The 57,671-nt window shown below is 52.3% G+C and carries 47 protein-coding genes, 13 pseudogenes and 1 other annotated feature (1 of these 61 running past the window's edge); of the genes and pseudogenes, 35 read left to right on the top strand and 25 right to left on the bottom strand.

Annotated features, from left to right (window positions below; translation table 11 throughout):
* The 4 genes and pseudogenes from CS369_RS10980 to add all read left to right on the top strand — a co-directional run.
* Positions 1–498: the final stretch of a YdgA family protein gene (locus CS369_RS10980; protein ID WP_196907111.1), read on the top strand. Its footprint begins 1,065 nt before the window's first position; 498 of the gene's 1,563 nt are visible here — the last part of the coding sequence; its start codon lies beyond the left edge, outside the window; its stop codon occupies positions 496–498.
* Between the two features lie 127 nt (positions 499–625).
* Positions 626–1,168 carry a hypothetical protein gene (locus tag CS369_RS10975; protein WP_244664942.1) on the top strand — a complete coding sequence of 181 codons (543 nt, stop codon included), beginning with the start codon at positions 626–628 and terminating at the stop codon, positions 1,166–1,168.
* Complete coding sequence (locus CS369_RS23525) at positions 1,135–1,326, top strand: hypothetical protein (RefSeq protein WP_244664941.1); 192 nt, start codon at positions 1,135–1,137, stop codon at positions 1,324–1,326. Before CS369_RS10975 ends, CS369_RS23525 begins: the two co-directional genes overlap by 34 nt.
* A 98-nt stretch (positions 1,327–1,424) precedes the next feature.
* Positions 1,425–2,406 (top strand): annotated as a pseudogene (gene add / locus CS369_RS10970) (adenosine deaminase).
* Between the two features lie 30 nt (positions 2,407–2,436).
* On the opposite strand, the gene CS369_RS10965 reads toward add, so the two are convergent.
* The 9 genes and pseudogenes from CS369_RS10965 to CS369_RS10925 all read right to left on the bottom strand — a co-directional run bounded on the left by CS369_RS10965 (position 2,437) and on the right by CS369_RS10925 (position 9,019).
* Positions 2,437–2,973, bottom strand: a complete 537-nt coding sequence (locus tag CS369_RS10965) for a hypothetical protein (RefSeq protein ID WP_196907110.1) — start codon at positions 2,971–2,973, stop codon at positions 2,437–2,439.
* Between the two features lie 27 nt (positions 2,974–3,000).
* The gene (locus tag CS369_RS10960; protein WP_196907109.1) at positions 3,001–3,273 is read right to left on the bottom strand and encodes a hypothetical protein; all 273 of its coding nucleotides are present in this window, start codon (positions 3,271–3,273) and stop codon (positions 3,001–3,003) included.
* A gap of 32 nt (positions 3,274–3,305) precedes the next feature.
* Entirely contained in the window at positions 3,306–3,476 is a 171-nt protein-coding gene (locus CS369_RS25170) for an acyltransferase family protein (protein WP_374191053.1), read from the bottom strand.
* 163 nt (positions 3,477–3,639) lie between these two features.
* A pseudogene (locus tag CS369_RS10950) lies at positions 3,640–4,634 on the bottom strand (bile acid:sodium symporter family protein).
* Between the two features lie 151 nt (positions 4,635–4,785).
* Positions 4,786–5,126: pseudogene (locus tag CS369_RS10945) on the bottom strand (Gfo/Idh/MocA family oxidoreductase); the annotation flags it as partial.
* Positions 5,123–5,281: pseudogene (locus CS369_RS10940) on the bottom strand (DNA-binding transcriptional regulator AraC); the annotation flags it as partial. The pseudogenes CS369_RS10945 and CS369_RS10940, both read right to left, overlap by 4 nt.
* 120 nt (positions 5,282–5,401) lie before the next feature.
* Positions 5,402–6,370 carry an L-arabinose ABC transporter permease AraH gene (gene araH, locus CS369_RS10935; RefSeq protein WP_196907106.1) on the bottom strand — a complete coding sequence of 323 codons (969 nt, stop codon included), beginning with the start codon at positions 6,368–6,370 and terminating at the stop codon, positions 5,402–5,404.
* Positions 6,371–6,390: 20 nt separating this feature from the next.
* Positions 6,391–7,914: pseudogene (araG, locus tag CS369_RS10930) on the bottom strand (L-arabinose ABC transporter ATP-binding protein AraG).
* Between the two features lie 121 nt (positions 7,915–8,035).
* Positions 8,036–9,019: an arabinose ABC transporter substrate-binding protein gene (locus CS369_RS10925; protein WP_196907105.1), complete on the bottom strand. Its 984-nt coding sequence runs from the start codon at positions 9,017–9,019 to the stop codon at positions 8,036–8,038.
* Between the two features lie 441 nt (positions 9,020–9,460).
* On the opposite strand from CS369_RS10925, the gene CS369_RS10920 reads away from it, so the two are divergent.
* The 10 genes from CS369_RS10920 (at position 9,461) to nth (ending at position 19,336) form a co-directional block, all read left to right on the top strand.
* Entirely contained in the window at positions 9,461–11,131 is a 1,671-nt protein-coding gene (locus tag CS369_RS10920; RefSeq protein ID WP_196907104.1) for a ribulokinase, read from the top strand.
* 48 nt (positions 11,132–11,179) lie between these two features.
* Positions 11,180–12,685 (top strand): L-arabinose isomerase, encoded by a 1,506-nt coding sequence (araA, locus tag CS369_RS10915; RefSeq protein WP_196907103.1) that lies wholly within the window; start codon positions 11,180–11,182, stop codon positions 12,683–12,685.
* Between the two features lie 164 nt (positions 12,686–12,849).
* On the top strand, positions 12,850–13,029 hold the full coding sequence (gene ydgT, locus CS369_RS10910) for a transcription modulator YdgT (protein WP_244664940.1): 180 nt from the start codon (positions 12,850–12,852) through the stop codon (positions 13,027–13,029).
* Positions 13,030–13,228: 199 nt separating this feature from the next.
* A complete protein-coding gene (rsxA, locus tag CS369_RS10905) occupies positions 13,229–13,810 on the top strand; it encodes an electron transport complex subunit RsxA (RefSeq protein ID WP_196907102.1) in 582 nt (193 codons plus the stop codon).
* Positions 13,810–14,388: an electron transport complex subunit RsxB gene (gene rsxB, locus CS369_RS10900; RefSeq protein WP_196907101.1), complete on the top strand. Its 579-nt coding sequence runs from the start codon at positions 13,810–13,812 to the stop codon at positions 14,386–14,388. The genes rsxA and rsxB overlap by 1 nt, the downstream gene beginning before the upstream one ends.
* Positions 14,381–16,285: an electron transport complex subunit RsxC gene (gene rsxC / locus CS369_RS10895; RefSeq protein ID WP_196907100.1), complete on the top strand. Its 1,905-nt coding sequence runs from the start codon at positions 14,381–14,383 to the stop codon at positions 16,283–16,285. The genes rsxB and rsxC overlap by 8 nt, the downstream gene beginning before the upstream one ends.
* The gene (gene rsxD, locus CS369_RS10890) at positions 16,286–17,341 is read left to right on the top strand and encodes an electron transport complex subunit RsxD (RefSeq protein WP_196907099.1); all 1,056 of its coding nucleotides are present in this window, start codon (positions 16,286–16,288) and stop codon (positions 17,339–17,341) included.
* A gap of 9 nt (positions 17,342–17,350) precedes the next feature.
* On the top strand, positions 17,351–17,977 hold the full coding sequence (rsxG, locus tag CS369_RS10885) for an electron transport complex subunit RsxG (protein WP_196907098.1): 627 nt from the start codon (positions 17,351–17,353) through the stop codon (positions 17,975–17,977).
* A gap of 1 nt (position 17,978) precedes the next feature.
* Complete coding sequence (locus CS369_RS10880; RefSeq protein WP_196907097.1) at positions 17,979–18,704, top strand: electron transport complex subunit E; 726 nt, start codon at positions 17,979–17,981, stop codon at positions 18,702–18,704.
* A complete protein-coding gene (gene nth, locus CS369_RS10875) occupies positions 18,701–19,336 on the top strand; it encodes an endonuclease III (RefSeq protein WP_196907096.1) in 636 nt (211 codons plus the stop codon). The genes CS369_RS10880 and nth overlap by 4 nt, the downstream gene beginning before the upstream one ends.
* 233 nt (positions 19,337–19,569) lie before the next feature.
* Here nth and CS369_RS23520 read toward each other — a convergent pair whose 3' ends face one another.
* From CS369_RS23520 to topA, 3 genes are all read right to left on the bottom strand, one after another.
* A complete protein-coding gene (locus tag CS369_RS23520) occupies positions 19,570–20,208 on the bottom strand; it encodes a S9 family peptidase (RefSeq protein ID WP_244664939.1) in 639 nt (212 codons plus the stop codon).
* 180 nt (positions 20,209–20,388) lie between these two features.
* A complete protein-coding gene (cysB, locus tag CS369_RS10865; protein ID WP_196907095.1) occupies positions 20,389–21,363 on the bottom strand; it encodes an HTH-type transcriptional regulator CysB in 975 nt (324 codons plus the stop codon).
* Between the two features lie 444 nt (positions 21,364–21,807).
* Positions 21,808–24,399 carry a type I DNA topoisomerase gene (topA, locus tag CS369_RS10860; RefSeq protein WP_196907094.1) on the bottom strand — a complete coding sequence of 864 codons (2,592 nt, stop codon included), beginning with the start codon at positions 24,397–24,399 and terminating at the stop codon, positions 21,808–21,810.
* A 512-nt stretch (positions 24,400–24,911) separates the two neighbouring features.
* On the opposite strand from topA, the gene CS369_RS10855 reads away from it, so the two are divergent.
* Complete coding sequence (locus tag CS369_RS10855; protein WP_196907093.1) at positions 24,912–25,196, top strand: YciN family protein; 285 nt, start codon at positions 24,912–24,914, stop codon at positions 25,194–25,196.
* Between the two features lie 41 nt (positions 25,197–25,237).
* On the opposite strand, the gene sohB is transcribed toward CS369_RS10855, so the two are convergent.
* Positions 25,238–25,744, bottom strand: a complete 507-nt coding sequence (gene sohB, locus CS369_RS23515) for a protease SohB (RefSeq protein ID WP_244664938.1) — start codon at positions 25,742–25,744, stop codon at positions 25,238–25,240.
* Positions 25,741–26,190, bottom strand: a pseudogene (locus CS369_RS23510) (hypothetical protein). Before CS369_RS23510 ends, sohB begins: the two are co-directional and overlap by 4 nt.
* A 365-nt stretch (positions 26,191–26,555) precedes the next feature.
* Between CS369_RS23510 and CS369_RS10845 the strand changes: the two are divergent.
* Positions 26,556–27,317 (top strand): YciK family oxidoreductase, encoded by a 762-nt coding sequence (locus CS369_RS10845; RefSeq protein WP_196907092.1) that lies wholly within the window; start codon positions 26,556–26,558, stop codon positions 27,315–27,317.
* A 12-nt stretch (positions 27,318–27,329) separates the two neighbouring features.
* Positions 27,330–27,909: pseudogene (gene cobO, locus CS369_RS10840) on the top strand (cob(I)yrinic acid a,c-diamide adenosyltransferase).
* Between the two features lie 89 nt (positions 27,910–27,998).
* Here cobO and rluB read toward each other — a convergent pair.
* On the bottom strand, positions 27,999–28,871 hold the full coding sequence (rluB, locus tag CS369_RS10835; RefSeq protein ID WP_196907091.1) for a 23S rRNA pseudouridine(2605) synthase RluB: 873 nt from the start codon (positions 28,869–28,871) through the stop codon (positions 27,999–28,001).
* 281 nt (positions 28,872–29,152) lie between these two features.
* Between rluB and CS369_RS10830 the strand changes: the two genes are divergently transcribed.
* The 3 genes from CS369_RS10830 to CS369_RS10820 are packed head-to-tail and all read left to right on the top strand — an operon-like array spanning position 29,153 to position 30,015.
* Positions 29,153–29,482 carry a hypothetical protein gene (locus CS369_RS10830; RefSeq protein WP_196907090.1) on the top strand — a complete coding sequence of 110 codons (330 nt, stop codon included), beginning with the start codon at positions 29,153–29,155 and terminating at the stop codon, positions 29,480–29,482.
* Positions 29,379–29,759: an N-acetyltransferase gene (locus CS369_RS10825; protein ID WP_196907089.1), complete on the top strand. Its 381-nt coding sequence runs from the start codon at positions 29,379–29,381 to the stop codon at positions 29,757–29,759. The genes CS369_RS10830 and CS369_RS10825 overlap by 104 nt, the downstream gene beginning before the upstream one ends.
* 4 nt (positions 29,760–29,763) lie before the next feature.
* Positions 29,764–30,015 (top strand): hypothetical protein, encoded by a 252-nt coding sequence (locus tag CS369_RS10820; protein WP_196907088.1) that lies wholly within the window; start codon positions 29,764–29,766, stop codon positions 30,013–30,015.
* A 25-nt stretch (positions 30,016–30,040) separates the two neighbouring features.
* Here CS369_RS10820 and CS369_RS10815 read toward each other — a convergent pair whose 3' ends face one another.
* Both CS369_RS10815 and CS369_RS10810 read right to left on the bottom strand, forming a co-directional pair.
* Entirely contained in the window at positions 30,041–30,661 is a 621-nt protein-coding gene (locus CS369_RS10815) for an L-threonylcarbamoyladenylate synthase (protein ID WP_196907087.1), read from the bottom strand.
* Between the two features lie 22 nt (positions 30,662–30,683).
* Positions 30,684–31,607 carry a PHP domain-containing protein gene (locus tag CS369_RS10810; RefSeq protein ID WP_280514766.1) on the bottom strand — a complete coding sequence of 308 codons (924 nt, stop codon included), beginning with the start codon at positions 31,605–31,607 and terminating at the stop codon, positions 30,684–30,686.
* A gap of 249 nt (positions 31,608–31,856) precedes the next feature.
* Positions 31,857–31,960: a sequence feature (Trp leader region), on the top strand.
* Positions 31,961–32,026: 66 nt separating this feature from the next.
* On the opposite strand from CS369_RS10810, the pseudogene CS369_RS10805 reads away from it, so the two are divergent.
* From CS369_RS10805 to CS369_RS10770, 6 genes and pseudogenes are all read left to right on the top strand, one after another.
* Positions 32,027–33,598: pseudogene (locus CS369_RS10805) on the top strand (anthranilate synthase component 1).
* Positions 33,598–35,270 (top strand): annotated as a pseudogene (trpD, locus tag CS369_RS23505) (bifunctional anthranilate synthase glutamate amidotransferase component TrpG/anthranilate phosphoribosyltransferase TrpD). The pseudogenes CS369_RS10805 and trpD overlap by 1 nt, the downstream one beginning before the upstream one ends.
* 7 nt (positions 35,271–35,277) lie before the next feature.
* Positions 35,278–36,651 (top strand): bifunctional indole-3-glycerol-phosphate synthase TrpC/phosphoribosylanthranilate isomerase TrpF, encoded by a 1,374-nt coding sequence (trpCF, locus tag CS369_RS10790; RefSeq protein ID WP_244664937.1) that lies wholly within the window; start codon positions 35,278–35,280, stop codon positions 36,649–36,651.
* Between the two features lie 167 nt (positions 36,652–36,818).
* Positions 36,819–38,011 (top strand): annotated as a pseudogene (trpB, locus tag CS369_RS10780) (tryptophan synthase subunit beta).
* Positions 38,011–38,830, top strand: a pseudogene (gene trpA / locus CS369_RS10775) (tryptophan synthase subunit alpha). Before trpB ends, trpA begins: the two co-directional pseudogenes overlap by 1 nt.
* A 413-nt stretch (positions 38,831–39,243) precedes the next feature.
* Positions 39,244–39,966, top strand: coding sequence for an oligogalacturonate-specific porin KdgM family protein (locus CS369_RS10770; protein ID WP_196907086.1), 723 nt, complete (start codon positions 39,244–39,246; stop codon positions 39,964–39,966).
* Positions 39,967–40,152: 186 nt separating this feature from the next.
* Here CS369_RS10770 and ompW read toward each other — a convergent pair whose 3' ends face one another.
* Complete coding sequence (gene ompW, locus CS369_RS10765) at positions 40,153–40,779, bottom strand: outer membrane protein OmpW (RefSeq protein WP_196907085.1); 627 nt, start codon at positions 40,777–40,779, stop codon at positions 40,153–40,155.
* A gap of 283 nt (positions 40,780–41,062) precedes the next feature.
* On the opposite strand from ompW, the gene CS369_RS10760 reads away from it, so the two are divergent.
* The 4 genes from CS369_RS10760 to yciA all read left to right on the top strand — a co-directional run bounded on the left by CS369_RS10760 (position 41,063) and on the right by yciA (position 43,518).
* Complete coding sequence (locus CS369_RS10760) at positions 41,063–41,425, top strand: YkgJ family cysteine cluster protein (RefSeq protein WP_196907084.1); 363 nt, start codon at positions 41,063–41,065, stop codon at positions 41,423–41,425.
* Between the two features lie 136 nt (positions 41,426–41,561).
* Positions 41,562–42,314 carry a YciC family protein gene (locus CS369_RS10755; protein WP_196907083.1) on the top strand — a complete coding sequence of 251 codons (753 nt, stop codon included), beginning with the start codon at positions 41,562–41,564 and terminating at the stop codon, positions 42,312–42,314.
* Positions 42,315–42,495: 181 nt separating this feature from the next.
* Positions 42,496–43,050, top strand: a complete 555-nt coding sequence (locus tag CS369_RS10750) for a septation protein A (RefSeq protein ID WP_196907082.1) — start codon at positions 42,496–42,498, stop codon at positions 43,048–43,050.
* Positions 43,051–43,077: 27 nt separating this feature from the next.
* A complete protein-coding gene (yciA, locus tag CS369_RS10745) occupies positions 43,078–43,518 on the top strand; it encodes an acyl-CoA thioester hydrolase YciA (protein WP_196907081.1) in 441 nt (146 codons plus the stop codon).
* 80 nt (positions 43,519–43,598) lie between these two features.
* On the opposite strand, the gene tonB is transcribed toward yciA, so the two are convergent.
* Positions 43,599–44,357 carry a TonB system transport protein TonB gene (gene tonB / locus CS369_RS10740; RefSeq protein ID WP_196907080.1) on the bottom strand — a complete coding sequence of 253 codons (759 nt, stop codon included), beginning with the start codon at positions 44,355–44,357 and terminating at the stop codon, positions 43,599–43,601.
* Positions 44,358–44,495: 138 nt separating this feature from the next.
* Here tonB and CS369_RS10735 point away from each other — a divergent pair, with 138 nt between their 5' ends.
* The gene (locus tag CS369_RS10735; protein WP_196907079.1) at positions 44,496–44,792 is read left to right on the top strand and encodes a YciI family protein; all 297 of its coding nucleotides are present in this window, start codon (positions 44,496–44,498) and stop codon (positions 44,790–44,792) included.
* Between the two features lie 217 nt (positions 44,793–45,009).
* Positions 45,010–46,626: a methyl-accepting chemotaxis protein gene (locus CS369_RS10730; protein WP_196907078.1), complete on the top strand. Its 1,617-nt coding sequence runs from the start codon at positions 45,010–45,012 to the stop codon at positions 46,624–46,626.
* Positions 46,627–46,794: 168 nt separating this feature from the next.
* Here the strand turns inward: CS369_RS10730 and CS369_RS10725 are convergent, their stop codons facing one another.
* Positions 46,795–46,971, bottom strand: coding sequence for a YciY family protein (locus CS369_RS10725; protein ID WP_196907077.1), 177 nt, complete (start codon positions 46,969–46,971; stop codon positions 46,795–46,797).
* Positions 46,972–47,174: 203 nt separating this feature from the next.
* Between CS369_RS10725 and cls the strand changes: the two genes are divergently transcribed.
* Both cls and CS369_RS10715 read left to right on the top strand, forming a co-directional pair.
* Positions 47,175–48,635: a cardiolipin synthase gene (gene cls, locus CS369_RS10720; RefSeq protein ID WP_196907076.1), complete on the top strand. Its 1,461-nt coding sequence runs from the start codon at positions 47,175–47,177 to the stop codon at positions 48,633–48,635.
* Positions 48,636–48,729: 94 nt separating this feature from the next.
* Positions 48,730–49,053: an HI1450 family dsDNA-mimic protein gene (locus tag CS369_RS10715; protein WP_196907075.1), complete on the top strand. Its 324-nt coding sequence runs from the start codon at positions 48,730–48,732 to the stop codon at positions 49,051–49,053.
* A 44-nt stretch (positions 49,054–49,097) separates the two neighbouring features.
* Here CS369_RS10715 and oppF read toward each other — a convergent pair whose 3' ends face one another.
* The 5 genes and pseudogenes from oppF to oppA form a co-directional block, all read right to left on the bottom strand.
* On the bottom strand, positions 49,098–50,105 hold the full coding sequence (oppF, locus tag CS369_RS10710; protein WP_196907074.1) for a murein tripeptide/oligopeptide ABC transporter ATP binding protein OppF: 1,008 nt from the start codon (positions 50,103–50,105) through the stop codon (positions 49,098–49,100).
* Complete coding sequence (gene oppD, locus CS369_RS10705) at positions 50,102–51,115, bottom strand: oligopeptide ABC transporter ATP-binding protein OppD (RefSeq protein ID WP_196907073.1); 1,014 nt, start codon at positions 51,113–51,115, stop codon at positions 50,102–50,104. Before oppD ends, oppF begins: the two co-directional genes overlap by 4 nt.
* A gap of 9 nt (positions 51,116–51,124) precedes the next feature.
* Entirely contained in the window at positions 51,125–52,030 is a 906-nt protein-coding gene (gene oppC / locus CS369_RS10700) for an oligopeptide ABC transporter permease OppC (RefSeq protein ID WP_196907072.1), read from the bottom strand.
* A gap of 11 nt (positions 52,031–52,041) precedes the next feature.
* Complete coding sequence (gene oppB, locus CS369_RS10695) at positions 52,042–52,962, bottom strand: oligopeptide ABC transporter permease OppB (RefSeq protein ID WP_196907071.1); 921 nt, start codon at positions 52,960–52,962, stop codon at positions 52,042–52,044.
* Between the two features lie 100 nt (positions 52,963–53,062).
* Positions 53,063–54,643 (bottom strand): annotated as a pseudogene (gene oppA / locus CS369_RS10690) (oligopeptide ABC transporter substrate-binding protein OppA).
* A 149-nt stretch (positions 54,644–54,792) separates the two neighbouring features.
* Between oppA and adhE the strand changes: the two are divergent.
* Positions 54,793–57,500 (top strand): annotated as a pseudogene (gene adhE / locus CS369_RS10685) (bifunctional acetaldehyde-CoA/alcohol dehydrogenase).
* Positions 57,501–57,671 lie beyond the last annotated feature (171 nt).

The following is a 57,671-nucleotide window of genomic DNA, read 5'->3' as shown; positions in this document are numbered from 1 at the left end:
ATCTCCCCCTTGAGCTGGAAAAATGCCAAAGGTGAGAGCACGCTCAACGCCTCGCTCAATTTGAGTAATCCGGCACAATCTACAGCGCTAACGCCACCGGCACAAAGCGATGAAGAAGGCGTGATCCGTCGTGCAGTTAAGCAACTGGATGTGACGTTGAACGCACCAATGGCGATGCTGGCTGAAGGTATCGTTCAGGCCGAAGGACAGGCACAATCGGATCAGGAACATCAGCAACTGATCGCCAGTGCGCAAGAGCAAGTGAAAATGCTGGCTGGCGTAGGCGAAATGAACCAAATCACTGTCACCAAAGATGATGCCATCACCAGTTCGCTGCACTATGCGGACAATCAGGTTGAGTTCAACAGGCGTAAAATCTCACTGGAGGAGTTTATTGCCCCCTTTATCGATATCCCTACCGATGAAGGCGACGAAGGCGATGATGCCGAGCCAGAAGCTCAAAACTCACCGGCAGTTGTCCCCCCGCAAGCGCAGTAATGTCTTTACCGCCTGCGCGCTCTGGCAGGCGGTAGTCCCCAAAATCCACTGAGTGAATGGTCATAGCGTTGGATAAACACACACTCGAGTCACGCCAGAGCGTACTTTATTTCGCTGCAACAGAGGGTTGGGTAAGCCTGATCAACCCGGCGTAGCCATCATGCTGTTCGTGACCTTTATGCAGGTGCCTCTGGTGACCTTGCTTGATGGATTGCGCAATCTTCGTTTTATTGGCCCTCTGCTGGCAGCCAATTTCATCGGGGTCCCGCTATTACTGTTGCTTACCCGCCCGTTGCTGCCGGATGTTCCCCTGGTGCAATTTGGCATTCTGCTGGTGCTGTTAGCGCCCTGTATCGATTACATTGTGACCTTCTGCCATCTAGAACGCGGTGACGCCGCCCGTTTGCTTGCCTGCACCCCGCTGCTGTTGCTACCGCTTTATCTGGCGCTGTTCCTGGATGACGCTGCTGCGGCATTAATCTCGCCAGCCCCGTTTGCGCAAGCGTTTATCTGGCTGATCCTGATGCCGCTTATCGGCGCTGGTTTATTACAACACATCCAACCGCGCTTTTTGATCGTGCAACGCACCGCTAACGCTGCCGGTTGGTTACCGGTGCCCGCGACAGCCGGCGTGCCGTGGCATTCAGTTGCGCTACGCGTAATTCGTTAGTGATCCTGCCGCTAGCCTTATCGATCCCCGACGCTATGCCGGTACTGCCGGCGATCCTGGTTGCACAAACATTGATCGAACTGATCGCGAAATCCTGCTATGTGCGAGTGATCCCTCGTCTGGTGCGTAGCACAGGCAGAAATCGCCCATTAGTGTAATCAGCAATGGTATTCCATGCCTTATTGTTTATACTAAACAGTACGTTAATAATTTAACGGCTCAACGTGCCTTGGTGCGCGGAGCGAAAGAAGCCATTATGATCGATCCTTCAATCCCGTTGACAGACATTCACCGCCACCTTGATAGCAATATTCGCGTACAAACGATCCTCGATTTAGCACGCCAGTTTAACGTCACCCTCCCCGCGCAGACGCTTGAAACGCTGATCCCACACGTACAGGTCATCGACAAAGCGGCTAATCTGCTTGGCTTCCTGAAAAAACTGGATTGGGGCGTGGCCGTGCTCGGTTCTCTCGATGCCTGCCGCCGTGTTGCTTATGAAAACGTGGAAGATGCGGTGCGCGCCGGTCTTGGTTATACCGAGCTGCGATTCTCACCCTATTATATGGCACAGCGGGTTATCGATGGTATACAGGCAGGGTGTCGCGATTACGACACCGATATCCAACTGATTGGTATCATGAGCCGTACTTTTGGATCTGAGGCGTGCCAGAAAGAACTGAACACCCTGCAAGCCTGCCGCGACAAGATCGTGGCACTCGATCTCGCTGGGGATGAACTGGGCTTTCCGGGCGGCCTGTTTACTTCGCATTTTTGTCAGGCACGTGATAACGGTTGGCATATTACGGTTCATGCCGGTGAAGCAGCGGATGCCGAAAGTATCTGGCAGGCTATTCGGCAATTGGGTGCAGAGCGCATTGGTCACGGCGTAGCCGCCATTGTGGATAAAACGCTGATGACACATATGGCGCAGCAACAGATCGCCATTGAATCCTGTCTGACGTCAAATATTCAAACCAGTACCGTCATGTCGTTAGCAGAACACCCTCTGCCCCATTTTCTGCGTCACGGTATCCCCCGCAACCATTAATACTGACGATCCAGCGGTGCAAGGTATCGAAATAACGCACGAATATCTCACTGCTGCCCCACAGGCTGGCCTAACCACCGATGAAATTCGCCAGGCTCAGCGCAATGGATTAGCCGTCGCGTTTCTTACCGAGCAGGACAAACAGCGAATTCGTGAAAAGGTGCAACATAAGCGCGATCGCGTATAAGCTCAAGCTCCCTGGGGTGCCCCTTCGCCCCTACAGGCTAATTACCCGGTTTATCCAGCACAACCGGCTCAACAGACAGCAAATCAGGTATGACATCGCAAAGGTCAACGCGCCATAGAGAACAATAAAACCATAGACGGATAAAAAGCTGAACATCGGGTACAGTCGATCATAAAGCACGGTGTTGTTAATCTCTATGACGAAGATATTGTGCACCAGATAAATTCCCAACGTTTTACTACCGACCTGACCGATCATCCCTTCCAGCCAGGTAAAACGAGTATGTAACATCAAATAAAACACGCAAATGGCTGAGAGTTGTAGTGGCAGGTTATAGAACTTCCCGTAAAAAAAGACAATTCCCCAGTGCTGAGTTAGCAGTGTCAACACACAAAAACTGAGTAATGCCAGCTCGATTCCCGGTAAATAGTGACGTGCCGATAATGAGGTAGGTTGATACACCAATCCAAAATAGCCGCCAATCAGAAAACTGACCAGACCAAATACCTGGCTCGACATTAATAATGCCGGATGAATAAACGAGGGGATACCAAACAGACTATTCATGATCTTCTCTATCAGCGTCAAATTAGCCTATAGGAAGAGCGCAATAATGACATACATCAGCGTCTGGCGGTTGGCATTAACAAACACCGGACGCAGCAATGGCACGATAAAATAGAGACCAATAATCGAGAATAAAAACCACAGGTGACAGGCCTCACTCGCGTTGCGATCGGTATTGAGGTACGCCCAGAAATCGTAATGTGGTACATCAAGCACGCGGGTCAGTACAACAGTGTCATACAGATAATAAAAAAGTAGCCAGAAAATCAGTGCGATCGCGATGGCTTTGGATTTTGTCATAACATAGCGAAATTGATCCTCATGACGATTATTCAGCAAAAATAGCCACTCGCCATATAAAACATCGCCACCCCAAACTGTCCGGTCTGACGAATAAATAATATCCCGAAGTCCTGAGGATCCCGATTCATAAAATAGAGCGAAACATGTGAGAGAATAACCAAAAAAATCGCAACCATCTTCATCAAATCGAGACTATAAATTCGAATACCTCGCCCTTATAACCAAGAGAACGTCCGAGATAACTCACGTTTGAGAAGTATTGGTGATTTTTACGATGATATAATGCAGAAAACGATTCTGACTAAATAAGAGCGTTAGGGCCGGACGATTATCCGGCCTGAGAATAATACTAAACACCCTAAACTATTGGGCCGGTTTCACCGGTTGTGCACTGACCTTTTTATTGGCATAACGCTGTGCCAACGCGGCGCACACCATTAATTGAATCTGATGAAAAATCATCAACGGCAGCACCATTGCGCCAACAGCGGCCGCAGGAAACAGCACATTAGCCATAGGAATACCGTTCGCCAGACTCTTTTTGGAACCGCAGAACACGATGGTGATCTCATCTGCAGTATTGAAGCCCAATTTACGCGCCGTCAAGGTATTAACCACCAGCACAATCGCCAATAGCACAATCGAACAAATGACCACTGCAAGCAGCGACCAGCCGTTAATTTGTGTCCAAATCCACTACACTACGGCTTCACTGAAGGCCACATAGACCACCAGGAGAATCGATGACCGGTCAGTATATTAATCAATTTGCGATGGCGTTCGACCCAGCCCGCAATCAGTGGACGAGAAAGATGCCCTAACACAAACGGCACCATCAGTTGCAGGATAATCGAGCCAATCGCGTGCAGCGTATCCGTCTGCCCGCCCTGGGTGTGCATCAACAGGCCGACAAGAATCGGAGATAAAAACACGCCAAGGATGCTAGACGCTGACGCGCTGCAAATGGCAGCCGCTACATTGCCCCCTGCCATTGAGGTGTAGGCAATCGCCGATTGTACCGTGGCAGGCAGTGCACACAGGTAGAGAAACCCAAGATAGAGCGTCGGTGTCAACACTGTAGGCACCAGTGCGTTCATCCCCATGCCCAGTAGCGGAAAGAGCAAAAAGGTACTGGCGAGCACCACCAGATGCAAACGCCAATGCCCCATGCCTGCGGTAATGGCTTCACGAGAGAGTTTTGCGCCGTGCATAAAAAACAGCAGCGCGATAGCTGCCGTGGTCAGATATTCAAAGAACGTTTTCACGTTACCTTCGCACGGAAAAACCGATGCCGTCAGCACCACCACAATCAATACCAGTAAGAATTTATCAATACGAAGCCGTTGTAACCATGACAAGGGAGAGAATGAAGCCATTACAGGAACCTGCTGTTTTTGAAAAAAACACAGGCAATCTTACGATCGCCTTTATCAACGAAATACCAACGAAATCGAAACTAACCTTGCATCATAAGGAGATGAAATGATAAGGCACAATTCGATTTCGGTCTTATTGGTTTTTAACCATCACCGCACGACGTTCCTGATGCGAGAGCAGGCCAAGTTCAATCAACTCCATCACCTGTATCGCCTGCGCGGCGGGCACCGGATTTTCTCCCTTGCCTTGCAACGCATCACGCACCGCAGCGTAATAGGCGGGATAGTTACCGGGCAACGTGGTTACCGCCTGTTCGACCATCACACCATTCTGATGTATGTAAGCACGCCATGACGGGAATCCAGCCCCCAATCCGTTTGCGGCGGACATACACCGCCCTTCAAACAATCTTCTTGCGGATCAAGACCATATTTGATGAAACTGCCTTTGGTACCATGCAGCGTAGAGCGTGCATAATATAGCCTTTCATCCCATCCGGGCGGTCGATAAAGAAATCAAGCGACCCGTCAGCCAGAATGGGCTTTAAACCCGCCACCAGATAAGCGTTAAAAGAATAGCCTGGAAGCAATGGGTTTGATTGAGACTCATGCGTCATACGCTGGTACATCGGCCCTCCGGGAATCATCGGGTGTAAACAGCACCAGGTAGCAGTGCAATAAGTGACATTGTCACTGCTACCCGGCATTCTATCAGGCGAGTAGCCCATAAACACCTAACTACTGATACACTATACGGTTTTCTTCGCCATTTGTTTGTAACGGTCGAAAATGACCGCGGCGAGCAAAATCAAACCACGCACCACATACTGAGCAAAGGGCGAGATGTTGAGCAGGTTCATCGCATTTTCCACTGTACCGAGGATCAGGACACCCGCCACCACGTAAGAAATCTTGCCAATACCCCCTTTCAAGGAGACGCCGCCCAGCACACAGGCAGAGATTACGATCAGTTCATAACCGATAGAGGTCATGCGCGATGCCAGAATGATCCCCGCGGCTGCCGACACCAGTCCAGACAAGGCAAAAATAATGATTTTGGTGCGCACCACCGGTACACCAGCCAGACGCGCTGCCTCCTCGTTACCACCAATCGCCAGAGTATTACGGCCAAAGGTGGTTTTATTGAGCAGCAGGCCAAACAAAATCATGCATACTACCGTTATCCAAATCGGCGCAGGCAGCCCCAGCCAGTTGGCGTAACCCAGGGTAAAGAAACGCTCATCGACAATCCCTACCGCTTTACCATCTGAGATAATATACGCCAAACCGCTCGCAATCTGCATGGTAGCGAGCGTCGTGATCAAGGCGTTAATTTTGAGCTGTTCGATAACAAAGCCGTTAAGTAACCCGAATGCAACGCCCAGCAGCAAACCGGCACCGACGCCGATCCACAGGCTTTCGGTGAGGTTAATTACTACCGCCGTTGCCACCCCGGCACAGGCAATCACCGACGCCACGGATAGGCCAAAGTCACTCGATGCCAGACAGAACAACATCCCACAGGCCACCATGCCGGACATGGAAATAGCCAACCCCAACCCTTTCATATTGATAAAGGAAGCAAAATTGGGCACAAACAGCGCGCAGGCAAGAAACAGCACGGCAAACACCACCAGCATGCCGTAGTTATCCAATATACGCGGCATTCCTCCGGCGCGCTTGTTTTTTTCAGGTGAAGCAGACGTAAACGTTGACATAATTGTGTGCTCCTTAGCGTTTACGCGACCACAGCGTTAATTTCGGGAGTTCGTAACATCGCCAGGCTCAGCGCTTTCTGCTCGCTCGCCTCGTCGTGTGAAAGTTCGCCTGAAATGGCACCCTCTCGCATCACGATGATACGGTCAGCCGGTCCCAGCACTTCGGGCAAATCGCTTGAGGCAAACAGCACCGCGATCCCCTGCTTGGTCAGCGCATAAATCACGTTATAAATTTCATGCTTAGCCCATACATCAATGCCACGCGTTGATTCATCCAGCAGGATCACCTTCATCTCTTCGGAGAGCCAACGACCTAGAATTGCTTTTTGCTGATTGCCACCAGAAAGGTTCATGATCAACTGTTCAGCAGAGGGGGTTTTGATGTTTAACGCCTGAATTCGACGCTCCGCATTCTCTTCTTCCCACTGGTTATTAATGACAAACCCAGCTTTGAGACTTTTGCGACGCGCGCTGATATTGATGTTATCGCGTACCGAATGCACCGGAATAATGCCGTCCGCTTTACGATCCTTCGGGCACAGCATGATGCCCTGACGAATCGCATCCATTGGGGTTTTAATCGTCTGTGGCTCGCCATCCAGCAGCACATCACCGCCGGTAATACGCGTACCGCCGAACAGCGTTTTCATCAATTCACTGTGTCCGGCGCCCACCAGGCCCACCAGGCCAACAATTTCGCCCTGCCTGACGCTGAGTGATATCGGACTTTTCACTCCTGGCGCTTTTACCTCGCGCAGCGTAAAACGCTCCGGCCCTAATTCGCACGGGGCATAACCGTAGATATCGCCCAAATCGCACCCGACCATCGCCTAGACCAGCATTTCGTGATTCACCGCCGCCGTATCGTCAAACGTGCGCACATATTTGCCATCTTTAAACACAGCGATGGCATCGCTCAGCGCAAAAATCTCTTCCATATGGTGCGATACGTACAGGATCACCCGTCCTTCACTGCGCAGCTCACGAATCACGCGAAACAACTGCTCGATCTCACGCGCGGACAGCGAATTGGTGGGCTCATCAAAGGCGATGATCTTGGCGTTACGGGCCAACGCTTTGGCAATTTCCACCATCTGCCATTGCCCGATAGAAAGGTATTTGAGTGGCGTATCCGGATCGATATCCAGTCCGAGATGTTCCAATTGCAACTTGGATTCGTAACGTAACAGGGATTTGTTGACGATGCCCTTCTTGTGCGGCAATTGACCCAGGTAGATATTTTCTGCCACGGTCATTTCTGGCACCAGATGCAATTCCTGATAGATGATCGCCACCCCAGCATTGAGCGCATCCATGGTATTGGCGAAATGGACTGGCTGACCTTTAATGTGCACTTCCCCAGAGGAAGGCAGATAGTTACCGCTGAGTATTTTCAGCAGCGTCGATTTACCGGCCCCATTTTCTCCCATCAAGGCGTGTATTTGCCCGGCGTGGCATGAAAAAGTAATATCATCGAGGGCTTTCACACCGGGAAAAATCTTCCCTATGCCGTGAAACGACAAATAAGGCGACGATGTTGCCATGTTGTTATGCTCCATCGTAGTGCTCCACACGAGGACACCCTTGCAAGCAAGGGGTCGTCACAGTCAAGATTGGTTGACACGATTAACGATACCGCCTCATAGCGAGGCGGTATCACCATGGTTACATCAAGCCTTTTTTCTTCAACTCTTCTTTGAAGTTTTCGCTCGTAATCAACACCACATCAGTCACTTCCGTGAATTTCTGCGGTTCAACGCCTTTAGTCACCCACTCATTCAGCATCTGGATACTCTTGTAGCCGTGAACGTCCGGGCTTGGCAGCAGCGAGCCGAAGAAACCGGTGACTTGCCCTTTGGACAACTCATTCACCGCATCCACACCGTTGATACCAATACCAATCACATTGGGCGCTTTGAAGCCCTGAACTTCTGTCGCACGCACGCCACCCAGTACGGTGTTATCGTTCATGCCGACAATCAGCCAGTTTTTCACTTTAGGATGCTGCACCAGCAGCGAGTTGGCGGCGTCGAAGGCACCGGGGATATCGTTGGATTTGGTTGAAACCTGATAAATCTGTTTTTCCGGGAAGCCCGCGGCTTTCAGCGCTTCCATTGGGCCGGAAGTACGACGGCGTGCGGTATCCAGTTCGTTGGCGGTGATCGCCATCACTCCGGTTTCATCGACTTTCCAGCCGCGTTCGTTCATCTCTTTCCAGAGTTCCTCACCCTGACGCTCACCGATTTTAGTCGCCGCCATGATCACTAATGGCACCGTATCCATCGGCTCACCTTTGGCGTTGACGAACTGATCGTCCACCGCTATGACTTTCAGATCATAGCTGCGCGCCTTGGCGATAATGGCTGGCCCCAATTTAGGGTCTGGCGTACAGATAACAAACCCCTTCGCGCCGCTGGCCGCCAAGCTATCAATCGCGTTCAGCGTTTTCTCGCCATCGGGCACCGCAATTTTAATCACGTCAAAGCCAAGATCTTTCCCGGACTGATCGGCAAATTTCCATTCAGTTTGGAACCAGGATTCTTCCGGTTGTTTCACCAGAAACCCCAGTTTTAGATTTTCAGCCATAGCTGATTGTGACATAACTGTCGCCAGTCCGATGGCAGCCAGCACCTTAGTGAATTTATGCATGATGTTCTCCGGTAGGGGCTCTCTTTTTTACAGGCTGCTCTCCACAGTCTGCGTTATCATTCTCGGTAAGACACATTCAATCTGGTTAGAGAAAAAACACGGATTTAGTATTTATCCTCCACAGTGCAACATTCAGACGCTGTATTTGTAGCGGGTATTTTGCGCAAGAATCTAGAGCATTATCACATCCCGAAACAATGACAGGTTTGTGCATAGATTTAGCGAATTTAACCAGCCGTTAACCTTTGATTGATGTCACAAAACCATGACAGGTGGCAGAAAAATGCATACTTCCAGCTAACCCCTCCTCACTGCGCGCTTTTTTGCTGACTATGGTATGTGCATCCGGAATGTACGTTCCCGCTTATCCCGTCCCATGACAACACGCACTTTTAAGCGCGATCCACACCTCTACTGTGACGCAACAACAGGAGCTGAACGATGAACGCGGGTGCAATAGTAATCGGCCTGGATTTTGGCAGCGATTCAGTGCGCGCACTGGCCGTTGACTGTCAATCTGGACAGGAGTTAGAAACCGAGGTGGTGTACTATCCACTGTGGCGAGAAGGACGCTACTGTCTGCCTGCGGAGAATCAATTTCGGCATCATCCACTCGACTATATAGAAGCACTGCAACAGGCCGTGCAGGTGGTGGTGCAGCGACTTTCCGCCGAGCAGCGTATGCAGATCCGCGCCATTGGCGTGGATACCACCGGCTCAACACCGGCCCCGATAGACGAACAAGGCCAGGTGTTGGCGCTACGCCCGAAATTTGCCGACAACCCCAACGCCATGTTTGTGCTGTGGAAAGATCACACTGCCATCGAAGAAACGGAAGCCATCAATACGTTGTGTCGTAGCGGTCAGTTCCCCGACTACACCAAATACATCGGCGGTGCGTACTCATTTGAATGGTTCTGGGCCAAGATTTTGCACGTCTCGCGCGCCGACAGCGACGTACATCAGGCGGCGGTATCCTGGATTGAACTGTGTGACTGGGTTCCGGCCCTACTCTCGGGGACTCAAGCGCCGAACAACATAAAACGTGGACGTTGCAGCTTCGGGCACAAATCGCTGTGGCACCCCGACTGGGGCGGTGTGCCGCCAAAAGATTTTCTTCACGCACTCGATCCATTGCTGACCAGCCATTTACAGTACCCTCTGTTCACCGACACCTGGACCGCCGATTTACCGGTTGGCACCATCACTCCCGAATGGGCCGCCCGATTAGGGGTTCCCACCAACACCGTACTGGCGGGTGGTGCGTTTGACTGCCACATGGGTGCCGTGGGCGCGGGCGCACAGCCCTATACGTTGGTCAAAGTTATCGGCACCTCCACCTGCGATATTCTGATCGCTGATGAGGATCGCGTGGGGACCACGCCGGTTGCCGGGATCTGCGGCCAAGTCGACGGCAGCGTAGTGCCCGGTTTTGTTGGACTAGAAGCAGGACAGTCCGCGTTTGGCGATATGTATGCCTGGTTTGGCCGGTTATTAGGTTGGTCGTTGCAACTCGCAGTCCAACAACATCCCGAACTTCAGCCACAGTTGGCGCACACACAAGCCCACCTGTTGGAATCTCTGACCCAACGCTGGGCGGACAATCCTTCACTCGATCATCTGCCCGTGATGCTGGACTGGTTTAACGGCCGACGCACTCCGTTTGCCAATCAGCGACTGAAAGGCGTGATCACCGATCTCAACCTGGGTACGGATGCCTCGGTGCTGTTTGGCGGATTTATCGCCGCCACCGCCTTTATGGAATGTTTCGAATCTCAAGGGGTGCCGGTGGAAAACCTACTGGCGCTGGGCGGCATCGCCCGCAAATCTCCGACCATCATGCAAGTGTGCACCGATGTGATGAATCGGCCATTGCAAGTGGTGGCGTCCGATCAGTGCTGCGCACTGGGAGCGGCTATCTTTGGCGCCGTGGCCGCTGGGGTACACCTTAATATTCCTACCGCACAGCGCCACATGGCCAGCAGCATCGAGCGTACCTTGACGCCCGATCCCACTCGGGTGGACCGCTATCAGGCGCTGTATGAACGTTATCAACAGTGGTGTCATCTCGCCGAACCTGCGTATGCTGCGCAGCGTAAAGCGACAAACTGATCACCGGTTATTTTCCGTTTTTGAAGCTACGTACAAGCAGGAGTTATCATGGGGAATTTACAGCAGCGTGAAGTCTGGTTTGTCATTGGCAGCCAACATCTCTACGGCCCGGAAACCTTACGTCAGGTAAAAGAGAATGCTGAAAAAGTGGTACAAAGGCTGAATCAGGATGCCGGACTGCCGGTAAAACTGGAGCTCAAACCGGTTGCCAAATCGCCGGACGAAATTCTGGCGCTGTGTCGCGACGCCAACTATCAGGATAACTGTATCGGTTTGCTCGTGTGGCTGCACACTTTCTCTCCGGCTAAAATGTGGATTGCCGAGCTGAGCGTACTTACCAAACCGCTGATGCAGTTCCACACCCAGTTCAATGCAGAAATCCCGTGGGACACCATGGACATGGATTTCATGAACCTGAACCAGACCGCACATGGCGGACGTGAGTTCGGGTTTATCGGCGCACGTATGCGCCAATCGCATCAGGTCGCCGTCGGCCACTGGAAGGATAAAAACGCCCACCAACGTATTGCCAAATGGATGCGCGTCGCTGCCGCCATCGCAGAAAGCAAACAGCTAAAAGTGGCGCGTTTTGGCGATAACATGCGGGAAGTAACGGTAACCGAAGGGGATAAGGTGGGAACACAGATCCAGTTCGGTTATTCCGTCAGCGCCTGGGGATTGGGTGATCTTGCCAGCGAAGTGGATGCGGTCAGCAAAGGGAATATCGACGCGCTGATCGATGAGTATGAAGCCAGGTACCAGTTAACCGACGCCGTCAAACTCCACGGCCCTAACCGACAGAATCTGCTGGACGCCGCGCAAATTGAACTGGGACTCACCCGTTTTCTGGAAAAAGGCGGTTATCGCGCGTTCACCACCGATTTTGAAAACCTTTACAGGCTTAAGCAGTTGCCCGGTCTGTCCGTGCAGCGCCCGATGCAAAAAGGCTACGGCTTTAGGGGCGAAGGCGATTGGAAAACTGCAGCGCTGTTGCGCATCATGAAGGTGATGGCTGAAGGCTTGCCGGGCGGCACCTCATTTATGGAAGATTACACCTATCATTTCGTCCCCGGTAACAATCTGGTGGTAGGTTCCCATATGCTGGAAGTTTGCCCAAGCATCGCCAAAGAGGCGAAACCGACACTGGATGCACAGCACCTGGGTATTGGTGGCAAAGCGGATCCTGCGCGGCTCATCTTCTCCACCCCGGCCGGCCCAGCGCTCAATGCCAGCGTCATCGACATGGGAGATCGTTTCCGCATGTTGGTCAACGTGGTGGATACCATTGAGCAGCCACACCCCTTGCCCAAACTGCCGGTTGCACGGGCTATCTGGCAGGCGCAACCGTCGCTGGAAGAGGCTGCCGAAGCCTGGATTCTGGCGGGCGGCGCGCACCATACGGTATTCAGTCAGGCGTTAGACCTGGATTACCTTCGCTTCTATGCAGAAATGAATCACATCGAACTGCTGGTGATTGATAACGAAACCCACATTCCGGCATTCAAAGACGCGCTGCGCTGGAATGATATGTACTACAAACTCACTTCTCGCTAAGCGGTAGCAAGGAACCCGATTGCCAAGATCGGGTTCCATCTCTCATTCATAATTCCTATTGCGCTAGACACCTATTTTCTCTGGCATATACTGAAATACCCTATCCACATAATTATTAAACAAAAATCATGACCACTTCTGAATACTTACTCTAGTTTCGCAAAGTGAACACTCTGGACAGCCTGGAAAAACTCTACGACCATTTAAATTATTCTCTGACGGATAATAAGGAGATTATCAATATGTCGCGCGCTGCCGACCACCGCCGTGCCGAGTTTTCTACGGGTGGAAAACTGTACGACCTCGGTTGCATTCCCAAATCCGTCTGGCGTTTCGTGCTTTAACACCTGACAACGGGTCGTTTTCTATACGGCCTGTTCGTTCTTGCCTTGCGTTACTTGCTCAAAAGGCTTTCACTGTAACGGTTTGCCCTGCCAACTGCGGGGTAAATATCCGCTTTTGGTGAATATCCCTATTTTGGGTGTGTTGTCGAAAGCCTTACAATGCCGGATAATAGTCCAGTTTTGTTTTTTAGGCATGGTAATGACCGACTATCTACTTCTTTTCGTCAGCACGCTGCTGGTGAACAATTTTGTTCTGGTGAAATTTCTCGGGCTCTGCCCCTTTATGGGCGTGTCCAAGAAATTGGAAACCGCCATTGGCATGGGGTTGGCAACAACCTTCGTCATGACGCTCGGCTCGATGTTTTCCTGGCTGGTCAACGAGTACGTGCTGCTGCCGTTGGGCATCGTCTACCTGCGTACCATGGCCTTTATTTTGATTCTGGCGGTCGTGGTGCAGTTCACCGAAATGGCTGTGCGCAAAACCAGCCCGGAACTCTATCGCCTGCTGGGGATTTTCCTGCCGTTGATCACGACCAACTGCGCCGTACTGGGTGTTGCGCTGATCAGCGTCAACCTGTCACACAATTTCCTGCAATCAACGGTGTATGGCTTCAGCGCTGCCGCTGGCTTTTCACTGGTTATGGTGTTGCTCGCCGCCATTCGTGAACGCATTGCCGTGTCGGATGTACCCGCGCCGTTTCGCGGCTCATCGATTGCATTGGTCACCGCTGGGTTGATATCGCTCGCGTTTATGGGCTTTACCGGGTTGGTGAAATTCTAATGAATGCCATTTGGATTGCGATTGCCGCGTTGAGTGTGCTGGCGCTGGTTTCCGGCTTGATTCTTGGTTTTGCCTCGCGCCGTTTTCACGTTGATGCCGACCCCATTGTAGAACAGGTCGAAGCAATGTTGCCGCAAAGCCAATGTGGCCAATGCGGCTATCCGGGCTGCCGCCCTTACGCTGAAGCCGTAGCGTTGCACAGTGAGCACATCAACAAATGCGGTCCCGGCGGTGAGGCGATGATGTTGAAGCTGGCCGAGAAACTCAATATTGACCCGCAGCCGCTCGATGGTGACACAGCGGATCTGCAACCGGCTCTCAAAGTGGCTTGGATCGACGAAAGCAACTGCATCGGCTGCACCAAATGTATTCAAGCCTGCCCGGTTGATGCCATTATTGGCACTACCCGCGCAGTGCACACCGTGGTGAGCGATCTCTGTACCGGCTGTGACCAGTGTGTTGCCCCTTGCCCGACAGATTGCATCGAACTGCGCCCGGTAGCCACCACGACGTCCAACTGGAAATGGAATCTCGAGACCATTCCTGTTCGCCTTATCCAAGTAGAACATCATGTTTAAGCTGGTAAATCTGTTTCGTAAAGAGAGAATTTGGGATTTCGACGGTGGCATTCATCCACCGGAGATGAAAACCCAATCCAGCCGTGTGCCGATGCGTCACATCCCGCTGCCGGAACAGTTTATTATTCCGCTGAAACAGCATCTCGGACCGGAAGGCGAACTCTGCGTGAACGTAGGAGATCGCTTACTGCGCGGTCAACCCCTGACACGCGGCACAGGACGTATGCTGCCGGTACACGCCCCTACCTCCGGCACGGTCAACGCTATCCGTCCACACATGACGGCACATCCTTCGGCCTTGCCCGAGTTAAGCATCATTATTATTCCGGATGGGGAAGATCGCTGGTGCGATCGCCAGTGTTTGCCTGATTATCAGCAGCATTCGATAGATACCCTACTCGCGCATTTACATCAGGCTGGCATCGCTGGCCTGGGCGGCGCAGGCTTCCCGACCTCGGCCAAACTCAAGGGTGGGCTACGCGGCATCGCAACGTTGATCATCAACTCCGCCGAATGTGAACCTTATATCACCGCCGACGACCGGTTGATGCAAGAGTACGCCCGTGAAATTGTGCAAGGGATTGAGATCCTGATGCATTTACTTTCACCAGAACGCACCTTGATTGGCATTGAAGACAACAAGCCGGAAGCCATTCAGGCGCTGCGCCACGCACTGGCCGATCGCGCAGACATTCGGTTACGGGTCATTCCCACCAAATACCCCTCCGGCGGTGCCAAGCAGCTCACCAAGATTTTGACTGGCAAAGAAGTGCCCTTTGGCAAACACTCCGCTTCCATCGGTGTATTGATACAAAACGTCGGTACCGCTTATGCTATTAAACGCGCGGTGATCGACGGCGAAGCCTTGACGGAGCGGGTGGTGACCCTGACCGGGGAAGCGCTGCGCCAACCGGGCAATGTCTGGGCACGCCTCGGCACACCAGTGCGCCACTTGCTCAAGCAGGCCGGGTTTCATGCCGAAAACAAAACCCCGATGGTGATCATGGGCGGACCGCTGATGGGCTTCACCCTGCCCGCGCTTGACGTTCCTATTGTCAAAATCAGCAACTGTATTCTTGCTCCGTCAGTGAACGAAATGCAGGCCCCAGAGGAAGAGCAATCCTGCATTCGGTGTAGTAAGTGCGCCGACGCCTGCCCGGCAGGGCTGTTGCCACAGCAGCTTTACTGGTTCAGCCGCGGTCAGGAGCATGAAAAGGCGCGCGCGCACCATTTGTTTGACTGTATTGAATGCGGTGCCTGTGCCTATGTCTGCCCAAGCAATATTCCGTTGGTGCAATACTACCGCCAGGAAAAGGCTGAAATCCGCGCTATCGATCTTGAGGCATCGCGGGCGCAGCAGGCTAAAGCGCGTTTTGATGCGAAACAGTTGCGTCTGGAGCGAGAAAAAGCGGCGCGTGAACGGCGTCATCAGCAAGCGGCTGCCACGGTGTCCACCACGGATAAACAGGCCGTTCAGGCTAAGCTGGAGCGCGTGCGCAGCAAAAATGCGCTTACGGAACCGCTTGCTGCCATTGCGATAAATCCTGACCAAACGCCGGATAACAGCTCGGTCATCGCTGCACGCGAAGCGCGAAAAGCCCAGGCGCGCGAGAAGCAACGGATGCAGGCCGGTGATGAACAATCCCAACCGGTTGCTGCCGTGCCTGAGGATCCAAGACAGGCTGCGGTAGCAGCGGCTATTGCTCGGGTTAAAGCTAAAAAAGCTGTGCAGCAGGCACCGGAAGCTATCACCCCAGCAGGTGTCACCACGCCAGCACCCGAAGCGGAACCTGTACCTGATCTGAGTGACCCACGCAAAGCCGCCGTTGCCGCAACCATTGCCCGCGTTAAAGCACGTAAAGCCGAACAGGCGTTAATCCACACTCACGAGGAATAGATGGCTTTCAAGATCGCAAGTTCGCCTTTTACCCATAACCATCAGCGCACACAGCGCATCATGCTGTGGGTAATACTCGCCTGTGTGCCCGGTATCGCTACCCAGACCCTGTTTTTTGGCGTCGGCACCTTGATACAAATCGCCCTCGCCTCGGTCACAGCGCTTACAGCGGAAGCAGTGACATTGTCACTGAGGAAATTTTCAGTACGCACCACGCTGGCGGATCAATCAGCACTGTTAACCGCCATTCTGCTCGGTGTCAGCTTGCCCCCGTTGGCGCCGTGGTGGATGGTGGTGCTTGCCGCCTTTTTCGCTATCGTGATCGCCAAGCAACTTTATGGCGGATTGGGAAACAATCCGTTTAATCCGGCCATGGTTGGCTACGTAGTGCTGTTAATTTCCTTCCCGGTCCAGATGACCAGTTGGCTACCGCCCAGCACGCTACAGGTGGCACCGGTCACCTTCGTTGATGCTCTGCATGTGATTTTCACCGGAAAAACCGATGCGGGTTTACACATTCAGGGACTCATGCAGAACATTGATGGCATTACCCAGGCCACGCCGTTAGATGGCTTCAAAACCGGCTTGCGTGCCGGGGAAACACCGGCTCAAGTGTTGCAACACCCGATCTTTGCCGATAGCCTGGCTGGCGTGGGCTGGCAATGGGTCAATCTGGCGTACCTTGCAGGTGGCATCCTGTTATTATTGACCCGCTCCATTCGCTGGCATATTCCCGTCAGCATGCTGCTCTCTTTGCTGCTGTGTGCCGCGCTTGGTTGGATATTGATGCCGGAAAAAGCCGCGCCACCGCTGCTGCACCTGTTCTCCGGTGCCACCATGCTCGGTGCTTTCTTCATCGCCACCGATCCCGTGACGGCCTCCACCACCAACAAAGGGCGCTTGTTGTTTGGCGCACTGATTGGGCTGCTGGTGTGGTTGATCCGCACCGACGGCGGATACCCGGATGGCATCGCGTTTGCGGTATTGCTGGCGAATATTACCGTGCCGCTCATCGATTACTTTACCCAGCCACGCGCCTATGGCCATCGTCGATAAGGAAATAGCATGATCAGTACAATGCGACGTCACGCGACCACGCTGGCGCTGTTTGCCGCCTTGACCACCGGCTTGACGGAGATGGTCAATACCCTGACCAAACCGACCATTGCCCATCAGGCGCAGTTGCAACAAAAGGCGTTGTTGGATCAGGTGATTCCGCCGGATATTTACGACAACAACATTCTGCAAGAATGTTACCTTGTCACCGATGAGGAGCTGGGCACGACATCCGCGCGCCATCTTTATATTGCTCGCAAAGGCGATACCCCGGTGGCGGCAGCCATTGAATCCAGCGCATCGGATGGCTATTCCGGTGCCATTCATCTGCTGATAGGGGCCGATTTCCATGGTAAGGTACTCGGAGTTCGGGTGACCGAGCACCATGAAACGCCAGGTCTGGGCGACAAAATTGATCTGCGGGTATCCGACTGGATAACCCGCTTTACCGGGCGCACCGTGCAAGGTGCCGACGATCGCCAGTGGGCCGTCAAAAAGGATGGTGGTGAATACGATCAGTTCACCGGTGCCACCATCACGCCCCGCGCCGTGGTAAACGCCAGCAAACGGACTGCGCTTTTTATGCAGACCATCCCGGCACGCCTGGCGACATTGCCGAATTGTGGAGCAGAGTAACATGAGTGAAGTGAAACACCTTCTGGCCCAGGGGCTTTGGAAAAACAACTCGGCGCTGGTGCAACTGCTAGGCATGTGCCCGCTGCTGGCCGTCACCTCCACCGCCACCAATGCCTTGGGCCTAGGGTTAGCCACCACGCTGGTACTGACCTGTACCAATGCAGCGATTTCCGCCATGCGCCGCTGGGTCCCGTCTGAAATCCGCATTCCTATTTATGTGATGATTATCGCAGCCGTGGTCAGTTCGGTGGAAATGCTGATTAACGCCTATGCCTACGGCTTATACCAGTCGCTGGGCATTTTTATTCCACTGATCGTCACTAACTGTTTGGTGATCGGACGTGCGGAAGCCTACGCCGCGCAAAACCCTGTCGCCCTTTCGGCACTGGATGGTTTCGCCATGGGAATGGGAGCGACCTGTACCATGTTCGTATTGGGGTCCCTGCGTGAATTACTGGGTAATGGCACGCTGTTTGACGGTGCGGACTTACTGCTCGGCAATTGGGCCAAAGCGCTGCGCATCGAAGTGATCCACGTTGATACTCCTTTCTTGCTGGCGATGCTGCCGCCTGGCGCGTTTATCAGTTTGGCGCTGTTGCTTGCCGCCAAATACCTGATTGACGAAAAAATGAAACGCCGCCGCGCCGTCAGCGTGGTAAAACAGAACGTTACAGCAGTTGACACTGCTAACCGGAACGGCACCATAAGCACAAGGATAAGACGATGAACAAGGAAAAACGCGGCGAAATCTTGCGTCGTCTGCGCTATGCGAATCCGCATCCGACCACAGAATTACACTTTGAGACACCGTTCGAGCTGTTGATAGCCGTACTGCTTTCAGCACAGGCCACAGATGTCAGCGTGAATAAAGCCACGGCAAAACTCTATCCGATCGCCAACACTCCAGAAGCCTTGTTGGCACTTGGGGTTGACGGTGTAAAAACCTATATCCGCACCATTGGCCTGTTTAACAGCAAAGCTGAAAACATCATCAAGACCTGCCGTATTCTGTTAGACAAGCATCAGGGTCAGGTACCAGAAAATTGCGAAGCGCTGGAAGCTCTGCCCGGTGTCGGTCGTAAAACCGCGAACGTGGTGTTAAACACCGCCTTTGGTTGGCCCACCATCGCCGTTGACACGCATATTTTCCGCGTATGCAACCACACCGGATTCGCACCGGGAAAAAATGTGGATGCGGTAGAAGAAAAGCTATTGAAGGTGGTGCCAGCAGAATTCAAAATCGACTGCCACCACTGGCTGATTCTGCACGGACGTTACACCTGCATCGCCCGAAAACCGCGCTGCGGCTCCTGCCTGATTGAAGATTTGTGCGAGTTCGGTGACAAGGTATACGCCTGAGGCGACGCAACACATTCAGCAACGTCTTGCCAAGATCCATTGTGATATCGCGTCCAGGGCACCGGGTGCGTAAGCAGACTGCCCTGCAGCTAAATATCCCCACTTCGTCCAGCGCGGCCATTGGTCGTTCAGTTGATAATTAAACCATTTGGCGCGCAGCAAGCCGTGGGTGGCATCTTTGACTTCGCGCAAGCAGCGTGAAGTTGCCACCGGCAGTAACCGACTCCACACCGTTAATGTTTCCTTCGAGGAAACATTGAGATCCTGAGCCCCATCAGCACCATCACCGACACGTGCTGTGCGGCAATGTCCTGACGTGCATCCGACAACGCATTACGTCGCTCAAAATAGTCTCGAGTGCAACGTGACGAGCAAGGTTGAATCACCGTTTGGGGCGTAAAGCGTTGTGAATAGGCTACACGTTCTCTCGCGATGGCAGCGGTAATCTCCGACGGCTCTGCCCCTTCCATGGCTAAACGCTGCTGCATGTAGTAGAAGCCTTGCTCGCGCCAGTTTATTGCAGGGCCAATCAACACGATAAAATCTGCCGTTGAACGCTGACTGGCTTTAGGTACCACCCATCCCGCTTGAGAAAAACCGAGAAATCCCAGACGACTCTCTTTCAACTCTGGCCGTGCACGCAACACATGCAGTGCGGCAACCGCTTCATCCGCACGATCGCGTAGCGTTTGTGCCAGCCAATCACCGGTGCTGGCCGTTACGCCGGGCTTATCCCAGGAAAATACGCCAATGCCCTGGGCAACAAGCGCATTTACCAGCGGAAGGTAGCCGCCGTCAGACCAGCGGTCCTGGGCACCGTCGCCGTGCACTAGCAGCACCACGGGCGGGTTGTGTTTTTTATCAGGCAGCAACAGCGTGCCTTCAAGACGTGCATCGCCCAGCGAAAACGATAACGTCTGCTGGGCGCGTTCAGGGAGTTAAAAAGCGGAGAGGCCATGCAGAACGATGCCCGATATCACTACTAGCGCACAGGCCACTACTGATAGCACAAGCTTGATCATGCCATGCACCTCTTTGATGAATAATCGACGCTATTTCACTGGCAGCGTTATATCCTTAAACATAGCTTCAATTTCCTCATTTGATCGCAAAGCAATGGCAGAATCCACCACATCACGCGTGAGGTGCGGCGCAAAGCGCTGAATAAAATCATACATGTAGCTGCGCAGGAAGGTACTGAGCCGGAACCCAATCTTGGTAGTGCTGTAGCTAAAAATGCTGTTCGCGTTAATGGTCACCAGATCCGTCTCCGTGCGCGGATCGACGGCCATGTTGGCGATGACACCAACGCCTAACCCCAGACGCACGTAGGTTTTGATCACATCAGCATCCGTGGCGGTGAACACGATGCGCGGCGTCAACCCAGCGCGGTTGAATGCAGTATCCAGCTCCGAGCGGCCGGTAAAACCGAAGGTGTAGGTAACAATCGGATAGGCTGCCAGTTCTTCAATGGTGATATCTTTCTTCGTTGCCAACGGATGATCGGGTTTAACCACCACCGCGCGATTCCAGTGGTAGCACGGCAGCATGATCAAACCGTCATACAGATGCAGCGCCTCAGTAGCGATGGCAAAATCTGCCGTCCCTTTCGCGACCGCTTCGGCTATCTGCGTTGGCGATCCCTGATGCATATCCAGTGAAACACGAGGATAACGCTCAATAAATCCTTTGATGACATCCGGCAGTGCGTAACGCGCCTGCGTATGCGTGGTAGCCACATAGAGCGAACCTTTATCAGGATAGGTGTGCTCTCCTGCTACGGCCTTGATGGCATCCACCTTAGAGAGCAGTTCCCGGGCAATACGCACCACTTCCTGACCTGCCGGCGTTACCTGAGTCAGGTGTTTACCGCTACGCGCAAAAATTTGAATTCCCAGCTCATCTTCCAGCATTCTCACCTGTTTACTGATCCCCGGCTGCGAGGTGTACAGACCCTCAGCCGTTGAGGAAACATTCAAGTTATGATTAACAACTTCAACGATATAACGAAGCTGTTGCAATTTCATATGTCATCCCATGTTATTGAGCATGTGCATCAGGCACGAATAAATAATCTACCGTTGCTTTACTTTTTCATGACGCTGCAACATTTACGCGATGAAAAGCAGGCGGTTATTTTATCATATTAAGGTCATTTAATCATAAAAAATATTTTTATATAACTATTATCTTTACTTCGATAAAAATATCGCCCTCAACGTGCGCTGAGTGAGGGCGCTCATTCTAGCACACGGCGGCGCGATCCTCTCACCTAGATCGCTATCTTCCTACCCAGATCAAAAAAGCCAGCCCAAAAGGCTGGCTCAGATGGCTTACAACATCACTTACACTTCGTCATCCTCGGCGAAAGCCGAGGATCTCTGTGAGAATAAACGCGTTTCTTCTGCAAGGGATTCCCGCTTTCGCGGGAATGACGGGGGGAAGTTGGCTTTTATTCACCTGGCAGCGAATTATTTTTTCTCAGAAGTCCACTTGCCGTCTACATAGAATGCAGACCACCCTGTCGCCTTACCGTTTTTCTCCGAAGCAACGTATTGCTGCTTGGTTTTACGACTAAAGCACACCACCGCTTTGTTGCCTTCGGTATCCTCCACCGGCGCATCAGCCAGATAGCGCAGTTTTTCTGGCAGACGATCGCGGAATCGCACCAACTCTTCCACTAACGGCGCGCGGGTTTCGCGCGATTTAGGGAAGGTATTAGCGGCCAGGAATACCCCTGCTGCACCGTCACGCAGCACGAAATAGGCATCGGATTTTTCGCACGGCAGTTCGGGTAAGGGAACCGGATCTTCCTTCGGCGGCGCGACTTCACCATTGCGCAAAATTTTGCGGGTGTTGTTACAGGTTTCGTTGGTGCAGGCCATGTACTTACCAAAACGTCCCATTTTCAGGTGCATATCGGAACCACATTTGTCGCACTCCACCACCGGACCGTCGTAGCCCTTGATACGAAACTCACCGTTTTCGATCTCATAGCCGTCACATGCTGGGTTATTACCGCACACGTGCAGTTTGCGTTGGTTATCGATCAGGTAGCTGTCCATCGCCGTACCGCACTTACCGCAACGACGGCGGGCACGCAGCGCATTGGTTTCAGCCTCATCCCCTTCCAGCACATTCAGCACTTCTGCTTCAGGGATCAGGTTGATGGTGGTCTTGCAGCGCTCTTTTGGCGTCAATGCATAGCCGGAACAGCCGAGAAACACGCCGGTGCTGGCGGTACGAATCCCCATCTTGCGTCCACAGGTGGGGCAATCGATGGTGGTCAGCACCATGGCATTGGGTCGCATTCCTCCCGCTTCCGGACCCATTTCCGCTTTTTCTAACTGCTGGCTGAATTCGGCAAAAAACTCATCCAGTACCCCTTTCCACTCCGCCTGATTGTTGGCGACCTGATCGAGGCTACTTTCCATGCGCGCAGTAAAATCGTAGTTCATCAACTCGCGGAAGTTTTCTTCCAGACGGTCAGTGACAATTTCACCCATTTTTTCCGCGTAGAAACGGCGGTTTTCCACCCGCACATAGCCACGATCCTGAATGGTTGAAATGATAGAGGCGTATGTAGATGGACGACCAATACCACGTTTTTCCAACTCTTTTACCAGCGAGGCATCGCTATAGCGGGCAGGTGGTTTGGTAAAATGCTGGCTCGGCAGCAGTTTATCCAGGGACATCACTTCCCCTACCTCAACGGTCGGCAGCGTACGGTCTTCATCACCTTTACGCAGCGCGGGCATTACTTTGGTCCAGCCATCAAAACGCAGAGTGCGTCCTTTGGCACGTAATCGATAGCCTTCCGCGTTCACCAACAGCGTTGTAGAGTCATATTTGGCCGGAGTCATTTGGCAAGCCACGAATTGACACCAGATCAACTGGTAGAGTTTCTGCGCATCAGCTTCCATATCCTTCAGCGCATCCACCAGAACGGCGACATCCGAGGGACGAATCGCTTCATGCGCTTCCTGAGAATTTTCTTTACTGCTGTAGAGGTTCGCGCTCTCCGGCAGGTAAGCTTTGCCAAAGCTGGACGCAATATAATCGCGCGCCATGGTCAGTGCATCCTGACTCAGGTTGGTAGAGTCAGTACGCATGTAGGTGATGTAACCCGCTTCGTACAAGCGCTGTGCCATCATCATGGTTTTTTTAACACCAAACCCCAAGCGGGTACTTGCCGCCTGTTGCAGCGTGGAGGTGATGAAAGGTGCCCCCGGCTTGCTACTGGTGGACTTGTCTTCGCGTTCCGCGACCACATAGCGTGCGGTCTCCAGCACGCTGACCGCCGCCGCTGTTTGCGCTTTATTAACCGGCTTGAACGGCTTGCCATCAAAGTGCGTCACCTGCATTTGCAATGCGGCACTCGATGACAGCAAATCCGCATGCAGTTCCCAGTACTCTTCCGGGATAAAGGCCTTGATTTCGCGTTCGCGCTCTACCACCAGACGCACCGCAACGGACTGCACGCGACCAGCAGAAAGCCCACGGGCGATTTTTTTCCACAACAGCGGAGAAACCATGTAGCCCACGACACGGTCCATAAAACGCCGTGCTTGCTGCGCATTGACCCTGTCGATATTTAATTTATCTGGTTTTTCAAACGCCTGTTTGATGGCATTTTTGGTGATTTCGTTAAACACCACGCGGCTGAAACGGCCTTCATCGCCCCCAATGATTTCCCGCAGGTGCCAGGCAATGGCTTCCCCTTCGCGGTCAAGGTCGGTTGCGAGATAGACGTGGTCAGCATTGGCCGCCAGCGTTTTCAGTTCAGAGACCACTTTCTCTTTGCCGGGCAGTATTTCGTAATCAGCCTGCCAGCAGTGGTACGGATCGACCCCCATACGATTGACCAGCGCGGTGCGCTCATCTTTTTTGCCGGCTTTTTTTGCTTTGCCAGGCTCAGCGCTCTTCTTCGCCGCCGCAGAACCGCTGGTCGGCAAATCACGCACATGACCGACGCTCGATTTCACTACGTAGTCATTGCCTAGATATTTGTTGATTGTTTTGGCTTTGGCCGGGGACTCAACTATGACGAGAGCTTTACCCATATGTATTGTTACCTACCGAATGCTTCATATTAACGTGTTGTTGAGGGCGTCTGGTCCCTTTTTCAAGGGACATATACATCATTTATTCTCTACCGTTACGCCTGTTCGCGTACTTCCAGCTTCACTAGGTGGAGATTCAAGAGTACGTAACGGTCAATAAACCATTCCATAACCACATGACCATCCACGTTTTTTTGCTGTAATGACGGTTAACTGCCCGCGGTGCCGCTTATGCTGCTGCAACACCGTAAAGAATTTTTTCCGCTTAACGATACAAAATCCGACACTCTACCTGATAAATGCCGCCACGCAACCTAATTAGCATGGAAACGCGGTTTTCGCCAACCTCTACTGCTCATCGTTATCGGCTGACAACCGCGTAGTCTTCATAAAAATTACGTCGTCTTATCAACCTGTTTTCAAAGGTTCATAAAAAAAGCGCAAAAAAGCAAAAGCGGATGCCGTCGGGGTGGCGTTAGAATAGCGCCATGAGTTTTAGCAAGAGTAACACTATGTCAGACAACGTGACTATGGCCGCGGAGAACAGCGCCACAGAGAGAACCCCGATCGACCGCCAGACGTTATTGGAACAGGCTAACCGTCTGATTCAAAACCACGATGACTATCTTCACGGTATGATTGCCACCGACGTTGATCAGAAGAATGGCGTGCTGATATTTAAAGGGGATTATTTCCTGGATGACAACGGCCTGCCGACATTAAAAACTACGGCGGTGTTTAACATGTTCAAGCACTTGGCGCATAAATTGTCAGAGAAGTATCAGTTGATCGACTAAGCAGGTTAACCCTGTACGCACCGCGCACAGGGTTAAATGCATCAAACGAACGGGTGGCTGCCCCGCTGCCACCAACGCAGCAGCAGACGCTCAGCGGAGTCACCCGCGTTCCCCATGATTTTATCCAGCAGGCGCTTGCGACGCGTATAGCGCACACTCAACACTTCATGCGTGGTTATTTCCTGAATCAGTAAATCGTCGCTGGTGCCAATCGCATCGACCAGCCCTAACGTTTGCGCCTGCGTGCCAAACCAATGCTCGCCGGTGGCGGTTTTATCGATATCCAGCGTGGGTCGCATCTCTTTGACAAACTGCTTAAACAGACCGTGAGTCACGTTCAGCTCTTCACGGAATTTTTCACGACCCTGCTCCGTATTCTCACCAAACAGCGTCAGGGTGCGCTTATATTCACCGGCGGTATGCAGTTCCACATCGATATCATTGTTTTTCAGCAACCGATTGAAGTTGGGTATCTGAGCCACTACCCCAATAGAACCGATGATGGTAAACGGAGCCGCGACAATGCGATCGGCCACACACGCCATCATGTATCCACCGCAACCGTCAACCGAATGCCACCATCGCGCAGGCGCTGCAACTGAGAAGCGGCCAACCCATAACCGTGCACTACACCGCCGGGGCTTTCCAGACGTAACAACACTTCATCCTGCGGCGTAGCGACCGCCAGCACCGCCGAGACTTCACCCTGCGTCCATGCTGCCGTTAAAATTCAATACGTAAAGACGTGGTTTCACAATTTCTCATCGCCGCGTTTGGCGCGCAGTTTCTCTTCTTTAGCGGCAGCTTTGTCCTCTTTTTTCTTCCGCTTCGCAACCAGTTTGCGTTCCGCATCACTCATGCAGGTATCGCGCATTTCATTTTGCATTTCGCGATACTGTTCGCCCAGATTCATCACCTGCAACTCCCGTTTGCGCGGGCATTTTCGCTGCGTGACACCAAAGGTCAACACGACCAGTACGCCAATGGCCAGCACTATCGTGACTACTTTTGCCAGAAATAAGCCGTACTGAGAAAGCAATTCCACAAATACCGTCCCTCGTTTACTGAGTCATATCATGACGCCGCCGATGTTTACCTGTGCAGTTGCCTGCGACACACCACACCATCATACCGCTCGTCTTACGACACTCCACAGTTTTCATCAAACCGGCGCGGGAGCAAAAATACGGCATAACGTATGGCGTGAAATATGGCGATGTTATTCATGGGTTTTTTACACCTGTTGCTGTTTTTACCGCAGTGGCCTAAGAATGCGCCCGACGCGCATTGAATTCACCGACACATTGAGGCATAACTGCCTTTACGTCTTATGGTTTGCGGCGTATAGAGGAAAGCACCGTGCATTATCAACCTATGAATCACCTTCTTAAACACCGCCTAATTCTGGTCACCGGTGCGGGCGATAGTATTGGGCGCGAAGCCGCGCTCACTTACGCACGCTACGGTGCCCGGTTGATCCTGCTGGGCCGCACCGCGCATAAATTACAGGATGTGCAAGCAGAAATCCTGCGTGAAACGGGGACATCATCTCTGGTTGTGCCCTGCGATTTATTAACAGTCACCGCCGAGACGTGCGCTGCGCTGGCGACTGACCTGGGAAAACAGATACCACACCTTGACGGTGTACTGCATAACGCGGGGTTGCTTGGGGATATCGCACCGATTACCGAACAGGATCCTGCGACCTGGCATCAAGTCATGCAAGTTAACGTGAATGCCACCTTTATGCTGACGCAGGTGTTGTTGCCCCTGTTGTTAAAAGCCGCCAGCCCCTCTCTGGTGTTCACCAGTTCCAGTGTGGGTCGCGTGGGCCGCGCGGAATGGGGAGCCTATGCGGCTTCCAAATTCGCTACAGAAGGGCTTATGCAGGTCTTGGCCGACGAGTATCGTAACCAGCATTTGCGCGTTAACTGTATCAATCCAGGTGGGACGCGCACCGCAATGCATGCCAGCGCGTTCCCGGATGAAGATCCGCAACGTCTCAAAACCCCGGCTGATATTATGCCGCGCTACCTTTATTTGATGGGCGATGACAGCAAACGCAAAACCGGCATGAGTTTCGACGCACAACCGGGAAGAAAACCCGGCCCAGCGGTATAAAGAGCCCTCACAATGGATAACGATCGCCACAAGCAGCGCCAGCAAAAGCTGAAACAACGGGTTGACGAACGCATTGCCGCGGCCAACGAGGTGCGTGGCATCCTGATGGTTTTCACCGGCAACGGCAAGGGTAAAACCACAGCGGCGTTTGGCACCGCGACACGCGCGGTGCGACATGGCCTGCGCGTTGGCGTAATTCAATTTATCAAAGGTGAATGGCCCAACGGCGAGCGCAACCTGCTCGCCGATCGCGGCGTTGAGTTTCAGGTGATGGCGACCGGGTTTACCTGGGATACGCAGGATCGCACAGGCGATACGCTGGCGGCGCAAGCCGTCTGGCAGCATGTTGTCCGATGCTACGCTCGATCTGGTGATCCTGGATGAGTTGACCTACATGGTGAGCTACGACTACCTGGCGCTGGATGAGGTAGTGACCGCATTACAACAGCGACCGTCCAATCAGAGCGTGATTATTACCGGACGCGGCTGCCACCGCGAATTGCTGGAATTGGAGGATACGGTAACGAAAATGCGGCCGACAAAACATGCGTTTGATGCGGGTATAAAGGCCCAGCAAGGCATCGATTGGTAACAAGATTCATTATTGCTGTTACGGGGTGTGGCGGCGGCAACACCCCGAGTAATACCGACTACCTTAACGTCACGCTTTTAACATCACACTTAGCCGTTACGCTTTGGCGCACTGCGCCGCGCAGGACCAGCCTGACCATGGCGTTTTACCGCACGCCGAATTTGATTGGCTTTCACCCGACGACGCTCACGCTCAACCGGCAACTTGCTGGTGGTTTCCGCCGGCAATTGCACCAGTTCGCGCAGATAGTTAAGCTGTTCGAGCGGCATTTCTGTCCAGCCACCGCGCGGCAACCCTTTTGGTAATGGAATGTCGCCATAGCGCACACGAATCAGGCGACTTACCTGCACGCCAACCGCTTCCCACAGACGACGCACTTCTCGGTTACGCCCTTCTGTCAGCGTGACGTTATACCACTGGTTTAATCCTTCGCCACCGCTGTACTTCAGGGTGCAGAACGATGCAGGACCGTCATCAAGCTGTACGCCTTTGGTCAGCAGCTTGAGTTTATCCTCATCCACTTCACCAAACACACGCACCGCATATTCGCGTTCCACTTCATGACTGGGATGCATCAAGCGGTTTGCCAATTCGCCGTCGGTGGTGAACAGCAGCAGGCCGGAGGTATTCACATCCAGACGTCCTACCGCCACCCAGCGCGAACCGCGCATTTTCGGCAAACGATCGAACACCGTCGGGCGACCATCGGGATCGCTGCGGGTGCAAAGCTCACCTTCTGGTTTGTAATAAATCAGTACGCGGCAGATCGCTTCTTCCGTTTCTTTAACAGAAACCACGTGACCATCGATACGAATGCGGGTTGCCTTGGTCACCTCGACGCGGTCGCCCAGCGTCGCAATTTTGCCGTCCACGCTCACACGGCCTGCCTGGATAATGCCTTCGATCTCGCGGCGTGAGCCGTGGCCAGCGCGCGCCAGCACTTTTTGTAACTTTTCGCTCATTGAGCAGCCTCAGAGTGTCGCCTTCACAGGCGTCGGATAAAACAATGAGTTAACTTTAATTTCCGCATAACTCACTGATGAGTATCTGTTTAACAGAGGAATCCGGGCAATGCCCCCTACTGCTTATAGCCACATCGCCGTACCCGTAGCGCGAGTGGCCTATCATTCTACATGAATTTTAGGCTAAAAAGCGTATCTTTTTTGAATACAACGGCATATCGATCGATAATCCTGTTTCCAGGGAACCGTATACGCTAGCGCCGACACTACAGGAAACGTCCATGACATCGATTTCACCGCTGGTCTGCCGTGATGCCACGCACTACAACAGCCATCAGCTCGCCGCCATATTGACCGAGTGCTTCACGGATTATGTTGTCCCTTTCACCCTCGATGGCCCGACGTTTGCCACGCGTTTTAACGCCGAGGGTCTGTCGTTGACCGAGAGTCGCATCTGGAGCGCCAACAATAATCCGGTGGCGCTGGAATCCGGTGGCGCTGGCAATCATGGTGCGACGCGGCTCGCGTTGCCGCTTGGCCGCCTTTGCCATTCATCCGCGCTGGCGCCGTGGCGGTTTGGGAACCGCGATGTTAGAGCAACTGCTGCGTGAAGCGCATCAACGGGGGGATAGCGCCCTGTGGCTTGAGGTGATTAGCAGCAATTCGGCAGGCATAGCCTTGTATGACAGGATGGGGTTTACACGTCAAGACATCCTGTGCGGCTTTACTGCACCACTGGCGAGTGAGGCAATAAACAGTACGGTAGCATTAACGCGGTGCGATCCGGTCACCGTTATTGGCAGCATGATCGCAACACCTAATAACGCGTTACCCTGGATGATCGATCCTTTGGGCACGGTTGCACTGCCGACACAAGGATATCGCTGAGGCAATGATGCCTACGCCATCGTTGCCACCGCGTTTACCAAGCCACAGTTGCGGGCGCTTTATGTCATGCCCCCCGCCCGGCGGCAAGATCATGCACAACGGGTACTTCAGGCACTGGCTGCACAGTTCGAGGGGGATTTCAACGCCTGTCGCCGTACCACAGGCGTTGACCCCGTTATTTTTACAAGCAGGCTGGGAACAGCACCCGATTACCCAATTTTCGCTGTGCCATTCGCTGTCGGAGCCTGAAAGCTGAACACAAGGCACAGGGGGCGTTTTGATCACTGAAACGGTGAGATATCACCGGTGCCTTCACGCACCACAACCGGCGTGGAGTCGGTCAAATCAATCACCGTTGTGGGTTTTTGCCCCAGAAATCCACCGTGGATAATCAAATCTACCCGTTTGCCCAAATGATCATGAATTTCCTTCGGATCGGATTCCGCAAAATCATTACCCGGCAGCATCAATGTAGTCGACATTAGCGGCTCATTCAGCGCTTCCAACAGCGCCAGCGCAATCTCGTTAGAAGGCACACGCAGGCCGATGGTTTTGCGCTTTTCACTCATCAATCGACGCGGCACCTCTTTGGTGGCTTTCAAAATAAAGGTGTAGTTACCGGGCGTATTGTTTTTGATCAGGCGAAATACTGCATTGTCCACATAGGCATAGGTGGATATTTCGGAAAGATCGCGACACACGATGGTGAAGTTGTGGTTGCTGTCCAGATGGCGAATTTGGCAAATGCGCTCCATCGCATTTTTCTCCCCCAGCATACATCCCAATGCGTAACCGGAATCGGTGGGATAGACCAGCACGCCACCTTTACGCAGCACATCAACAGATTGATTGATCAACCGCGGCTGAGGGTTTTGTGGATGAATATAAAAAAACTGACTCATGATACGTCCTTAAACATCGAATTTAGCGCGACGTTTCGCATCCGTCGCGGTGCAACGCGTCTGCGGTCAACGGCAGTGCTGCCAGCACGGGATGTTGCCACACCGGCGTTACACCGCCGGGCAACCAGAGCTTGCGCCCCAACTCTATCCAGGCGCAGAGACGGTGAAAATCAGAGCCCTGTGAGGCATAGAGCTGAAAATCCTGCGCGTAACGCGCCAGTTGAGTTCGTTCGTCCGGCGCTTGTTGGCACTGGGCGACCTCCATCGCATCCCCCGCAGCTGCCACAAAACTGGCCAGCACCCGCTTGAGCCATTTGGGAGACAAATCATAGCGCCCAGGATGCGCCAGTACCGCCACACCGCCCGCATGATGAATAACATCAACGGCTTCTGCTATTGTACACCACTGCGGCGGGACATATCCGGTTTTCCCTTTTGCCAGATAGGATTTGAACACCTGCCCCACATTGCTGGCCTTGCCCTGCTCCACCAGAAAACGGGCAAAATGACTACGGGTGATTTCGCCCTCTCCGGCAAGACGCTGTGCCCCTTCCAGTGCGCCCGGAATACGCGCCTTCTCCAACTGCTCACTGATTGCCTGCGCACGCTGCCAGCGGCGCGCCTTCTGCTGTTCAAGCAGGTGCGTCAGGGCGACGTGTTGGGGATCAATACCTAAACCGACAATATGAATCTCATGATTTTCCCACAGGGTGGAGATCTCAAGCCCAGGCACCAGCCGTAACGGCAGATTCAATGCGGCTATCACCTGCTGCGCGGCAGCCAGTCCCGCCACGGTATCGTGATCGGTAATCGCCAGAACACCAACGCGCATCTCAACGGCGCGTTGCACCAGATCGCCGGGCGACAGTTCTCCATCCGAAGCGGTAGTGTGGCTGTGCAAATCAAACAGCAGACTGGGAGACAGAGCAACGGAAAGTTCGGACACACAGGCACCTATGGTTGTTAATGCTGCTCAGGGGATCTGAGACGCGGGACATCATGCCATTAAACACCGCCGCAGGGGAACCACACGACTGCGGTACGGTACCGATAAAATAAAATGCGTTAACCCGTTGATAACGCGCTTATAAACTAGTTAACTAGTACGAAAATTCAGCAAATAGATGGAAATGTGATAATGGCAACGCACTTTCTCGCAGTGGTAAATAGCAACCTACGCGGCAGCTTCAAAACCATTGGTTGGTGGCGCTCTTCCCTGTGGCGGGTGGAGTATTAACGCATAGCTGTTATCACAACATGCAAAATATCTAAACCCGCTTAATTGGCGGTTTTTTTTATGACTTACTGCTGTGCGATGACGTAAAACCGACATAAAACTAACAGCAGACAACCAGAGTAGCGACGATGCAAACATCAGCAACGATATCTTCATCCACCGATAAGCCGCAGCTTGAACTGCTGCGCATCGAAGCCGCTTATCGCGATAATCCGAGTGCGGTTTTCCATCAGCTGTGCGGTGCCCGACCGACCACGCTGCTGCTGGAATCTGCTGAAATTGACAGTAAACAGGATCTGAAAAGCCTGTTGATCATTGATAGAGCACTTCGTATCACCGCACTGGGGCAGCAGGTCTCCATTCAGGCATTGACCGCTAACGGTGCGACACTGCTGCCACTGCTTGACCAACTGTTACCGGCAGATATCGATGTCGCCGTGCGCCCCAACGGCCGTGAATTGACCTTCCCCGCAGTTGATACCCAGCAAGACGAAGATGTGCGTCTGCGTTCGCTGTCCGTGTTTGACGCACTGCGTCTGCTGCAAACGCTGGTAACCAGCCCTGCTAATGAGCGGGAAGCGATGTTCTTCGGTGGTCTGTTTGCTTACGATTTGGTTGCCGGGTTTGAAGCATTACCGCCACTAAGCCAACAGCAGCGCTGCCCGGATTACTGTATTTATCTGGCAGAAACCTTGTTGATTCTGGATCACCAACAGCGCGTCACGCATTTACAGGCCAGCCTGTTCACGCCAGATGCAACCGAACGTCAGCGCCTGCAACATCGCCTGGCACAGTTAGGGCACCAGTTGCAGCAGCCTGCACCCGCGCTGCCGCGTCAGACACTGACGGATATGGCGCTCAGCTGTAACCTGAGTGACGAAGAATACGGTGCCGTGGTGCGTCAAATGCAGTAAGCGATTCGCATTGGTGAAACCTTCCAGGTGGTGCCGTCACGCCGTTTCTCCCTGCCGTGCCCATCGCCACTGGCCGCGTACCAGACGCTAAAAGAGAACAACCCAAGCCCCTATATGTTCTTTATGCAGGATAATGACTTCACCTTGTTTGGTGCCTCTCCTGAAAGCTTGCTGAAATACGACGCGGATTCTCGTCAGATCGAAATCTATCCCATTGCCGGTACGCGCCCGCGCGGCCGTCGTGCCGATGGTTCACTGGATCGCGATCTCGACAGCCGCATTGAGCTGGAAATGCGCACTGACCATAAAGAGCTGGCAGAGCACCTGATGCTGGTCGATCTGGCGCGTATCTGTGAACCCGGTAGTCGCTACGTGGCCGATCTGACCAAAGTGGATCGCTACTCTTTCGTGATGCATCTGGTTTCCCGCGTTGTCGGTACGTTGCGTAAGGATTTGGATGTACTGCACGCCTACCGGGCCTGCATGAACATGGGCACGCTGAGCGGTGCGCCAAAAGTACGCGCCATGCAACTGATTGCCGAAAGTGAAAAAACGCGACGCGGCAGCTACTGTGGTGCCGTGGGCTATTTCACGGCTCACGGCGATTTGGACACCTGCATCGTTATCCGCTCTGCCTATGTTGAAGACTGTATCGCTACCGTTCAGTCTGGAGCGGGCGTGGTGCTCGACTCGCAGCCACAAGCGGAAGCGGACGAAACCCGAAACAAAGCGCGCGCGGTGCTTCGCGCCATTGCCACGGCTCACCATGCCAAGGAGATCTTCTGATGGCCGATATCCTATTGCTCGATAACATTGATTCTTTCACCTACAACTTGGTGGACCAACTACGCGCCAGCGGCCATAACGTAGTGATTTACCGCAATCAGATGCCTGTGGATACCATCATTGCCCGCCTGAAAACCCTGGAAAAACCGGTTCTGATGCTCTCGCCCGGCCCTGGCACTCCAGCGCAGGCCGGTTGCATGCCTGCGCTGTTAACCCAACTGCGCGGTCGTTTGCCGATTATTGGCGTCTGTTTTGGGGCATCAGGCGATTGTTGAAGCCTATGGCGGCCACGTGGGTCAAGCCAGTGAAATCCTGCACGGTAAAGTCTCGTCCATTGAACACGACGGCCAGGCGATGTTTCAGGGATTGCCTAACCCCTTACCGGTGGCGCGTTACCACTCAATGGTGGGCAGTCAGGAGCCTGATGAACTCACAGTCAATGCCCATTTTAATGGCATGGTGATGGCAGTGCGTCATGACGCCGATCGCGTCTGCGGCTTCCAGTTTCACCCCGAATCTATCCTGACCACTCACGGTGCCCGTCTGCTGGAGCAGACGCTGGCGTGAGCGCTGGCATAGGCCTTATCGCGACTCACAACAAAAATCATTACCGAATTTAAGGATATATTATGTACGCTTCTGTAAATACGCTGACCGCCGCTTCGCTCGATACCACACTGGAAAAGCAGGCCATTCTGGAAAAACTGTTTGGCGCTCAGGCCATTTCTCGCGCTGAGAGTCAGGCGCTGTTCAGCGCGATTGTGCACGGCGAGTTAAAGCCCGCACAGTTGGCAGCCGCCCTGATCAGCATGAAGGTGCGCGGCGAGCACCCGGAAGAGATCGCTGGTGCAGCTGCTGCCTTACTGGCGGATGCGCAGCCTTTCCCACGCCCTGACTACCTGTTTGCCGATATCGTCGGCACCGGCGGGGATGGCACCAACAGCATCAATATCTCAACGACCAGCGCGTTCGTTGCCGCCAGTTGCGGCGTGAAGGTCGCCAAGCACGGCAACCGCAGCGTCTCCAGCCGTTCAGGCTCTTCCGATCTGCTGTCTGCATTCGGCATTAAACTGGATATGGCACCTGAGCAATCACGTCAGGCACTGGACGACCTGGGCGTCTGATTTTTGTTTGCACCGCAATACCACACCGGATTTCGCCACGCGATGCCAGTACGTCAGTTGCTGAAAACCCGCACGCTGTTTAACGTGCTGGGGCCCCGGCGCGCCCGCCGCTGGCGCTGATTGGGGTTTACAGCCCGCATCTGGTGACGCCCATCGCCGAAACGCTGCGTGTGCTCGGCTATCAAAGTGCTGCCGTCGTGCACGGCGGCGGTATGGATGAAGTCGCGCTGCACGCCCCTACTCAGGTGGCAGAACTGCGCGATGGCAAGGTGGAAACCTACGAGCTGACCCACCGTGATTTTGGTCTCGAGAGCGCCCCGCTTTCTGCACTTCAGGGCGGGCTGCCCGAAGAAAACCGTGATATTCTGACACGTCTGTTACAAGGCAAAGGTGAACGCGCGCACGCAAATGCCATGGCCGCCAAAGTTGCATTACTGTTGCGCCTGTTCGGACAAGAAGATTTGCGCCAGAACGCGCAGCAGGCATTGGATGTTATTCACAGCGGGCAGGCTTATCAGCGCGTGACAGCGCTCGCCGCCAGAGTGTAAAGGTGCTATGCAAGAATCAGAACTGAACAAGACCGTACTGGGTAAAATCGTAAAGGATAAAGTGAGTTGGATTGTTGCGCGCCAGCAAGCACAGCTGTTATCCAGTTTTCAAGCGGATCTTGTTCCTAGCCAGCGCGATTTTTATGCGGCGCTCAAACATAAAAAGCCCGCGTTTATTCTGGAATGCAAAAAGACATCGCCTTCCAAAGGGCTGATTCGCGAAGATTTTGATCCGGTGACCATTGCTCGCGTCTACAGCGATTACGCCTCCGCCATCTCGGTGCTGACCGATGAGACATATTTTCAGGGCAGTTTTGATTTTTTACCGCGCATCAGCGCCGTCGTCAGACAACCGGTGCTGTGCAAAGATTTCATCATCTCGGAATACCAGATTTATCTGGCTCGCCATTATCAGGCCGATGCCATTCTGCTGATGCTCTCCGTACTGGACGATCACGAATACCGCGAACTGGCCCAGGTTGCCCACAGCCTGAAAATGGGCGTGTTGACAGAGGTGAGTAACGAGGCTGAGCTGGAACGGGCTATCGCGCTCAACGCCCGCGTGGTCGGTATCAATAATCGCGATCTGCGCGATCTTTCTATCGATCTCGATCGCACTCGCACACTGGCCCCGCGCTTGCCCAAAAGTGTTACGGTTATCAGTGAGTCCGGGATTCATAACGCGGCACAAATTCGCGAGCTCAGCGCCTACGCTAACGGCTTTCTGGTTGGCAGTTCGCTGATGTCAGAGCCCAATCTGTCATTGGCGGTGCGCCGTCTTATTCTGGGCGAAAATAAAGTGTGCGGACTCACGCGTGCGATAGATGCCGCTGCGGCGTATAACGCCGGTGCAGTGTACGGTTGCTTGATCTTTGTCCCCTCTTCACCGTGTTATGTGACACCGGAATTCGCACCAACGGTAATGTCCGGTGCACCGTTGCGCTACGTTGGCGTATTCCGTAACGCGGCCACCGCTGAGATTGCGCAAACGGCCCGATACCTGGGATTGTTCGCCGTGCAATTGCACGGCAACGAAAACCAGACCGCCATTGATGAGTTGCGCGCGTTGCTGCCCGCCACCTGCCAGATTTGGAAAGCGCTCAGCGTTGAAAAAAGACTGCCTAAACGCGATTTTGCCGGAGTGAATCGCTACCTGTTTGATAACGGACAAGGCGGTAGCGGTGAGCGTTTTGACTGGAATTTATTGCATGATGCTGACCTGAGTAACGTGCTGCTGGCGGGGGGCGTGAATGTGTTCAATAGCGCGAAAGCCGCACAGTTCGGCTGTGCCGGGCTGGACGTTAACTCAGGTGTCGAAAGAGAGCCTGGGATCAAAGACGCGGTGAAAATACATGCCGCCTTTGCCCCGCTCTATCCGTAATAATCGCCGGACAGTACGGCGCGACACGCTTTAATTTTTCGATTAGCACTGACAGGACAAACAGGACAAACAGGACAAACAGGACAAACAGGACAAACAGGACAAACAGGACAAACAGGACAAACAGGACAAACAGGACAAACAGGACAAACAGGACAAACAGGAACATTATGACGTTACTTAATCCTTACTTTGGTGAATTCGGCGGGCAGTATGTACCGCAGATACTGATCCCCGCGTTACAACAATTGGAACAGGCCTTTATCGACGCACAAAAAGATCCTGAATTTCAGGCCGCCTTTACCGATTTACTGAAAAACTATGCCGGTCGTCCCACGGCGCTCACCCGTTGCCGTAACCTGACCCAGGGCACTCGCGCCACGCTGTATCTTAAGCGGGAAGATTTGTTACACGGCGGTGCACATAAAACCAACCAGGTACTGGGTCAGGCGCTGTTAGCCAAGCGCATGGGAAAACCGAGATCATCGCTGAAACCGGCGCAGGACAACATGTTGTGGCAACCGCGCTGGCATGTGCCCTGCTCAGTCTGAAATGTCGCATCTATATGGGGGCCAAAGAAGTTGAACGTCAGTCACCTAACGTGTTCCGTATGCGTCTGATGGGGGCCGAGGTGATCCCGGTGCACAGCGGCTCTTCTACGCTGAAAGATGCCTGTAACGAGGCACTGCGCGACTGGTCCGGCAGTTATGACAAGGCTCACTATCTATTAGGTACCGCAGCCGGGCCGCACCCGTTCCCGACGATTGTGCGTGAATTCCAGCGCATAATTGGCGAAGAAACCAAAGCGCAGATTCTGGAGCACGAAGGACGTTTGCCTGATGCCGTCATCGCCTGCATGGGCGGCGGTTCCAATGCCATTGGCATGTTTGCCGATTTTATCGAAGAAACCCCGGTGCGTTTGATTGGCGTTGAACCAGCGGGACTGGGTATTGAAAGCGGGCAACATGGCGCACCGCTGAAACATGGTCGCGTCGGGATCTACTTTGGGATGAAATCGCCCATGATGCAAACGTCCGATGGCCAAATCGAGGAGTCCTACTCTATTTCTGCCGGGCTGGACTTCCCGTCAGTGGGCCCTCAGCATGCCCACCTGAACAGTATCGGGCGCGCCGACTACGTCTATATTACCGATGATGAAGCACTCGATGCGTTTCAGGAATTGTCCCGCCATGAAGGGATCATTCCAGCGCTGGAATCTTCCCACGCGTTGGCACATGCCTTGAAGATGATTCGTCAGGAGCCAGAGAAAGAGCAACTGCTGGTGGTTAACCTCTCTGGCCGTGGCGAGAAAGACATATTTACAGTGCACGATATTTTGAAAGGTCGGGGGGAGATCTGATGGAGCGTTATCAACAACGATTTGCGCAGTTGGCGGAAAAGCAGGAAGGTGCCTTTGTTCCCTTCGTAACCTTGGGCGATCCAAACCCGGCACTATCATTACAGATTATTGATACGTTAATCGATGCCGGTGCCGATGCGTTAGAATGATGCGTTAGAATTAGGCATCCTGTTTTCCGATCCTCTGGCGGACGGCCCCACGATTCAGGCCGCGACTTTGCGCGCCTTCGAGGCGGGAGTGACTCCCGGCCACTGTTTTGAGATGCTGGCGACCATCCGTCAAAAGCACCCTACCATGCCTATTGGTCTGTTGATGTATGCCAATCTGGTCTTCAGCAATGGTATCGATGCCTTTTATCAGCGCTGTGCCGATGCAGGGGTTGATTCCGTGTTGATCGCCGAGGTGCCGATTGAAGAATCTGCGCCCTTCCGCGCGGCCGCTTTGCGACACAACGTTGCGCCCATCTTTATCTGCCCGCCTAACGCGAATGACGCCTTGCTCAGAGAGATTGCCACTCATGGTCGTGGTTATACCTATCTGTTGTCGCGTGCAGGCGTGACGGGCGCGGAGAAGCGCGCTGAACTGCCGTTGTACCACCTGGTAGCCACGCTGACGGAATATCACGCCGCGCCGTCTCTGCAAGGCTTTGGTATTTCAGAACTTTCTCAGGTAAAATAGGCTATCGCTTCCGGTGCCGCAGGTGCTATTTCAGGCTCAGCCATCATACGTATCATTGAACAACATCGTCATCAGCCAGAAGTGATGCTGGCAAAACTGCATGATTTTGTCAGCCGTATGAAAGCCGCGACGCGCGGCTAATTCAGGCTTTTTCCCCTTCCCCGTCAGGTTCCTCTCTGACGGGGACAGCATTTTTCATTGCGTTATCTCGCCAACCCCACCGTTTATCGAATCTGCTCCCGCGTAGGGCAGTGGAAAAAATATTTTTTTGCACTGGCAATACCCTGTTTATGATTATTTTTTGAAGGTATTCTCCAGGCATCAATCCGATTTTTAATACAATTAAATAAGCAATAATAAATATATTTCAAATTTAAATACATAAAATTTCGTTTAATTAACTGAACGAAATCACAAAAATGAAATAGCTGAACTAATATCTGATTTTGAAGATCTTGTTCACATTACTGTAAGAAAGAATACATACAATGGACTTGCTATAAAAAAGTAGCATCTTCTCTTTAATAATAATTCTCTTGACATGGGATAATATAATGAAAGCTAAATTACTCGCAGTGTTGGTAACCTCGTTAGTCAGCATGAGCAGCATGGCTGTGACCTTTGACTACCGTCATGAAATGAAAGATACCGTCAATGCAAACCACGCTGACCGTCTGTTGATCTCTAACCGTTTTGACAACGGTTTTGGTCTGTCCATAGAAGGTAAGTGGAAACAACACAAAAACGATACCACGCCGAACAAACCTTTCAACGAACCTGTGAGCAGCGGTACTGAAGTAACTGCGAGCTATCTGTACAAGTTCGATAAAACCTTTGGTGTTGAAGCTGGTCTGAACTTCGTAACAGATCAAGACACGACTAAATATCGTCCTTATATCAAAGGTACAGCGAACATCACTGATTCTCTGTATTATGGTCTGCGCTATCGTCCTTTCTACCAACGTAACAGCGGAAACATTGGTCAAGCGGGCAAGAACACCGATATGTCTGGTTATACCATTACCAGCACTCTGGGCTATAAATTGCCAGCGAACTTCACCGTTGAATACAAATTTGAGTACAACAAAAACACCAAAGCAGGTTCCGTTGGTTACATCGCTGACAAAGAAAACGACAACATAACTCATGATGTTAAATTGTCCTACAAAATTGACAAAAACTGGACACCGTATGTTCAAGTTGGCAATGTTGAAGGCAGTACGGTCACTGACGAACGTCAAACTCGCTACCGTGTTGGTGTGCAGTACAACTTCTAATAGCTAACCGTTTATTACGTTAGTCTCATTGATTTGTTTTACCCTGTGTTGAAAAACGGCGGATTAATACCCGCCGTTTTTTTGTGCCAGTAAAAAAATAATTTAGTGCGTGATAGTTTATATGGAAATAAATACGGCGCTTGAAAGCGCCGCAGAGAAAATTGTTAATGTCAGGTTGTGACTATATTAAAAACCATAACCAACACCAAGCATAAAGGTAAACGGATCGAGACGGGTACTGATCGATTGTGGGCCCAATGAAGAATTAAAACGCACATCGGTATCAATATTCATCCACCAGATCGAAGCGTTAATCAGCCAGTTATTATCCAACCCGGCCTGTGCTGCCACACCCAAGGAATTTTTCACGCTAAGATAGCTCAATCCTAATCCCAGATTCTTGCCACGATCGTTGAATTTCTCATCAAAGAACATGGTGCAGTTGATCCCGACACTAAGATAAGAACGCAGTTTGTCTTTTGCATCGCGGAAATAATACTGCGCCATCAATGAAGGCGGCAGATGGCTGACCTGCGCGATATTACCGATGGTTTGCAACCCAACATTGTGCGTAAACGGGGTTGCAGCTAGCAACTCCACGCCAATGTTGTCGGTGACCATGTAGCTGAACGTCAGCCCCAACTGCGTATCGTTATCGACGTTGAAAGAGCTGACGTTAAGCACCGTATCACCACCCGCATTCGGGCGCACGGTAGCCGTTCCTGCACGCACAATAAAATCACCGGCCTGATGCGCCTGAGCGAAGACAGGCAGCAACGTTGCGACGAGTAGAGCCAAAGACGTTTTTTTCATTATTACCCACTCCCTTCATATGGTTTAAAGTCGTGCGCAGAATACCTCTAAGTGGGTATTCTTGTTTTAAGCCAGATCACAACTCTTGCGCTAAAAAAGCGAAATTTTATACACATCAAAATACGCTAACTAATTAAAAAATTAAAATTTATCTGAATCAGTTTTTAATTCAGCACGCATTTAGTGCGCTGATTAATTCTGCATCTTCACGGCGATCAATCCGTGGCGCTATAGTGAGTGTCTACCCGGTACCGTTGATGACGCGTTGTGAAAGAGGTAAACCATGGAGACGTCGAACCTGGAATCGAATATCGGTGATAACCTCGACAGTTGCCTGCGATGCGGTGCCTGCTGCGGTTTTTTTCGCGTTTCATTTTACTGGGCAGAAGCGGATGATGGTGGTGGACTGACACCGGCAGGTCTGACAGAACCTATCACTCCATTTATTCGTTGTATGCAGGGCACCAACAACAAGGCTCACTGTCGTTGTACTGCGCTGGAAGGTGAGATCGGTCAGGCTGTCAGCTGCAGCATCTATTCGCAGCGTCCCTCGCCGTGTCGTGAGTTTTTACGGTCCGGTGAGAACGGTGAGGAAAATGACGCCTGCAATCGAGCCAGAGCCCGCTATGGCTTGCCCCCGCTTTAACCTGCCGGATAAAATTGCAGCGAATACCCTTTTCAGACGTGCAGCAAGGTGCAACCTTTTGAGGTAACAGGTTACAATGTGGATCATTGGGCGCGGTGACGCGTCGTTTTCACTGTTGAATAGCCAAGGAGCCTTCATGTCTATCACAGCTGGTACCCTCTACCGTGACACTATGAATTTTACGCGTAACCAACTTATCGGCCTGTTGTTGCTATCATTGCTCACGGCGGTCATTACTGTCATGTTAAATCAGGCATTGATACCGGCACCGGAACAGTTGCAGCTATTGAGTAATGTCAGCGGCGATCTTTCCAGTACCGGTCAGTTAGGGTTGTACGACCTGATTCAACAAATGACGCCCGAGCAGCAGATGGTGCTGCTCAAAGTTTCCGCTGCCAGCACCTTTGCAGCATTGGTCGGCAATGCGTTGCTGACGGGCGGCGTGCTGACGCTGGTAAGACAGGTTTCTGCCAGACAGTCCACCAGCGCGCTACGCGCGATTGGTGGTTCCGCTCCGCTGTTACCGCGGCTGTTCTTTTTGATTCTGGTGGGTACCATTTTGGTGCAGTTGGGCATGCTGCTGTTAATCGTGCCGGGGGTGTTGCTGGCCATCGCGGTGAGTATGTCACCGGTGATCGCAGCGGTTGAGAATAAAGGCGTTTTCGCCTCCATCCGCCCCAGTGCAAAGCTCGCCTATGGCAATCTGAAGCTGGTTGCACCTGCCGTGCTTTTTTGGTTATTGGCTAAAGTTGCCCTACTGATGCTGGTTGCGCGTCTGCCGCTGGCATCGCCGACCACCATGGCAATTCTGATGAACGGGGTGAGTAACCTGATCTCTGCCATCTTTTTGATCTATCTTTTCCGTCTGTATATGTTGCTGCGTCAATAATGCGCGAACATGCCGTCTGCTGGCGGCATGTTTGATTAACCGAAAATAATGTTCAGCAAATTCTTACGATAAAACAGGAAGCGGATGGCGAAATCAAGGATAATGATAACCAGCAGCAGACGATCGCCTACGGGTGAATGTGGTTAATATTTGGCACCTCGCGTTGTAATGGGTCGATATAATGAAGCAACTTCTTGATTTATTACCTTTAGTTATTTTTTTCGTAGTATACAAACTGCACGATATCTTTTGGGCAACCGGTGCGCTGATCGCTGCCACACTCACCGCTTTCCTCTACAGTTGGTACAAGTTCCGCAAGGTAGAAAAAACCATGCTGGTCACCGTAGCGTTGGTGGCGGTGTTCGGCGGGCTGACTATCTATTTCCATAACCCCGAATTCATCAAATGGAAAGTGACAATCATTTATGCGCTGTTCGCCTGTGCGTTACTGATCGGTCAGTGGTTTTTCAACAAGTCGCTGATTCAAAGCATGCTGGGCAAAGAGATTACGCTGCCGCAACCGGTTTGGCGTAAGCTGAATAGCGCCTGGGCGCTGTTCTTCATTGCCTGCGGACTGCTCAATATCTATGTTGCGTTTTGGTTGTCAGAAGGGCTGTGGATGAACTTCAAAGTATTCGGGCTGACAGGGCTCACCTTGTTGTTTACACTGGCCTGTGGCGTTTACATCTACCGCCATCTTCCTCCTGAGCAGAATAATAACGAAAGCAAACAGTAATCCTTTAAACGTTAACCTGAGACGACGATGAGCACTACTCAAACTGCACCTCACGGTGAGCTGGTTCTGTGCACGCTGGCTATGCCCGCGGATACCAATGCCAATGGCGATATTTTTGGTGGCTGGTTGATGTCGCAAATGGACATTGGCGGAGCCATCATGGCGAAAGATATTGCCGAAGGACGCGTTGTCACGGTACGCGTTGACGGCATGAGCTTCCTTAAACCCCTCGCCGTTGGTGATGTGGTTTGCTGCTATGCCCGCTGCCTGCGCACCGGTCGCAGTTCGCTGGACATCAATGTTGAAGTGTGGGTGAAAAAGGTCTCCACCGCGCCCATCGGGCAACGTTACCGCGCAACCCAGGCGCTTTTCACCTACGTTGCAGTGGATGAAGCGGGTCACCCCTGCGAATTACCGGCCGGGAAAAGCCACTTTACCGCACCCGACCCAGACCAGGAAGACCCCTGACCGCCCATTAACGTCACGGGCCTTTGACAAAAAAAGAACCGCACTTGCGGTTCTTTTTTTATTGATGTGCAGTGGCGGGTTTATTCAACCACGGCGCCACCATCAATTTTAAAGATGATGGTGACCTGCAAATCTTTACCCGGTTTTCCCGCTTCGTAACGCCATTTACGCATTGCCTGACGAATATCGCGTTCAAACATATTGCGCGGCTGTGCGTTCAGCACGCGGATATTGTCTACTCGCCCTTCACTATCCACATCAAACTGAAGCGTTGCTCTGCCTTCCACGCGCAGCGCAAACGCGCGTGCCGGATACTGCGGTTGCGCGCGGCTCAATGGGCGTGGTCCTGACGACTGCGTCGAGGCAGACGGTGCCGGAGCTTGACGTACAAGCGCATTGTCACGGGTTTTGCTGGCATCCTCTGAGGTAAACGGCGAGGGTGGCTGTTTCTCATCAGCCTTCTCTTGCGTCTTCTTCGATTGCTCGACCTTTTTCTTCACCGGCTCCGTTTTCGGTTTCGGCTTAGGTTTCGGTTCTGGCTTTGGCTCAGGCAACGGGATCGCGACAGGCTGCGGCAAAGGTTCCGGCTCTGGCTCAGGTTGTTTCACTGCTTCGACCTGTGGTTCTGGCTCCGGCTGTGCAGCCTGCGGTGCGGGAGCCGCTTCCGTCGCCGCAGGTGCGACCATCACGACGCTGATCGGCTTCGTCGCCTGAGGAAGTTCGAGTGCGTCATTAAACGATGCGTATAACAATACGGCGATTAATCCACCATGAGCGCCAACAGAAAGTAAAAAAGACCATGATTGGCGGCGGATTCCTAATAAAGTTGTTTGCGGCATAATTTTTCGTTGTCCTCTTAGCCGCCCAAGTTTAAATGCAAATAGCAATCATATTCAATAAGAACCCGATAGTTTGTTAAAAAAAACACGGGCAGAGTATGATGGTGTTTTCACGCTATTCCCTTGAGGATTATCAAGATGTTGTACATCATTTTTGCTCAGGACGTTCCTGGTTCATTGTCAAATCGTCTGGCTGCACGCCCTGCCCATTTGGGACGCTTGAAAACCTTGCGCGATGAAGGTCGGCTGCTTACAGCACGTCCACTCCCCGCCGTTGATAGTGAAACCCCCGGTGATGCTGGATTTACCGGTTCCGCGGTTATTGCCGAATTTCCCTCACTGGCGGACGCACAGCGCTGGGCTGATGCCGACCCTTACGTTGCCGCAGGCGTGTATCACAGCATAATCGTAAAACCCTTCAAAAAGGTGTTTTAACCTAGCATTACCAATGGTTATTTTGTTTAAGACAGCATTGACGATGCAGCAAAAATGCCCGATTTAACGCGTTTTTGCTGTATTACCGGCTGTATTTCAACGCCGTGTTTATTTCAGTTAATTTGAAAAATATCAGTGACTGAAGGAAAAAGCTGAAATAATATAGTCATTTAACAATGCTATGGTACTGACTCTTGTTAATTGAGAACCAGGACTTATGCTACCACGATTCGCGTTTCTGAAGGGAAAAGGGACATTGTTCCGCAGATTCCGACCCAGCATTTTTTTGGGGTTATTGCTGATTATTGGTTTGTTTTCGTTGCTGCAACTGATGTCGATCGCGATTATTTCTAACACCATGAGCCAGGTACAGCGTGATACCACGGCCAACGATCGTTTACGTGAGCAAAAAGCGCTTTTGGATCAGGCGCGTATGGCGGCGATGAACGCCAGCGATAAGTTAAACCGGGCGGGCATCTATCTAATGGTAGATAAAGAGACCGGCTCCGTAGGCAGTTGGAATAGCCTGATGGAAGGGGCACAAGTCTCTCTCAAACAGGCTCAGGACTATTATCAGCAGATCGAAAAACCTGACGACAATGACAACGACAGTCAAGCGTTACTGCGTAGCTACCAGCAATTGTATCAAGGGTTGATTGAGTTGGCTGACGGTATCAAACAGAGCAATCAGATCGATATCTTTTTTATAGTGCCTATTCAGGCTTATCAGAATGATTTCACACAGAAATACGGACACTATCTGGCGAATAATGCCGCACGTCAAAAACAGAATCGGGAACAATTTCTGATTTCCCTCGACCGTACCCACACCATCTTCATGATCGTGCTCGGACTGCTGCTGGCCGTTTCGTTTGGCGTGTGGGCTATCGTAAACCGGATCATCATTCGCCCCCTCAATCGCATTATTCATCACCTTGGACGCATTGCGTCCGGCGACCTCTCACAGCAACTTGATGAGAACAGCAGCTGTACCCGCGAGATCGCCGTGTTAAATCACAGCATGACACAAATGCAAACCGGATTGATCGACCTCGTTAGCCAGGTACACCACGGTATAGAAGGCATGACGCAGCACGTTGACCGCGTCACAATGGATAATCAGATGCTGTTTTCACAGGTCCGTCTGCAAGCAACTGCGCTAAAAGCGACCACGGACAACATTCTTCAGTTGAATGAGCAACTGGCACAGCACACCCAGCATACCGAGCAGGCCAGCCAGCATGCCCTGAACACCAGCACCATGGCCGCTCACGGTGAGTTGATGATGAATGACGTGCATGCCGCAATGTCCGACATCACCGGACGCACTAAAGAGATGACGGATGCCATCGGGATGATCGAAAACGTGGCGTTTCAAACACACATTCTCTCATTGAATGCCGCCATTGAGGCAGCGCGAGCGGGTGAACAGGGACGCGGTTTCGCGGTGGTTGCCCGCGAGGTCGGCACACTGGCCGCGCAGAGTAGCCAGTCGGCGCAGCACATTAATGTGCTGATTCGCAACTCAGACAGCAGCGTTGCGACCGGTGCCAAATTGGTCAAAAAATTGAGCGACAGTTTGCAAAATATCATCAACTCCGCACAGGGCACTGGCACGTTTCTCAATGAAATCGCCGACATTTCCGCGCAGCAAACCCAGCACATTCAGGCAGTAACCGAGCGTATTCAAACCCTGAACGACACGGTTAAACAGAATGTCAGTCAGGTAGAAGCCAGCGCTGATACGTTTAACGCGTTACTGGCACAGACCGAGCAGTTGCGTGCTTCAGTCACGCTCTTCACGCTATCAGAATCAACAAACAGCGGCTACTAAAAGCGGCCGTTCGGACTGCTGACAATGTCACTTTACCCCTTGTCATCCTCGGCGAAAACCGGGGATCTCTATGAGAATAAATGTATTTCTTCAGCAAGAGATTCCCGCCTTCGCGGGAATGACGGTGGAAGTAGTGGTGATTGGACTGTTTATCTCGTCAATGGGCGACTACCACTCGTAGGCCACCGCATACAGCAGAGCACGACGCTGATGTTTCTGTTGCAGGTAACGGGCATAGTGAATATGCCGATAAGTGCGTGACTGGGCTTCCAACCAACGGCCTCTGCGCCGCTGAACCTGGCGTAACATGCGCCACCGGATCACTTCATTTCTGCTGCGTCTCATGACAACACTCTTTATCGAAAACGGGAGGGGGTGCGGCGCGGTAGTATAGCGCGTTCTCAGGTCAATCCAAGCGCCGCGCTCTTTTTGCCGTGTCTGTACCGGCAATTTCTTCCTATTCTATTCAGACGAAAGGAATTTCCTCTTTCGGCAAACTATGCGTACACTTTATGTCAATCGTGTGCCGAAGGGATCTGTGCGCTGCTATGACGACTTTTTACACTCTGTTGAGTTGGCTACTGGTTCTGGGTTACTGGCTGCTGATCGCTGGCGTTACGCTTCGCGTCTTAATGAAGCGCCGTGCGGTTCCTTCTGCAATGGCCTGGTTGCTGGTCATTTATATTCTGCCGTTGGTCGGTATCATCGCCTACCTTTCGTTTGGTGAGTTGCATCTGGGTAAGCGACGCGCCGAACGTGCCAGCCGAATGTGGCCATCAACGGCCAAATGGCTGCGGGAGTTGGCCGAGTACCGGCAGATTTTCGCCACTGAAAACAGTGAAGTGGCGCGCTCACTGTTCCAACTGTGCGAACGCCGTCAGGGGATCGGCGGTATCAAAGGAAACCAGTTGCAGTTGCTGACCACCTTCGAAGATACCATCAAAGGGCTGGTGCGTGATATTGACCTGGCACGCAGCGACATAGAGATGGTGTTTTACATCTGGCAACCCGGCGGACTGGTTGAGCAGGTCACTGCGGCCTTGAAAAAAGCGGCTCAGCGCGGTGTAACCTGTCGAATTTTGCTCGATTCTGCGGGCAGCGTCGATTTCTTTCACAGCACCTATACCTCACAGATGCGCGAGGCTGGGATTGAGGTCGTGGAAGCCCTCAAGGTAAACCTGTTCCGTGCTTTTCTGCGTCGCATTGATTTGCGACAGCACCGCAAAGTGGTCCTGATTGATAACCGAATTGCCTATACCGGCAGCATGAACATGGTCGATCCACGTTTTTTCAAACAGGATGCAGGCGTCGGCCAGTGGGTCGATTTGATGGCGCGTATTGAAGGTCCGATCACCACCACCATGGGCATTATCTATTGCTGCGACTGGGAAATGGAAACGGGTCAACGCCTGTTGCCGCCGCCGCCAGATGTCGGCCTGATGCCGTTCGAGCAGGAGCGTGGGCATACTGTGCAGGTGATTGTATCAGGTCCGGGCTACCCGGAAGACATGATCCACCAAGCGTTGCTAACGGCCGTCTACTCCGCGCGACACCAGTTGATCATGACCACGCCCTACTTCGTCCCTAGTGACGATCTGCTGCATGCCATCTGCACGGCGGCACAACGCGGCGTAGATGTCAGCATTATCCTGCCGCACAAAAACGACTCCGTATTGGTCGGCTGGGCCAGCCGTGCGTTTTTCAATGAATTGTTTGCCGCAGGGGTAAAAATCTACCAGTTTCAGGATGGATTACTGCACACCAAAAGCGTGTTGGTCGACGGGCAACTCAGTCTGGTAGGTACAGTCAATCTGGACATGCGCAGCCTGTGGCTCAATTTTGAAATCACGCTGGTGATCGACGATGATGGCTTCGGCAGCGATCTGGCCTGCGTACAGGAAAATTATATCGCTCGCTCACGCCTGATGGATGAAAGCAAGTGGCAACAACGCCCTTACTGGCAGCGTATTGTCGAGCGCCTGTTTTACTTTTTCAGCCCATTTTTGTGATGCTCAGGTTCCCGACAATCGCCGTGCGTTGCGCTGTCAATAGACGAGCCGTCATGTTCTAATAGTGCCATTACTGAATCTATGGAAATGCCTTATGGACCTGAACAACCGTCTTACGGAAGATAAAACGCTCGAGCAAGCTTACGATATCTTTCTTGAACTGGCGTCTGACAACCTCGACCCAGCGGATATTATCCTGTTCAATCTTCAATTTGAGGAGCGCGGCGGTGCAGAATTATTTGATCCCGCCGAGGACTGGCAAGAACATGTCGATGTCGATTTGAATCCCGACTTTTTTGCAGAAGTGGTGATTGGTTTGGCGGAAAAAGATGGCGACCCGATCAACGACGTGTTCGCGCGTATTTTGATTTGCCGTGAAAAAGACAACAAGATGTGTCATATCTTGTGGCGTGAGTAACGCCTCTCCCTAACGGCCTGCTGATATGCAGGCCTTTTTTATGGTCAGCCTTGTAGCGGATCGACTTTCAGGCACGAGACTGCATGGGTAAAATTGCCTTCCAGTAATGGGCGCGTCTTGACACAGGTTTCACTGGCTATCGGACAGCGGCTGCAAAATACACAGCCGGCGGGTGGGTTAATCGGTGAAGGCAACTCTCCCTCCAACAGCTGTATCCGTTTGCCACGCTTTTTGTCGGGATAGGGGATCGGTACCGCCGACATCAGCGCCTGGGTGTAAGGGTGTAACGGATTGCCAAACAAGGCGTCATCGGTTGCCAGTTCCACGGCGTGACCGAGATACATCAGCAGTACGCGATCGGAAATGTGTTTAACCACCGAAAGATCGTGCGCAATAAAAATCAGTGACAGTTGCATTTCCTTCTGCAATTGCCGCAACAAATTCACCACCTGCGCCTGAATCGACACATCGAGCGCCGATACGGGCTCATCACAAATAATCAGTTTGGGGCGTAAAATCAACGCCCGGGCAATACCGATGCGCTGACACTGGCCGCCAGAAAACTCGTGAGGATAGCGGTTAATCTGGTTAGGCAGTAACCCTACCTTCTGCATCATATTTTTGACACGATCGTTGATCACTTGCCGGGACAGGTCGTCTCGATACGTACGCAGTGGCTCGGCGACGATCTCACCCACCGTCATACGCGGGTTAAGCGAAGCCAGCGGGTCTTGAAAAATCATTTGAATATCGTTGCGAACGTGACGCCATCCCTTCTGATGGATGTGGCACAAATCCTGCCCCAGCCAGCAAATCTGCCCGCTGGTGGCTTTCACCAATCCAATAATGGCGCGCGCCAGAGTCGATTTACCGCAACCCGATTCACCGACAATACCCAGCGTTTCGCCTTCATAGAGGCGAAATGTGACGCCATCTACCGCTCTAAGAGACTGTGCGGGTTGCCAAAACCATTTTTTGTGCGCATTGACGGCGAAGTGCACGCTGAGGTCACGCACGTCAAGGATGACGCGTTTCTCCTGTTGGTTTGTCATAGCACCTCCTCCACCGCGCGAAAACAGGCCCGCATCCGACCCGCATCAAACGAGGTCAATTCGGGCACCTCCTGGCAGCGATCCATGGCGTAGGGACACCGGGGAAAGAATGGACATCCCTGCGGTAAATGCAACAGATTGGGCGGATTACCAGGGATTGTAGCCCGCGTCTCGTCACTGACATCCAGACGGGGCACCGCATTAAGCAACCCTACCGAATAAGGATGAGATGGACGGTAAAAAACATCGCGTGCGCTGCCATACTCCATGGTGCGACCCGCATACATCACCAACACCTTGTCACAAATGCCTGCCACCACGCCTAAATCGTGGGTAATCATGATGATGGAAGTGTTGAATTCCCGTTTTAAATCCGCAAGCAATGTCATCATTTGCGCTTGCACGGTGACATCCAGCGCCGTGGTTGGCTCATCGGCGATCAGCAGTTTGGGCTGACACAGCAACGCCATGGCAATCATGACACGCTGACGCATCCCCCCCGAAAACTCATGGGGATACATTTTCATGCGCTGGCGTGCCTCTGGCATTCGCACCGCATCCAGCATATTCACCGCGCCGTCAAACGCCTCGCTGCGACTGCATCCTTGATGAAACATCAGGACTTCCATCAACTGCTCCCCGACGCGCATATAAGGGTTAAGCGAGGTCATAGGATCCTGAAAAATCATGGCGATCTCTTTCGCCCGAAGCTTGTTCAGCGATTTTTCTGGCAGATTGAGAATTTCATGCCCCATGAAGCGGGCCGAACCGCTGGCCTGTCCATTTGCCGCCAGCAACCCCATCAGTGCAAACGCGATCTGCGATTTTCCCGAGCCTGATTCTCCGACAATGCCCAGCGTTTCACCCTGTTCCACAGTAAACGTCAGTGCATTTACCGCCGTGACATCCCCGTCCTCGGTAGCAAACCGCACGCAGAGATCCGTGACGCTTAGTAACGGGTGCAGCGCGCGCAGGTTATTCCCTTTCTGTTCTGCGTGTTTCGCAATCATAGCGGCTCCTCAACGATCCTTAGGGTCCAGAGCATCCCGTAAGCCATCGCCGATAAAATTAAAACAAAACAGGGTGACAACCAAAAACGCAGCCGGGAACAGCAGCAGCCAAGGCGACACTTCCATTGAGTTCACCCCGTCATTGAGCAGCGAGCCCCAACTGCTGAGCGGCTCTTGCACGCCCAGCCCAAGAAAACTTAAAAACGACTCGAACAGGATCATACTGGGAATCAGCAGTGACGCGTACACCACGACGACACCCAGCACATTCGGCACGATATGGCGCAACACAATGCCCGTGGTAGACACACCACACACCACCGCCGCTTCAATAAACTCTTTACGTTTGAGGCTAAGCGTCTGCCCACGCACAATCCTCGCCATATCGAGCCACGACACCATACCAATCGCAATGAAGATCAGCAGTAGCTGCTGTCCAAAAAAGGTCACCAGCAGGATGACGAAAAACATAAACGGAAATGAATTCAGGATCTCCAGCCAGCGCATCATGACGGAATCCACTTTGCCACCCGCGTAGTCAGAAATGGCCCCGTACAAGGTGCCCACCAGCACGGCAATCAACACGGCAGCAATGCCAACCAGTAATGAAATTCTCCCGCCGATGGCAACGCGCACCAGCAGATCGCGGCCGTTAGAGTCGGTACCAAAATAATGCTTTGAAGCCAAATCCGGTACCTGCGACATCATGGCAAAATCGGTATCGGCAAAATTGAAGGGGAACAACAACGGAGCCAGCGTAACAAACAGCGTAATGCCCCCCAGAACCATCAGGCTCGCCACGGCGGCGCGGTGATGCATAAACCGCCGCCCGGCATCCTGCCATAGACTACGTCCCTTAATCTCCAATGATTGCCCCATCTTCATCAGCGTGTGATTATTTTGCTTTCTGAACATCCTCACCTCACTCAATAACGAATTTTGGGATCGATGACGGCATACAACACATCGATGATGGCGTTAAACAGGATTGTCAAACCACCCACCAGTATGGTCAGGCTAAGCACCAGAGAATAGTCCCGGTTCAATGCACCGTTAACAAACAGTTGTCCGATGCCTGGCAAACCGAAAATGGTCTCGATCACCATTGAACCGGTGATGATGCCGACAAACGCCGGGCCCATGTAGGAGAGCACCGGCAGCAAGGCAGGTTTCAGCGCATGGCGCAAAATAATGTGGCACATCGGCAACCCTTTAGCGCGCGCGGTGCGGATAAAATTGGCGTGCAGCACTTCAATCATCGCGCCGCGCGTGATACGTGCGATACTGGCAATGTAAGAGAGTGAAAGCGCCACCATCGGTAGTAACACATATTTACCCGCCCCACCGTTCCATCCCCCGGCGGGCAGCCAGCGCAGCGTGATCGAGAACACCAGCACCAAGAGTGGCGCGACCACAAAACTGGGGATCACCACGCCAGTCATGGCAAATCCCATAATGGTGTAGTCCCAACGGCTATTTTGGTACAACGCCGCTACGGTGCCTGCTGTCACACCCAGGATCACGGCAAACACAAAGGCGGCCGCACCAAGTTTAGCGGAAATGGGAAACGCACTCGCCACCAGATCGTTAACCGAGTAGTCCTTATATTTAAAGGACGGACCAAAATCCCCCTGCGCCAATTGGAGCAGATAATTACCATATTGCTTCAATATCGGATCGTTGAGATGGTATTTGGCCTCAATATTTGCCATCACTTTCGGGGGCAAATTACGTTCGCCGGTAAAAGGACTTCCCGGTGCTAACCGCATCATAAAGAACGAGATCGTAATCAATATAAATAGCGTCGGTATCGCTTCCAGACAGCGACGCAGAATAAATTTCAGCATGGTTCTACCTATAAAGGCATTGCACCTGTTTCTGTGCTCGCTTTCTCTCTACCTATCATTTTTTCGGCAAGAGAGAAGCGATGCATATTAAGTGACGGCGTTAATGTTGCAAAATATAAAGATCTTTCACATGAATATTGTCGAGCGGATCATTTCCCGTCAGACCACCAACATACGGTTTCACCAACCGGGTATTGGCGTAATAAAATACCGGGATCGTCACCGCATCGCGGTCCAATTGCGTTTCAGACTGTTGATAAACAGCCGCACGTTCTTCTTCATTGGGCACTTGCAGTGATTTCGCTATAAGCGCATCAAACGCAGCGCTTTTGTAATGTGACGTATTTGAGCTACTGTCCGATAACATGCTATTCAAAAATGACGACGGCTCATTATAATCCGGACACCACCCGGCGCGTGCCAAGTCGAAATTGCCCTGATGGCGCGTACTGAGAAACGTCTTCCATTCCTGATTTTCCAATTTTATGTTCACGCCAATATTTTGCTTCCAGAGCGACGCGGCCGCAATCGCCATTTTCTTATGCAGGTCGGAGGTATTATACAGCAGCGTCAACGTCAGCGGTTTTTCCGGTGTATACCCCGCTTTGGTTAACAACCGTTTTGCTTCAGCATTGCGTTTTTCCTGCGGCCAGGTAAACCACTCCGGCTCGCTGGCCTTTAAACCATCAATATACGGTGGCACAAATCCATAGGCAGGCATATCACCTTGATTTTTGACCTTTTTGGTTAAAATCGTCTGATCTAGCCCTAAACGCAGCGCCTGACGCACTCGAACATCGGTAAAAGGCGCACGCTGGTTATTAATTTCATAATAATAAGAGCACAAATACGGTGTCACCTTCACCTCATTGGGTATTTTCTGCTTCATTTTTTGAAACATTTCAATCGGTAAGTAGTTGTAAGTGATGTTAATTTCACCGCTACGATAGCGATTTATGTCCGTCACTTCTGAGGAAATGGGTAAATACGTCACTTGCTCTATGGTGGTATGGGCATTATCCTAATAATGCGAATTGCGCACTAAAACCAGGCGTTCATTGACAACCCAATTTTTCAAGGTATAGGCACCGTTCCCCACCCAATGTTGCGGTTGGGTCCATTTCTCACCGAATTTTTCAACCGCGGAGCGATTAACGGGCGACATGGCAGGATAAACAGGAAGTTTATCAAAATAAGGCACCGCTTCACTCAGCGTCACCTCCAGCGTATGGTCATCCAAGGCTTTTACGACCAGCGTGTCCGGCGTTTTCTTACCGGCAATAATGTCGTCAATGTTAACGATATGCCCGTATTGCAAGTAACTGGCGTAAGGCGAGGCCGTTGCCGGATCGGCTAGTCGCTGCCAACTGTAAACAAAATCCTGCGCGGTGACGGGATCGCCATTCGACCAGCGTGCATCTTTGCGCAAATGAAACGTCCAAACGCGAAAGTCTTTATTTTCCCAACGCTCAGCCACACCGGGCACCATTTTTCCATTCGGATCGGTAATTACCAGCCCTTCCAGCAGATCGCGTGAGACGTTGGACTCTGGCACACCTTCTATTTTATGCGGATCGAGGGAGGCCACTTCCGCACCGTTGTTTCGCACCAGCACATGATCTTTGGCTAACGGAGTGTCGGGCGGCGGTGCCGCATACGCGACAAGCGCACCGCTGGCCACAGCCCTTTCAGGCAATGAATAGGTTAACCATGCATTCAGCCACGAATGCGATGCCGTTATCTATACTTAGTGTTTTGCAATAATGATTTGGCTACAAATGGTTTGTCAGATCATTGCCTGAAAGAGTTTAACATTATCAGAAGAGCATTATGGCCGTAACAAACGTTGCTGAACTTAACGCATTGGTTGAACGCGTCAAGAAGGCACATCAGGTCTTCGCCAATTTTACTCAAGAGCAAGTCGATCAAATCTTTCGTGCCGCCGCCCTCTCCGCCGCTGACTCCCGCATTCCGCTGGCCAAAATGGCGGTAGCGGAATCGGGTATGGGTATGGGTATAGGTATAGGTATAGGTATAGGTATAGGTATAGGTATAGGGTATAGTGGAAGATAAAGTGATTAAAAACCACTTCGCTTCTGAATATATCTACAATGCTTATAAGGATGACAAAACCTGCGGCATTTTGTCAGAGGATGAGACCTTAGGCACCATCGCCGAACCGATCGGATTGCTGTGCGGTATTGTCCCAACAACAAACCCGACCTCCACCGCCATTTTCAAAGCACTTATCAGCTTGAAAACCCGTAATGGCATCATCTTCTCACCGCACCCGCGCGCCAAGAATGCCACCAATAAAGCCGCAGACATCGTGCTTCAGGCCGCCATTGCTGCCGGCGCGCCGAAAGACATTATTGGCTGGATTGATGAGCCTTCCGTAGAATTGTCCAACCAGTTAATGCACCACCCTGACATCAATATGATCCTCGCCACCGGCGGTCCCGGCATGGTAAAAGCCGCCTACAGTTCCGGCAAACCGGCCATCGGGGTAGGCGCTGGCAATACACCGGTAGTGATCGATGAAACGGCGGACATCAAACGCGCCGTTGCCTCGATTTTGATGTCGAAAACGTTCGATAACGGTGTGATCTGCACATCTGAACAGTCGGTGATTGTGGTAGACAGCGTTTACGACGCAGTGCGGGAACGTTTTTCAACCCACGGTGGCTATCTGCTGCAAGGTAAAGAGCTTGCAGCTATCCAGTCGATTATTTTGAAAAATGGCTCGCTCAACGCGGCGATTGTAGGTCAGGCCGCGCCCAAAATCGCTGAAATGGCCGGTTTTACCGTGCCCGCAGGTACTAAAGTCCTGATTGGTGAAGTGGTTAACGTGGATGAGTCAGAACCCTTTGCCCACGAGAAACTGTCGCCAATGCTTGCCATGTACCGCGCCAAAGATTTTGACGACGCCGTCGTCAAAGCCGAAAAATTGGTCGCCATGGGCGGTATCGGTCATACCTCGTGCCTGTATACCGATCAGGATAACCAGTTAGCACGCGTCAACCACTTCGGGGCAATGATGAAAACTGCGCGTATTTTAATCAATACGCCAGCCTCTCAGGGCGGTATCGGCGATCTGTACAACTTTAAGTTGGCACCGTCGCTGACCTTGGCTGCGGCTCCTGGGGCGGTAACTCCATTTCAGAAAACGTCGGACCGAAACACTTGATTAACAAGAAAACGGTAGCCAAGCGAGCTGAAAATATGTTGTGGCACAAACTTCCGAAATCCATCTATTTCCGTCGTGGCTCCTTGCCCATCGCACTGAAAGAAGTGGCCGAGGATGGCCACAAACGCGCCTTTATCGTGACTGATCGTTTCTTGTTTAATAACGGCTATGTGGATCAAATCTCTTCGGTACTGAAACAGCACGGAATGGAAACCGATGTTTTCTTTGAAGTAGAAGCCGATCCGACGCTGAGCATCGTGCGCAAAGGCGCGGAACAGATACAAGCGTTCAAACCTGATGTGATCATAGCACTCGGTGGCGGCTCGCCGATGGACGCGGCCAAAATCATGTGGGTCATGTACGAACACCCGGATACCCATTTCGAAGAGTTGGCCCTGCGTTTTATGGATATCCGCAAACGTATCTACAAATTCCCGAAAATGGGTGTGAAGGCGAAGATGATTGCCGTTACCACCACCTCCGGCACCGGCTCTGAAGTGACGCCGTTCGCCGTAGTAATGGATGACGCCACAGGGCAAAAATACCCGCTGGCTGACTATGCGCTCACCCCGGACATGGCGATCGTGGATGCGAATCTGGTGATGAACATGCCAAAATCCCTGTGCGCCTTTGGCGGCCTGGATGCGGTTACCCACTCACTGGAAGCTTACGTATCGGTGCTTGCCAACGAATATTCCGACGGGCAAGCGCTACAGGCATTGAAGCTGCTCAAAGAGAACCTGCCAGCCAGCTACAGTGACGGTGCGAAAATCCTGTCGCGCGTGAACGCGTTCACAACGCCGCCACCATCGCCGGTATCGCCTTTGCCAACGCCTTCCTTGGGGTCTGCCACTCCATGGCGCACAAGCTGGGTTCTGAGTTCCATATTCCGCACGGTTTGACTAATGCCCTGTTGATCGCTAACGTCATTCGTTATAACGCGAACGACAACCCGACCAAACAAACCGTATTCAGTCAATACGATCGCCCACAAGCGCGTCGTCGTTATGCTGAAGTGGCCGATCACCTGGGGCTGAGTGCACCCGGCGATCGCACCGCAGCGAAGATTAAGAAGCTGTTGACCTGGTTAGATGGAATCAAAACTGAACTGGGCATCCCGACCTCGATTCGCGAAGCAGGCGTGCAGGAAGCTGATTTCCTGGCGAAAGTGGACAAGCTGTCTGAAGATGCCTTCGACGATCAGTGTACCGGTGCTAACCCGCGCTATCCGCTGATCGCTGAGCTGAAACAGATCATGCTGGACACTTACTACGGTCGTCCGTATACGGAAAGTGTTGAAGAAGAAAAAGCACCGGCCAAAACCGAGAGAAAAGGTAAAAAGGCTAACTGAGAAGCGATAACACACCCTTGCCGTTAAGGTAGGGGTTTCTTCCTTCCCCCAGCGATGCACCGCTTCGCTGGGGTTAATGAAATGGTCACCCCCACCCTGTAGCAGTATGCTGACAGGGTGTTTTTCTTTCAGGAGAGGCCATCATGGAAAATGTTGCACTTATTGGTATCT

It is taken from the genome of Candidatus Symbiopectobacterium sp. 'North America' (genome assembly GCF_015762685.1).
Taxonomy (GTDB): Bacteria; Pseudomonadota; Gammaproteobacteria; order Enterobacterales; family Enterobacteriaceae; genus Symbiopectobacterium.
Note: the sequence above shows the minus strand (reverse complement) of the source record. Positions and strands in the feature narration are given on the sequence as shown.

Coding starts and splice junctions, on each gene's coding strand:
- CS369_RS10965 (WP_196907110.1), bottom strand. CDS start 2,973: ATGAATAGTCTGTTTGGTATCCCCTCGTTTATTCATCCGGCATTATTA.
- CS369_RS10960 (WP_196907109.1), bottom strand. CDS start 3,273: ATGACAAAATCCAAAGCCATCGCGATCGCACTGATTTTCTGGCTACTT.
- araH (WP_196907106.1), bottom strand. CDS start 6,370: ATGTCAACGTTTACGTCTGCTTCACCTGAAAAAAACAAGCGCGCCGGA.
- CS369_RS10925 (WP_196907105.1), bottom strand. CDS start 9,019: ATGCATAAATTCACTAAGGTGCTGGCTGCCATCGGACTGGCGACAGTT.
- CS369_RS10920 (WP_196907104.1), top strand. CDS start 9,461: ATGAACGCGGGTGCAATAGTAATCGGCCTGGATTTTGGCAGCGATTCA.
- araA (WP_196907103.1), top strand. CDS start 11,180: ATGGGGAATTTACAGCAGCGTGAAGTCTGGTTTGTCATTGGCAGCCAA.
- rsxA (WP_196907102.1), top strand. CDS start 13,229: ATGACCGACTATCTACTTCTTTTCGTCAGCACGCTGCTGGTGAACAAT.
- rsxB (WP_196907101.1), top strand. CDS start 13,810: ATGAATGCCATTTGGATTGCGATTGCCGCGTTGAGTGTGCTGGCGCTG.
- rsxC (WP_196907100.1), top strand. CDS start 14,381: ATGTTTAAGCTGGTAAATCTGTTTCGTAAAGAGAGAATTTGGGATTTC.
- rsxD (WP_196907099.1), top strand. CDS start 16,286: ATGGCTTTCAAGATCGCAAGTTCGCCTTTTACCCATAACCATCAGCGC.
- rsxG (WP_196907098.1), top strand. CDS start 17,351: ATGATCAGTACAATGCGACGTCACGCGACCACGCTGGCGCTGTTTGCC.
- CS369_RS10880 (WP_196907097.1), top strand. CDS start 17,979: ATGAGTGAAGTGAAACACCTTCTGGCCCAGGGGCTTTGGAAAAACAAC.
- nth (WP_196907096.1), top strand. CDS start 18,701: ATGAACAAGGAAAAACGCGGCGAAATCTTGCGTCGTCTGCGCTATGCG.
- cysB (WP_196907095.1), bottom strand. CDS start 21,363: ATGAAATTGCAACAGCTTCGTTATATCGTTGAAGTTGTTAATCATAAC.
- topA (WP_196907094.1), bottom strand. CDS start 24,399: ATGGGTAAAGCTCTCGTCATAGTTGAGTCCCCGGCCAAAGCCAAAACA.
- CS369_RS10855 (WP_196907093.1), top strand. CDS start 24,912: ATGTCAGACAACGTGACTATGGCCGCGGAGAACAGCGCCACAGAGAGA.
- sohB (WP_244664938.1), bottom strand. CDS start 25,744: ATGATGGCGTGTGTGGCCGATCGCATTGTCGCGGCTCCGTTTACCATC.
- rluB (WP_196907091.1), bottom strand. CDS start 28,871: ATGAGCGAAAAGTTACAAAAAGTGCTGGCGCGCGCTGGCCACGGCTCA.
- CS369_RS10830 (WP_196907090.1), top strand. CDS start 29,153: ATGACATCGATTTCACCGCTGGTCTGCCGTGATGCCACGCACTACAAC.
- CS369_RS10825 (WP_196907089.1), top strand. CDS start 29,379: ATGGTGCGACGCGGCTCGCGTTGCCGCTTGGCCGCCTTTGCCATTCAT.
- CS369_RS10820 (WP_196907088.1), top strand. CDS start 29,764: ATGATGCCTACGCCATCGTTGCCACCGCGTTTACCAAGCCACAGTTGC.
- CS369_RS10815 (WP_196907087.1), bottom strand. CDS start 30,661: ATGAGTCAGTTTTTTTATATTCATCCACAAAACCCTCAGCCGCGGTTG.
- trpCF (WP_244664937.1), top strand. CDS start 35,278: ATGCAAGAATCAGAACTGAACAAGACCGTACTGGGTAAAATCGTAAAG.
- CS369_RS10770 (WP_196907086.1), top strand. CDS start 39,244: ATGAAAGCTAAATTACTCGCAGTGTTGGTAACCTCGTTAGTCAGCATG.
- ompW (WP_196907085.1), bottom strand. CDS start 40,779: ATGAAAAAAACGTCTTTGGCTCTACTCGTCGCAACGTTGCTGCCTGTC.
- CS369_RS10760 (WP_196907084.1), top strand. CDS start 41,063: ATGGAGACGTCGAACCTGGAATCGAATATCGGTGATAACCTCGACAGT.
- CS369_RS10755 (WP_196907083.1), top strand. CDS start 41,562: ATGTCTATCACAGCTGGTACCCTCTACCGTGACACTATGAATTTTACG.
- CS369_RS10750 (WP_196907082.1), top strand. CDS start 42,496: ATGAAGCAACTTCTTGATTTATTACCTTTAGTTATTTTTTTCGTAGTA.
- yciA (WP_196907081.1), top strand. CDS start 43,078: ATGAGCACTACTCAAACTGCACCTCACGGTGAGCTGGTTCTGTGCACG.
- tonB (WP_196907080.1), bottom strand. CDS start 44,357: ATGCCGCAAACAACTTTATTAGGAATCCGCCGCCAATCATGGTCTTTT.
- CS369_RS10735 (WP_196907079.1), top strand. CDS start 44,496: ATGTTGTACATCATTTTTGCTCAGGACGTTCCTGGTTCATTGTCAAAT.
- CS369_RS10730 (WP_196907078.1), top strand. CDS start 45,010: ATGCTACCACGATTCGCGTTTCTGAAGGGAAAAGGGACATTGTTCCGC.
- CS369_RS10725 (WP_196907077.1), bottom strand. CDS start 46,971: ATGAGACGCAGCAGAAATGAAGTGATCCGGTGGCGCATGTTACGCCAG.
- cls (WP_196907076.1), top strand. CDS start 47,175: ATGACGACTTTTTACACTCTGTTGAGTTGGCTACTGGTTCTGGGTTAC.
- CS369_RS10715 (WP_196907075.1), top strand. CDS start 48,730: ATGGACCTGAACAACCGTCTTACGGAAGATAAAACGCTCGAGCAAGCT.
- oppF (WP_196907074.1), bottom strand. CDS start 50,105: ATGACAAACCAACAGGAGAAACGCGTCATCCTTGACGTGCGTGACCTC.
- oppD (WP_196907073.1), bottom strand. CDS start 51,115: ATGATTGCGAAACACGCAGAACAGAAAGGGAATAACCTGCGCGCGCTG.
- oppC (WP_196907072.1), bottom strand. CDS start 52,030: ATGTTCAGAAAGCAAAATAATCACACGCTGATGAAGATGGGGCAATCA.
- oppB (WP_196907071.1), bottom strand. CDS start 52,962: ATGCTGAAATTTATTCTGCGTCGCTGTCTGGAAGCGATACCGACGCTA.